Annotated in this window: 48 protein-coding genes and 3 pseudogenes (1 of these 51 cut by a window edge); 29 read left to right on the top strand and 22 right to left on the bottom strand. The window is 59.3% G+C overall.

Annotation, left to right across the window (positions count from 1 at the left end; all coding sequences use genetic code 11):
* Nucleotides 1-31: 31 nt before the first annotated feature.
* Entirely contained in the window at nt 32-1,426 is a 1,395-nt protein-coding gene (locus ACMXYH_RS05930) for a PhoH family protein (RefSeq protein ID WP_129438280.1), read from the bottom strand.
* A gap of 337 nt (nt 1,427-1,763) precedes the next feature.
* Entirely contained in the window at nt 1,764-2,888 is a 1,125-nt protein-coding gene (locus ACMXYH_RS05925; RefSeq protein ID WP_129438282.1) for a polysaccharide deacetylase family protein, read from the bottom strand.
* 232 nt (nt 2,889-3,120) lie between these two features.
* Between ACMXYH_RS05925 and yaaA the strand changes: the two genes are divergently transcribed.
* From yaaA to ACMXYH_RS05840, 17 genes and pseudogenes are all read left to right on the top strand, one after another.
* A complete protein-coding gene (gene yaaA / locus ACMXYH_RS05920; RefSeq protein ID WP_415766580.1) occupies nt 3,121-3,900 on the top strand; it encodes a peroxide stress protein YaaA in 780 nt (259 codons plus the stop codon).
* An 805-nt stretch (nt 3,901-4,705) separates the two neighbouring features.
* A complete protein-coding gene (locus ACMXYH_RS05915; protein WP_129438286.1) occupies nt 4,706-6,022 on the top strand; it encodes a nucleotide sugar dehydrogenase in 1,317 nt (438 codons plus the stop codon).
* Between the two features lie 210 nt (nt 6,023-6,232).
* Entirely contained in the window at nt 6,233-7,714 is a 1,482-nt protein-coding gene (gene alg8, locus ACMXYH_RS05910; RefSeq protein WP_415766579.1) for a mannuronan synthase, read from the top strand.
* A gap of 35 nt (nt 7,715-7,749) precedes the next feature.
* On the top strand, nt 7,750-8,919 hold the full coding sequence (locus ACMXYH_RS05905; protein ID WP_129438290.1) for an alginate biosynthesis protein Alg44: 1,170 nt from the start codon (nt 7,750-7,752) through the stop codon (nt 8,917-8,919).
* A 12-nt stretch (nt 8,920-8,931) separates the two neighbouring features.
* Nucleotides 8,932-10,338, top strand: coding sequence for an alginate biosynthesis TPR repeat lipoprotein AlgK (gene algK / locus ACMXYH_RS05900; protein WP_415766578.1), 1,407 nt, complete (start codon nt 8,932-8,934; stop codon nt 10,336-10,338).
* Nucleotides 10,335-11,819 carry an alginate export family protein gene (locus ACMXYH_RS05895; RefSeq protein ID WP_129438293.1) on the top strand — a complete coding sequence of 495 codons (1,485 nt, stop codon included), beginning with the start codon at nt 10,335-10,337 and terminating at the stop codon, nt 11,817-11,819. The genes algK and ACMXYH_RS05895 overlap by 4 nt, the downstream gene beginning before the upstream one ends.
* 26 nt (nt 11,820-11,845) lie before the next feature.
* A complete protein-coding gene (algG, locus tag ACMXYH_RS05890) occupies nt 11,846-13,435 on the top strand; it encodes a mannuronan 5-epimerase AlgG (RefSeq protein WP_415766577.1) in 1,590 nt (529 codons plus the stop codon).
* Between the two features lie 10 nt (nt 13,436-13,445).
* Nucleotides 13,446-14,894: an alginate O-acetyltransferase gene (locus ACMXYH_RS05885; protein WP_129438298.1), complete on the top strand. Its 1,449-nt coding sequence runs from the start codon at nt 13,446-13,448 to the stop codon at nt 14,892-14,894.
* Nucleotides 14,895-14,904: 10 nt separating this feature from the next.
* The gene (locus ACMXYH_RS05880; protein ID WP_415766576.1) at nt 14,905-16,038 is read left to right on the top strand and encodes a mannuronate-specific alginate lyase; all 1,134 of its coding nucleotides are present in this window, start codon (nt 14,905-14,907) and stop codon (nt 16,036-16,038) included.
* A 213-nt stretch (nt 16,039-16,251) separates the two neighbouring features.
* Nucleotides 16,252-17,817: an MBOAT family O-acyltransferase gene (locus ACMXYH_RS05875; protein ID WP_149628763.1), complete on the top strand. Its 1,566-nt coding sequence runs from the start codon at nt 16,252-16,254 to the stop codon at nt 17,815-17,817.
* Between the two features lie 11 nt (nt 17,818-17,828).
* Entirely contained in the window at nt 17,829-19,004 is a 1,176-nt protein-coding gene (locus ACMXYH_RS05870; RefSeq protein ID WP_129438305.1) for an alginate O-acetyltransferase, read from the top strand.
* Between the two features lie 14 nt (nt 19,005-19,018).
* Nucleotides 19,019-19,672 (top strand): alginate O-acetyltransferase AlgF, encoded by a 654-nt coding sequence (locus tag ACMXYH_RS05865; protein WP_129438307.1) that lies wholly within the window; start codon nt 19,019-19,021, stop codon nt 19,670-19,672.
* 106 nt (nt 19,673-19,778) lie between these two features.
* Nucleotides 19,779-21,230, top strand: a complete 1,452-nt coding sequence (locus ACMXYH_RS05860) for a mannose-1-phosphate guanylyltransferase/mannose-6-phosphate isomerase (protein ID WP_129438309.1) — start codon at nt 19,779-19,781, stop codon at nt 21,228-21,230.
* Between the two features lie 328 nt (nt 21,231-21,558).
* Nucleotides 21,559-22,520, top strand: a pseudogene (locus ACMXYH_RS05855) (IS110 family transposase).
* 162 nt (nt 22,521-22,682) lie between these two features.
* Entirely contained in the window at nt 22,683-23,147 is a 465-nt protein-coding gene (locus ACMXYH_RS05850) for a multidrug transporter (protein ID WP_129438311.1), read from the top strand.
* A 34-nt stretch (nt 23,148-23,181) separates the two neighbouring features.
* The gene (locus ACMXYH_RS05845; RefSeq protein WP_415766575.1) at nt 23,182-24,009 is read left to right on the top strand and encodes an SDR family oxidoreductase; all 828 of its coding nucleotides are present in this window, start codon (nt 23,182-23,184) and stop codon (nt 24,007-24,009) included.
* Nucleotides 24,006-24,404, top strand: a complete 399-nt coding sequence (locus ACMXYH_RS05840; protein ID WP_134417203.1) for a DUF4440 domain-containing protein — start codon at nt 24,006-24,008, stop codon at nt 24,402-24,404. The genes ACMXYH_RS05845 and ACMXYH_RS05840 overlap by 4 nt, the downstream gene beginning before the upstream one ends.
* A 151-nt stretch (nt 24,405-24,555) precedes the next feature.
* Here ACMXYH_RS05840 and ACMXYH_RS05835 read toward each other — a convergent pair whose 3' ends face one another.
* The 4 genes from ACMXYH_RS05835 to ACMXYH_RS05820 form a co-directional block, all read right to left on the bottom strand.
* Nucleotides 24,556-25,404, bottom strand: coding sequence for an efflux RND transporter periplasmic adaptor subunit (locus ACMXYH_RS05835; RefSeq protein ID WP_415766574.1), 849 nt, complete (start codon nt 25,402-25,404; stop codon nt 24,556-24,558).
* Between the two features lie 39 nt (nt 25,405-25,443).
* Nucleotides 25,444-25,644, bottom strand: a complete 201-nt coding sequence (locus ACMXYH_RS05830; protein ID WP_007896379.1) for a DUF1656 domain-containing protein — start codon at nt 25,642-25,644, stop codon at nt 25,444-25,446.
* Nucleotides 25,634-27,838: an FUSC family protein gene (locus tag ACMXYH_RS05825; RefSeq protein WP_415766573.1), complete on the bottom strand. Its 2,205-nt coding sequence runs from the start codon at nt 27,836-27,838 to the stop codon at nt 25,634-25,636. The genes ACMXYH_RS05830 and ACMXYH_RS05825 overlap by 11 nt, the downstream gene beginning before the upstream one ends.
* Nucleotides 27,839-27,976: 138 nt before the next feature.
* The gene (locus ACMXYH_RS05820; protein ID WP_415766572.1) at nt 27,977-29,488 is read right to left on the bottom strand and encodes an efflux transporter outer membrane subunit; all 1,512 of its coding nucleotides are present in this window, start codon (nt 29,486-29,488) and stop codon (nt 27,977-27,979) included.
* Nucleotides 29,489-29,782: 294 nt separating this feature from the next.
* Here ACMXYH_RS05820 and ACMXYH_RS05815 point away from each other — a divergent pair, with 294 nt between their 5' ends.
* From ACMXYH_RS05815 to ACMXYH_RS05800, 4 genes and pseudogenes are all read left to right on the top strand, one after another.
* On the top strand, nt 29,783-30,751 hold the full coding sequence (locus tag ACMXYH_RS05815) for a LysR family transcriptional regulator (protein WP_008150590.1): 969 nt from the start codon (nt 29,783-29,785) through the stop codon (nt 30,749-30,751).
* Between the two features lie 26 nt (nt 30,752-30,777).
* Nucleotides 30,778-31,048 (top strand): annotated as a pseudogene (locus ACMXYH_RS05810) (DUF6124 family protein); the annotation flags it as partial.
* Nucleotides 31,049-31,686: 638 nt separating this feature from the next.
* Complete coding sequence (locus ACMXYH_RS05805) at nt 31,687-32,661, top strand: 2-hydroxyacid dehydrogenase (RefSeq protein ID WP_415766571.1); 975 nt, start codon at nt 31,687-31,689, stop codon at nt 32,659-32,661.
* A gap of 143 nt (nt 32,662-32,804) precedes the next feature.
* Complete coding sequence (locus ACMXYH_RS05800) at nt 32,805-33,314, top strand: DUF2165 family protein (RefSeq protein ID WP_415766570.1); 510 nt, start codon at nt 32,805-32,807, stop codon at nt 33,312-33,314.
* A 26-nt stretch (nt 33,315-33,340) separates the two neighbouring features.
* Here the strand turns inward: ACMXYH_RS05800 and ACMXYH_RS05795 are convergent, their stop codons facing one another.
* Nucleotides 33,341-34,243: a DMT family transporter gene (locus tag ACMXYH_RS05795; RefSeq protein ID WP_415766569.1), complete on the bottom strand. Its 903-nt coding sequence runs from the start codon at nt 34,241-34,243 to the stop codon at nt 33,341-33,343.
* Between the two features lie 138 nt (nt 34,244-34,381).
* Here ACMXYH_RS05795 and ACMXYH_RS05790 point away from each other — a divergent pair, with 138 nt between their 5' ends.
* Complete coding sequence (locus tag ACMXYH_RS05790) at nt 34,382-35,257, top strand: AraC family transcriptional regulator (protein ID WP_134421957.1); 876 nt, start codon at nt 34,382-34,384, stop codon at nt 35,255-35,257.
* Nucleotides 35,258-35,391: 134 nt separating this feature from the next.
* Here ACMXYH_RS05790 and ACMXYH_RS05785 read toward each other — a convergent pair whose 3' ends face one another.
* From ACMXYH_RS05785 to ACMXYH_RS05760, 6 genes are all read right to left on the bottom strand, one after another.
* Complete coding sequence (locus tag ACMXYH_RS05785; RefSeq protein WP_415766568.1) at nt 35,392-37,821, bottom strand: TonB-dependent siderophore receptor; 2,430 nt, start codon at nt 37,819-37,821, stop codon at nt 35,392-35,394.
* Nucleotides 37,822-38,055: 234 nt separating this feature from the next.
* Nucleotides 38,056-39,045 carry a FecR family protein gene (locus ACMXYH_RS05780; protein ID WP_415766567.1) on the bottom strand — a complete coding sequence of 330 codons (990 nt, stop codon included), beginning with the start codon at nt 39,043-39,045 and terminating at the stop codon, nt 38,056-38,058.
* Nucleotides 39,042-39,605 (bottom strand): RNA polymerase sigma factor, encoded by a 564-nt coding sequence (locus tag ACMXYH_RS05775; RefSeq protein ID WP_415766566.1) that lies wholly within the window; start codon nt 39,603-39,605, stop codon nt 39,042-39,044. Before ACMXYH_RS05775 ends, ACMXYH_RS05780 begins: the two co-directional genes overlap by 4 nt.
* 4 nt (nt 39,606-39,609) lie before the next feature.
* The gene (locus tag ACMXYH_RS05770) at nt 39,610-39,936 is read right to left on the bottom strand and encodes a DUF3325 domain-containing protein (RefSeq protein ID WP_129438341.1); all 327 of its coding nucleotides are present in this window, start codon (nt 39,934-39,936) and stop codon (nt 39,610-39,612) included.
* The gene (locus ACMXYH_RS05765) at nt 39,937-41,517 is read right to left on the bottom strand and encodes a PepSY-associated TM helix domain-containing protein (protein ID WP_415766565.1); all 1,581 of its coding nucleotides are present in this window, start codon (nt 41,515-41,517) and stop codon (nt 39,937-39,939) included.
* The gene (locus ACMXYH_RS05760; protein ID WP_415766564.1) at nt 41,514-41,819 is read right to left on the bottom strand and encodes a DUF3649 domain-containing protein; all 306 of its coding nucleotides are present in this window, start codon (nt 41,817-41,819) and stop codon (nt 41,514-41,516) included. The genes ACMXYH_RS05765 and ACMXYH_RS05760 overlap by 4 nt, the downstream gene beginning before the upstream one ends.
* A gap of 198 nt (nt 41,820-42,017) precedes the next feature.
* Here ACMXYH_RS05760 and ACMXYH_RS05755 point away from each other — a divergent pair, with 198 nt between their 5' ends.
* A complete protein-coding gene (locus ACMXYH_RS05755) occupies nt 42,018-42,506 on the top strand; it encodes a sigma-70 family RNA polymerase sigma factor (RefSeq protein ID WP_415766563.1) in 489 nt (162 codons plus the stop codon).
* 8 nt (nt 42,507-42,514) lie between these two features.
* Nucleotides 42,515-43,453 (top strand): FecR domain-containing protein, encoded by a 939-nt coding sequence (locus ACMXYH_RS05750; protein WP_415767657.1) that lies wholly within the window; start codon nt 42,515-42,517, stop codon nt 43,451-43,453.
* Nucleotides 43,454-43,529: 76 nt separating this feature from the next.
* Here the strand turns inward: ACMXYH_RS05750 and ACMXYH_RS05745 are convergent, their stop codons facing one another.
* Nucleotides 43,530-44,525: an IS110 family transposase gene (locus tag ACMXYH_RS05745; RefSeq protein ID WP_415765780.1), complete on the bottom strand. Its 996-nt coding sequence runs from the start codon at nt 44,523-44,525 to the stop codon at nt 43,530-43,532.
* Nucleotides 44,526-44,906: 381 nt separating this feature from the next.
* On the opposite strand from ACMXYH_RS05745, the gene fecA reads away from it, so the two are divergent.
* Nucleotides 44,907-47,240: a TonB-dependent Fe(3+) dicitrate receptor FecA gene (gene fecA / locus ACMXYH_RS05740; protein WP_415766562.1), complete on the top strand. Its 2,334-nt coding sequence runs from the start codon at nt 44,907-44,909 to the stop codon at nt 47,238-47,240.
* Between the two features lie 111 nt (nt 47,241-47,351).
* Here fecA and ACMXYH_RS05735 read toward each other — a convergent pair whose 3' ends face one another.
* A complete protein-coding gene (locus ACMXYH_RS05735; RefSeq protein WP_008150614.1) occupies nt 47,352-47,759 on the bottom strand; it encodes an HPF/RaiA family ribosome-associated protein in 408 nt (135 codons plus the stop codon).
* A gap of 213 nt (nt 47,760-47,972) precedes the next feature.
* Nucleotides 47,973-48,920, bottom strand: a complete 948-nt coding sequence (locus ACMXYH_RS05730) for a LysR substrate-binding domain-containing protein (protein WP_129438347.1) — start codon at nt 48,918-48,920, stop codon at nt 47,973-47,975.
* Between the two features lie 135 nt (nt 48,921-49,055).
* Between ACMXYH_RS05730 and ACMXYH_RS05725 the strand changes: the two genes are divergently transcribed.
* Nucleotides 49,056-50,432: an L-serine ammonia-lyase gene (locus tag ACMXYH_RS05725; RefSeq protein ID WP_415766561.1), complete on the top strand. Its 1,377-nt coding sequence runs from the start codon at nt 49,056-49,058 to the stop codon at nt 50,430-50,432.
* Between the two features lie 229 nt (nt 50,433-50,661).
* Nucleotides 50,662-51,963 carry a serine/threonine transporter gene (locus ACMXYH_RS05720; RefSeq protein WP_415766560.1) on the top strand — a complete coding sequence of 434 codons (1,302 nt, stop codon included), beginning with the start codon at nt 50,662-50,664 and terminating at the stop codon, nt 51,961-51,963.
* Between the two features lie 229 nt (nt 51,964-52,192).
* Here ACMXYH_RS05720 and ACMXYH_RS05715 read toward each other — a convergent pair whose 3' ends face one another.
* The gene (locus ACMXYH_RS05715; protein WP_415766559.1) at nt 52,193-52,414 is read right to left on the bottom strand and encodes a hypothetical protein; all 222 of its coding nucleotides are present in this window, start codon (nt 52,412-52,414) and stop codon (nt 52,193-52,195) included.
* 23 nt (nt 52,415-52,437) lie between these two features.
* Between ACMXYH_RS05715 and ACMXYH_RS05710 the strand changes: the two genes are divergently transcribed.
* Nucleotides 52,438-52,755: a DUF3509 domain-containing protein gene (locus ACMXYH_RS05710; RefSeq protein WP_415766558.1), complete on the top strand. Its 318-nt coding sequence runs from the start codon at nt 52,438-52,440 to the stop codon at nt 52,753-52,755.
* On the opposite strand, the gene ACMXYH_RS05705 is transcribed toward ACMXYH_RS05710, so the two are convergent.
* Nucleotides 52,752-53,252 (bottom strand): phosphate-starvation-inducible protein PsiE, encoded by a 501-nt coding sequence (locus ACMXYH_RS05705; RefSeq protein WP_008150634.1) that lies wholly within the window; start codon nt 53,250-53,252, stop codon nt 52,752-52,754. The two genes, ACMXYH_RS05710 and ACMXYH_RS05705, sit on opposite strands and share 4 nt — an antisense overlap.
* A gap of 308 nt (nt 53,253-53,560) precedes the next feature.
* On the opposite strand from ACMXYH_RS05705, the pseudogene ACMXYH_RS05700 reads away from it, so the two are divergent.
* Nucleotides 53,561-53,815: pseudogene (locus tag ACMXYH_RS05700) on the top strand (YebG family protein); the annotation flags it as partial.
* 162 nt (nt 53,816-53,977) lie between these two features.
* Here ACMXYH_RS05700 and ACMXYH_RS05695 read toward each other — a convergent pair.
* From ACMXYH_RS05695 to ACMXYH_RS05680, 4 genes are all read right to left on the bottom strand, one after another.
* Nucleotides 53,978-55,087 (bottom strand): dihydrolipoamide acetyltransferase family protein, encoded by a 1,110-nt coding sequence (locus ACMXYH_RS05695; RefSeq protein WP_415766557.1) that lies wholly within the window; start codon nt 55,085-55,087, stop codon nt 53,978-53,980.
* A 16-nt stretch (nt 55,088-55,103) separates the two neighbouring features.
* Nucleotides 55,104-56,090: an alpha-ketoacid dehydrogenase subunit beta gene (locus tag ACMXYH_RS05690; RefSeq protein ID WP_415766556.1), complete on the bottom strand. Its 987-nt coding sequence runs from the start codon at nt 56,088-56,090 to the stop codon at nt 55,104-55,106.
* Complete coding sequence (gene pdhA / locus ACMXYH_RS05685; RefSeq protein ID WP_415766555.1) at nt 56,083-57,177, bottom strand: pyruvate dehydrogenase (acetyl-transferring) E1 component subunit alpha; 1,095 nt, start codon at nt 57,175-57,177, stop codon at nt 56,083-56,085. The genes ACMXYH_RS05690 and pdhA overlap by 8 nt, the downstream gene beginning before the upstream one ends.
* Before the next feature lie 115 nt (nt 57,178-57,292).
* Nucleotides 57,293-57,671 carry the 3' portion of a Glu/Leu/Phe/Val dehydrogenase family protein gene (locus tag ACMXYH_RS05680; protein ID WP_415766554.1) on the bottom strand. It continues 641 nt past the right edge of the window, so the window shows 379 of its 1,020 coding nt (coding positions 642-1,020); its start codon lies beyond the right edge, outside the window; the stop codon is at nt 57,293-57,295.

Below are 57,671 nucleotides of genomic sequence, written 5' to 3'. Positions count from 1 at the left end.
ACCTTGGAGGCCGCCCGGTTTTGGTGAGGGTTTACAAATGCGATTCGGCGTATTCGGCCAGAATCGAACGTGGCACCCCTTGCAGGGTGATGTGCACACCGTTAGGGAAATCCTTGAAGCGCTCTGTCAGGTACGTCAGCCCGGAACTGGTCGCGGACAGGTAAGGGGTGTCGATCTGCGCCAGGTTGCCCAGGCACACTACTTTGGAGCCGGCGCCGGCACGGGTGATGATGGTTTTCATCTGGTGCGGCGTGAGGTTCTGGCATTCATCGATCAGGATCAGACTCTGCTGGAAGCTGCGGCCTCGAATGTAGTTGAGGGATTTGAACTGCAACGGCACTTTGCTGAGGATGTAATCGACACTGCCATGGGTGTTTTCGTCATCCATGTGCAAGGCTTCGAGGTTGTCGGTGATGGCGCCCAGCCAAGGCTCCATTTTTTCCGCTTCGGTGCCGGGCAGGAAACCGATCTCCTGGTCCAGACCCTGCACGCTACGGGTCGCGATGATCCGGCGATAGCGTTTGCTGACCATGGTCTGCTCGATCGCCGCCGCCAGTGCGAGGATGGTTTTACCGGAACCTGCTGCCCCGGTCAGGTTGACCAGGTGGATATCCGGGTCGAGCAAGGCGTACAGCGCCAGGCTTTGATAGATGTCACGCGGTTTCAGGCCCCAGGCTTCCTGGTGCAACAGGGGTTCCTGATGCAGGTCGAGAATCAGCAGCTTGTCTTCCTCGATCTCCTTGATCCAGCCGACAAAACCCTGTTCGTCGATGATGAACTCGTTGATGTGCACCGCCGGCAGGTTGTCGATCAACTGCACTTGGTGCCAGGTGCGGCCGTGATCCTGACGAGTGTCGACATTCCTCACACGGTCCCAGAAGGAGCCGGTCATGTTGTGATAACCGTTGGGCAGCAGTGACACGTCGTCGACCAGTTGGTCGGTGCTGTAGTCCTCGGCCGCGATCCCGCAAGCCCGGGCCTTGAGGCGCATGTTGATGTCTTTGGTGACCAGCACCACAGGCAGCTTTGGTTCGCGCGCGTGCAGGTCGATCAACTGGTTGATGATGATGTTGTCGTTCAGGTGCTCGGGCAGAATGATGTTCGGTTCGGCACGTTTGCTCATCAAAATCGACAGCAAACCCTTGGGCCCACTCTTGCCGCGCTGGATCGGCACACCGAGTTCGACATCTTCGGGGCTGGCATCGCCTAAGGTCTTGTCGATCAGGCGAATCGCCTGACGGCATTCTGCAGCCACGCTGTGATGCCCGCTCTTGAGCTTGTCGAGCTCCTCAAGCACGGTCATCGGGATGGCGACGTGGTGTTCTTCGAAGTTAAGCAGGGCGTTTGGATCGTGAATCAATACGTTGGTATCGAGTACATAAAGGATTGGCTGGTTGGAGGAAGAACTACGTCCGTGATCATCCATACTCGGTCACCTTTGTGGGAGCCAGTCGACGCAATACCGTGACAGTGCTGCGCCTCGAAGTGGCCACCGAATTCACCTGCGAGGATTCAAGTGAACTGCATCCATAGCTGGGTCTTGGAAGACGCCACCTGTGTTGCAGGTTTCGGCGGTCTGTCTTCGTAATACTCCAAAACCTGTGACAGAAAAAAGTACTTTGACGTTTTTTTGAAGTTTATTTTTCAGAGTGACCAATAGCACTAGGCGGATTGCCATCACCCCGTTAAAGTCGGAAGTCCGCCTGCATCGAATTCTCGCCCAAAATCATCCCTCCCCCAATGTTTACGGCCTTTCGCCGTTTTCAGCGAAACGCGTCCTGACAGTCTTCCCAGCCGATTCCGCTTTGCGCCGTTTGCGTGATGAGCCAAGGCATCGCCGTTTTCAGCGCATCCTGCTTCACGTTGAAGTTGATCACCCCGTGGCGCCACAACAGCATCAGACTCAACACCCGTTGCGCGCTCTGATTGGCTTTTAGCTTGCCGGCACCGTCCTGGGCATCGATATCCCACAGCGCCACCTGCAAGCCCTGGGATTTGAAGAATCCTTCAGCGTCAGACCGACGTTGACCATCGGGCGGCCGAAACAATGGCACGTAGTTTTCGGGCAGTTTGCTTTTGACCAGTTCGACGCTGCGTCGCACCGAGTCCTGCCAGTCCTGCCAGTGGCTGTGGGAGCGAAATTCCCAGCCTTGTGCGCCAATGCACTGCTTCGAGTACGTCGCTTGCAGGCTGGCTACCGAACGATCGGCCAGACGGGCCTGGATGTCCTTGCCGAGGACGAAGAACGTGCCGTTCATGTTCGACTTGCGCAGGTATTCCGTGGCCCAGGCGGTGTTATCCGGCGCGGTATTGGCGGCGCTGTCGAAGGTCAGCAAAAACAGCCGGTCATGCATCTGATCGCCGTTGCGCTCATAGTCGCCAAAACGATCGACTTCGCTGCTGGTTTGCGGAAACAGCGCTGCCTTGCGCAATTGCTCGTCCAGGTACTGGGCGTGGAACAGCCGGCTCGGCTCGGCCCACTTTATGTAGTAGCTCTCATCGCTGACCTGAAACTTGGCGGCTTGCTGGCGCAGGGTGTCCATGTCCTCGACCAGGAAACAGAAGGAGGCATCCTGATCGCAGCTCTGCTGGGCGTAGTTGTAGTTGGTCAGCAGCCGCTGCCACATGCGCTGGCGCAGGTTGTTGATCGACTCCAGATTGACCGTGCGCAACCCCAGGCGCTGGGCCAGGCTCACTTCATCCAGGGATTCGCTGGCCAACAGGACGCGAGAAAACATGAGGATCTCGGCCCGTGACGCCACATCAAACAGGGTCGGGCTGTTGAGCTGTTCAGGCCAGGTGCTGCGATCAAGCGTCGCCACATCGCCCGACGCCGCCATGGCACCGAAGCTCAACAGCCAGGCCGAGAATAGAAAAACGATACGCAATGGGATGTCTCCATAACAAAACCCGCGCGGCACTATATCGCGGGAAGATCAAAAGATCGCAGCCTCGCTTCGCTCGACAGCTCCTACAGATGTACGCGCACCGTAGGAGCTGTCGAGCGAAGCGAGGCTGCGATCTTGTTCCATGACACCACCGATCACCTATGACGCTCATCGCTGGAGTGAACACGGACAACCCCCTAGAATCGCCCCCACGATTAAAGGAGACGACTTCATGCTGATGGTGATTTCCCCCGCCAAGACCCTCGATTACGAAACACCGCCGGCGACCCAGCGCTTCACCCAGCCACAATATCTCGACCATTCCCAGGAGCTGATCCTGCAATTGCGCGAGCTGGCCCCTGCGCAGATCAGCGAGTTGATGCACGTCTCCGACAAGATCGGCGGGCTCAACGCCGCGCGTTTCGGCAGCTGGACGCCCGCGTTCACTCCGAAAAACGCCAAACAGGCACTGCTCGCCTTCAAGGGCGACGTCTACACCGGGTTGAATGCTCAAACCTTCAGCGAGGCCGATTTCGATTACGCCCAGCAGCACTTGCGCATGTTGTCCGGCCTGTACGGCCTGCTGCGCCCACTGGACCTGATGCAGCCGTATCGACTGGAGATGGGCACCAAACTGGCGAATGCCCGTGGCAAGGACTTGTATGCCTTCTGGGGCACACGGATCAGCGAATGGCTGAACGAAGCCCTGGCCGATCAAGGCGATGACGTGCTGCTGAACCTGGCCTCCAACGAGTACTTCTCGGCGGTCAAACGCAACGCCCTGAACGCGCGCATCATCAATACCGAATTCAAGGATCTGAAGAACGGCCAGTACAAGATCATCAGCTTCTACGCGAAAAAGGCCCGCGGCATGATGAGTCGCTTCGTCATTGAAGAGCGTATCAACGACCCGCAAGCCCTCAAGCAGTTCGACGTACAAGGTTATCGCTACAGCGCCGAGCAGTCTAAACCGGACAATCTGGTGTTCCTGCGCGATCACGCACCCGAGTAAACACCTGGTTGGCGCACGCCTCATTAAGGGTCGTGCGCCACGTCCAATCGTCCAACAATTCCCCGCCTCATTCGTCATATTACTGACGCCAGAAATCAATCACTCGATTTCCTAACTTTAGTTTCACTCGACTTTGTTGAATTTTTTCAGTAGTGGCACTGAAATTTTTTATCGGTAGTGGCACATAACTATCTAATCCGACAATAACCCTATATATCAAGGGCGAAACAGGTGTTGCTATCAATATGAGAGCAGTGCCATCTTTTTCAATATTTCAAGAAATTTCAGAATTCGCGATGGGTGGACAGGAACTATGTCCAAATGCGTCGCTCATACCACCGGTAACCATTCTCTCTGAGCTTGTACGAGATAACTTACGCAGAGAAGAGATTCACGTAGCAAAGTTGTCACATTAACTTCCGCGAACGGGTCCCTGATTTGGGCAACACATGAAGGATAGGAGATAAACATCTTGAGTATCCCCTACGAGGCCAAGGCTGCGCCCCTATAAACGTGCTCACCTGAGCACCCAACCGCTTGATTTACGGGCTTCCGCCTGGCATTGAGCGCGCAAGACCTTTGCACGAATGTCTTCTGATTAGAAGATCTGCTGCATAACAGGGCACGCCATAACAATAAAAGCCTAGTTGCGCACCTTTTGAGTGAACTTATTTAGACACTCGGAACTTATATGCCTGCACGCGGCATTGTGGCGCCTTTAAGGCGCACTTCCGAGTGCACTACCACCGCTGAACACCATTAACTCCGGCCATGTAATGGCTTGATAAACACAGAGGTAATTGCGATGCGCATCAGCATATTTGGTTTGGGTTACGTCGGCGCAGTATGTGCCGGTTGCCTGTCTGCACGGGGCCATGACGTCGTTGGCGTCGATGTTGCCAAAGACAAAATCGATATGATCAACGCCGGTAAATCGCCGATCGTTGAACCGGGTCTGGGCGAGCTTCTGCAGAAGGGTATCGAGACGGGCAAATTGCGCGGCACGACCAACTTCGCCGAGGCGATTCGTGACACCGACCTGTCGATGATCTGCGTCGGCACGCCGAGCAAGAAGAACGGCGACCTGGAACTGAACTACATCGAAGCCGTGTGCCGCGAGATCGGTTTTGTCCTGCGTGACAAGACCACCCGTCACACCATCGTGGTTCGCAGCACCGTACTGCCAGGCACTGTGGCAAACGTAGTGATCCCGATCCTCGAAGACTGCTCCGGCAAGAAAGCCGGCGTCGACTTCGGCGTTGCAGTGAACCCTGAGTTCCTGCGTGAAAGCACCGCGATCGCCGATTACGACCTGCCGCCAATGACCGTCATCGGCGAGTTCGACAAGGCGAGCGGCGACGTTCTGCAATCGCTGTACGAAGAACTCGACGCTCCGATCATCCGCAAGGACATCGCCGTGGCCGAGATGATCAAGTACACCTGCAACGTGTGGCACGCCACCAAGGTGACCTTCGCCAACGAGATCGGCAACATCGCCAAGGCTGTCGGCGTCGATGGTCGCGAAGTGATGGAAGTGGTCTGCCAGGACAAGACGCTGAACCTGTCCCAGTACTACATGCGCCCTGGTTTCGCGTTCGGCGGTTCCTGCCTGCCGAAGGACGTTCGCGCCCTGACCTACCGCGCCGGTTCCCTGGATGTGGAAGCACCGCTGCTCAACTCGCTGATGCGCAGTAACGAGTCCCAGGTGCAGAACGCCTTCGACATCGTCACCAGCCACGGCAAACGCAAAGTCGCCCTGCTGGGTCTGAGTTTCAAGGCCGGTACTGACGACCTGCGCGAAAGCCCACTGGTTGATCTGGCGGAAATGCTGATCGGCAAGGGCTACGACCTGAGCATCTACGACACCAACGTCGAATACGCCCGTGTCCACGGTGCGAACAAGGATTACATCGAGTCGAAGATCCCTCACGTCTCGTCCTTGCTCAACTCCAATTTCGACGACGTGATCAACAGCTCCGACGTGATCATCCTCGGCAACCGTGACGAGAAGTTCCGCGCTCTGGCGCAGAACGCTCCACACGGCAAGCAAGTGATCGACCTGGTCGGTTTCATGTCCCAAGCCACCAGCGTGAGTGGCCGGACTGAAGGCATCTGCTGGTAATGCGGTCGTAGGAGCTGTCGAGTGAAACGAGGCTGCGATCTTTCCAGGTCCACTTGAGTTTCAAGCGAAAGATCAAAAGATCGCAGGCTTCGCCAGCTCCTACAGGATTTCTGGCGTCATCCAGACCGGATGTCGCCAGTTTTCGTAAGCCTGCCTTAACCCCATCGGGCCACCCCACAGGCTCGCCCGAGATAGAGACGGATGCAGATTATGCACAGGCTAAAGCACGGCCTACTTCAGGCCGCCGGTTGGCTGTTTTACTTAAGTATTTTGATGGGCATCGCCATGGCGTTGCCTGCGTCCACGTTCGACTCCGAGTCGAAGGACTTCATCTTCCTGATCGGTATCGTCGGTATCTGGCGCTACTCGATGGGTGCCACGCACTTTTTGCGCGGCATGCTGTTTCTGTACGTGGTCTACCCGCACCTGCGGCGCAAAGTGCGCAAGCTGGGTAAAGCGGCAGACCCGTCCCATGTGTTTCTGATGGTCACCAGTTTTCGTATCGACGCGCTGACCACCGCCCAGGTCTACGCCTCGGTGATTCGCGAAGCGATCGACTGCGGCCTGCCGACCACCATGGTCTGCTCCATCGTGGAAATGTCCGATGAGAAGCTGGTGAAAAGCCTTTGGGCCAAAATGAATCCACCGGCTCGCGTCAAGCTCGACTTCGTGCGCATTCCCGGCACCGGCAAGCGCGATGGCCTGGCTTACGGTTTCCGCGCCATCTCCCGCCACCTGCCGGACGACCGCGCAGTGGTTGCAGTGATCGATGGCGACACGGTGCTCGCCGAAGGCGTCGTGCTCAAGACCGTGCCGTGGTTCCAGCTGTTCGGCAATGTCGGCGGCCTGACCACCAACGAGTTCTGCGAAGTGCGCGGCGGCTACATCATGAGCGAGTGGCACAAACTGCGATTCGCCCAGCGCCACATCAATATGTGCTCGATGGCCCTGTCCAAGCGCGTGCTGACCATGACCGGGCGGATGTCGGTATTCCGCGCCACCGTGGTGACCAACCCGGACTTCATCGCCGACGTGGAAAGCGACTCGCTGCAACACTGGCGCCTGGGTCGCTTCAAGTTCCTCACCGGTGATGACAAGTCGAGCTGGTTCAGCTTGATGCGCCTGGGCTACGACACGTTCTACGTACCGGACGCCGCCATTCACACCGTGGAACACCCGCCGGAAAAAAGCTTCATCAAGGCCAGTCGCAAACTGATGTTCCGCTGGTACGGCAACAACCTGCGGCAGAACTCCCGCGCCTTGGGCCTGGGTATGAAACGTCTCGGCCTGTTCACTTCGGTGGTGCTGTTCGACCAGCGTGTATCGATGTGGACATCGCTGTTGGGCCTGACCGTCGCGATCATCGCCAGCTTCAAGTACGGCATCGCGTTCATCCTGGTTTACCTGCTGTGGATCGGCATTACCCGTCTGATCCTGACCGTGCTGCTGTCTTTGTCCGGTCACACGATCGGCCCGGCCTACCCGGCGATTCTCTATTACAACCAGATCGTCGGCGCGCTGGTGAAGATCTACGTGTTCTTCCGCCTCGACCGACAGTCCTGGACTCGCCAGCCCACTTCCCTGACCCGTGATCTCGCCAGCTTTCAAGGTTGGTTCAACACTTGGTCGTCTCGGACCATGACCTTCTCCGCCGGCAGCATTTTTGTTGCTGTGCTGCTGATGATGGTCTGACCGAACTCGCCTGAATTAACTAGGAAATCGTCCATATGAATACCGCCGTCAACGCCAACGTAGTGCATGAATCAGAAGCCCAGCGCCAGCACGCCCGGGTAAAAATCCCGGCCAAGCTGCGCTTCTACGGTCCTGACCGGACCCCGGTAGAAGCTCGGGTCATCGACCTCTCCGCTGGCGGCCTGGCTTTCAACGCCGGTCAGCTGCCATTGAAGATCGGCGATGTGTACAAGGCTCGCCTGCAGTTCGTCATCGATAACCTCGGCCTGGCCATGGACGTCGAGTTACTGGTGCGCTCCCACGACCGCGAAACCGGTCGTACCGGTTGCCAGTTCCAGAACCTCGAATCCCAGGATATTTCCACCCTGCGCCACCTGATCACTTCGCACCTGGCCGGCGACATCGTCACCATGGGTGAAGTGCTGGCCACCCTGCAACGCGACAACTTCACCAAGGCGCGCAAGAACAAGGATGGCGGCCACGGCATGACCCCGTTCGGTCGTCTGCGTGCAGTGACCTTCAGCTTCGCGATCTTCCTCGTCGGTCTGACGGCATTCGGCTTCATCTTCAAGTCGGTGTACGGCATGTACTTCGTCAGCCACGCCCAGGCCGGTCTGGTCAGCGTGGCAGGTATGAACATCACCATGCCGCGCGACGGCACGGTGCAGAGCCTGATCAAAACCGACGGCGTTGCGGCCAAAGGCGCGCCACTGGCGACGTTCAGCACCAGCATGCTCGACGTACTCAAGGGCCATCTTGACGACAATCAATTACAACCGGCCAAGGTTGAAGAACTATTCGGCAAGCAAATGACCGGCACCCTGACGTCGCCGTGTGATTGCACCGTAGCGCAGCAAATGGTCGCCAACGGTCAGTACGCCAGCAAGGGCGATGTGATCTTCCAACTGGTGCCGCGTAACAGCGAAGCCAACGTTGAAGCGCGCTTCTCCTATCGCCAGTTCGGCGACGTGCTGCCAGGCAGCTCGGTCAGCTTCCAGATCGCCGGCGAAGACAAAACCCGCTCCGGCACGATCATCAGCAGCACCAGCCTGAAAAGCGCCGACCTGTCGTCCGACATCCGCGTGCTGATCAAGCCTGACGAGCCGCTGGACAGCAAATTCGCCGGTCGCCCGGTTGAAGTCAACGCCACCCGTGGTCCGAACCTGAACTGGCTGATCGACAAAGCCATGGCCGCCGGTCGATAAAAACAAGAGGACATGCCCGTGACTAGCCCACTCAGAATCCTGCCAGTCCCGCTGACTCTGGCCATGGCAATCGCCCTGGCCGGATGCGCCGGCCTGCCCGACCAGCGTCTGGCCAACGAAGCCCTCAAGCGCGGTGATACCACGCTGGCGGCGCAGAATTACCAGCAATTGGCAGACCTGGGCTACAGCGAAGCACAGGTTGGCCTCGCCGATATCCAGGTCGACAGCCGTGACCCGACGCAGATCAAGAAAGCCGAGGCGACTTATCGCGCTGCGGCCAGCGTTTCGCCGCGGGCTCAGGCTCGCCTGGGTCGTCTGCTGGTGGCCAAACCCGGCTCCACCGAAGCCGAACAGCACGAAGCCGAAGGCCTGTTGAAGAAAGCCACTGCCGCAGGCGAAGGCAACACCCTGATCCCGTTGGCCATGTTGTACCTGCAATACCCGCACAGTTTCCCGAACGTCAACGCACAACAGCAGATCAGCCAATGGCGCGCCGAAGGCAAGCCGGAAGCGGGCCTGGCCCAAGTGCTGCTCTATCGCACCCAGGGCACTTACGACCAGCATCTGGACGAAGTGGAAACGATCTGCAAAGCCGCGTTGAACACCACCGACATCTGCTACGTCGAACTGGCCACGGTCTATCAGAAAAAAGCCCAGCCAGAGAAACAGGCCGAGCTGATCAAGCAAATGCAAGCCGCTCAGGCTCGCGGCGCGGTTTCCGCCCAGCGGGTGGACAGCGTGGCCCGCGTACTGGGCGATGCATCCCTGGGCACGACCGACGAGAAAACCGCCCAGTCGCTGCTCGAAGGCATCGCACCCGGCTACCCCGCTTCCTGGGTCAGCCTGGCGCAACTGCTCTACGACTTCCCGGAACTGGGTGACGTCGACAAGATGATGAAGTACCTGGACAACGGCCGCGCCGCCGACCAGCCGCGTGCCGAACTGTTGCTGGGCAAGCTCTACTACGAAGGCAAAATGGTGCCGGCCGACGCGAAGGTCGCCGAAGAACACTTCAAGAAAGCCGTCGACAGAGAAGTGGCCGCCGATTACTACCTCGGCCAGATCTACCGTCGCGGTTACCTGGGCAAGGTCTATTCGCAGAAAGCGCTGAATCACCTGCTCAAGGCTGCGCGTAACGGTCAGAACAGCGCCGACTTCGCCATTGCCCAACTGTTCTCCCAAGGCAAGGGCACCCGGCCCGACCCGCTTAACGCTTATGTCTTCAGCCAATTGGCCAAGGCTCAGAACACCCCGCAAGCCACCGAGCTTGCACAAACACTCGAAGCCCAACTGCCGCCTGCCCAGCTCGCCGAGGCCCAACGCCTGTTGAAACAAGAACAGGCCGTTCGTGGTGCCTTGAGCCAGAACCCGCTGGAACTGCATGCCCTGGAAGAAGAAGACGGCGAGGAATCCCTATGAAGTTGAATCCATTCGTTAAGGCCGGTATAGGCCTGTCATTCGCCCTCTTGTGGTCGTGCCCGACCCTGGCGGCCCTGACTGAAAGCAAGAACTACGGCCTTGACGTGAAAGTCACCGCCCAGTCCGAAGACGACGCCGACCTCGGCACTGCCAAGGGCGGTGACGTCAATGGCGTCGGCCTCGACTTGCGTCCGTGGATCTATGGCGAGAGCGGCGCGTGGAGCGCCTACGCCATGGGCCAGGCGGTGACGTCCACCGACATCATCGAAACCGACACCCTGCAACAGGCCGACGACGCCAACCAGACCACCAACAGCGGTGATCGCACGTCCAAGAAAAATTACCTGGCGATGCGTGAATTCTGGGTCGGCTACAGCGGCCTCACGCCCTACCCCGGCGAGATGCTCAAACTCGGTCGCCAGCGCCTGCGCAATGACGACGGCCAATGGCGCGACACCAACATCGAAGCCCTGAACTGGACCTTCGACACTACCCTGTTGCGCGCCAACGCCGGTGTTGCCGAACGCTTCAGCGAGTACCGCACCGACCTCACAGAACTCGCGCCCAAGGACAAGGATCGCCTGCACGCTTACGCCGATGCGGCGTACCAGTGGACCCCAGGCAACTGGGTCGGCATTCGTGGTCATCACACCCACGATGACGGCAAGCTCGACTACCCGCAACCGGGTGTGGCCGGCGACTCGCTGGACAAGAAACAGAACGGCGACATCAGCTGGATCGGCCTCACCGCCGACAGCGATGCCTACAACTGGCGCAACACAAACACCGTCAACTACTGGGGCAGCGTCACCGGCATGAGCGGCGACCGCGACAAGGTCAACCCGTTGAACGCCGATGGCACCGCTCCGGCACAAGCCAAAACCAATGGCAATGTTGATGGTTGGGCCACCGATTTGGGTGTGCGTCTGCGCCTCGATCCGCAATGGCAAGTGGGTGCAGCTTATGCCCGTGCCAGCGCTGATTACGAACAGAACGGCCTGCAAAGCAACCGTTCGAACTACACCGGTACTCGCTCGCGGGTTCACCGTTTCGGCGAAGCGTTCCGTGGTGAAACGAACAATATGCAGTCCGCTACCTTGTTCGGTTCGTGGATGCTCAACGACGAATACGACGCCAGTGTGATCTACCACAAATTCTGGCGCGTCGACGGCAGCAAGCCGGTCGGCAGCAACGGCATCAACGCCGTCGAGAACAACACCGACGACGCGACCGGCGCGATTCTTTCCAGCACTTCCCTGCCGCTGCAAGATGGCAACAACGACCTCGGTCAGGAAATGGACGTGGTCGTCACCAAGTACTTCAAGCAAGGCCTGCTGCCCGCAGCCTTGAGCCAATCGATCGATGAGCCTTCGGCCCTGGTGCGTTTGCGTGGCGGCGTGTTCAAGCCCGGTGATGCGTACGGCAAAGGCGTCGACTCGTACATGCACCGCGCGTTTGTCGACGTGATCTGGCGCTTCTGATGCGAACCGCTAAGGGAGTTCCTGACATGAACAGTCCGAAGAGAGGCTCGATAACCTTGCTGGCCAGCGCGATGTTGCTGGCCAGCACGGCAGTCTTCGCCACTGTGGAGCCGGCCTCGCCCGTTCACAAAGGCCAGCCGGCGACCATTGCCAAGGGGTTGCAACAGGCCAGGACCTACACCGTCAGCAGCGCACCGACTGCGCCGCTGGAGCTGGCCAAACCGAAACTGCCGGACACGTCCGGCTACACCGCCGAAGCCATCGCCGCGAAAATCGTGCGCGCCACGGCCGGCAAAATCAGCGTGCGCCGGATGATGCAGGAAGACGCGCTGAAGGACTTCATCGGCGGCGACAACAAGATGTCTGAATGGGTGGTGCGTCAGCACGGCATCCCGCAGGCCATCTTCGTCGACGACGGCTACATGAACCTCAAGGATCTGGCCAAGAAGGTGCCCAAGCAGTACTTCAGTGAAACCTCGCCGGGTGTGTTCCTGGCGAAGTTGCCGATCGTGGTCGGTAGACACGGCATTCTGGAAATCGACAAGCAGACCCAGGAATTGCGCCTGTCCCAAGAGGCCGGTTCGTTCCTGGTCAACGACGGTCAGCTGTTTGTGCGTGATACCAAAATCACTGGCTGGAGCGAGAAGGCAAACGGCCCGGCGGCCTTCAAGTCGCCGAAGGAATTCCGTCCGTTCCTGCTGTCCTGGGGCGGCACCGAGACCTACATCGCCAACAGCAAAATCGCCAGTTTCGGCTACGCCAACAGTAAGTCCTATGGCGTGAGTATTTCCCAATACACGCCGAACATGGCCAAGGTGCTCAAGCGCCCTGAACCGACCGGCTGGATCGTCGGCTCCGAGTTCTCGGACATGTGGTACGGCTTCTACTGCTACGAAGCCCGCGACTTTGTGGTCAAGGGCAACACCTACAAAGACAACATCGTCTATGGCATTGACCCGCATGACCGTTCCCACGGTCTGATCATTGCCGACAACACGGTATTCGGTACCAAGAAGAAGCACGGGATCATTATTTCCCGAGAAGTGAACGACAGTTTCATCTTCAACAACCGCAGCTACGACAACAAGTTGTCGGGCCTGGTGATCGACCGTAACAGCGTGAACAACCTGATCGCCTACAACGAGATCTACAAGAACCACACCGACGGCATCACCCTCTACGAGAGTGGCGACAACCTGCTGTGGGGCAACAAGGTGATCAGCAACAAGCGTCACGGCATCCGGATTCGTAACAGCGTGAACATCCGCCTCTACGAAAACCTGTCCATGGCCAACGGCCTGACCGGTGTCTACGGACACATCAAGGACCTGAGCGACACGGACCGTGACATTAAGCTCGACCCGTTCGACGCCCAGGTGTCCCTGATCGTGGTCGGCGGCGAACTGGCCGGCAACGGCAGCGGACCACTGTCCATCGACTCGCCGCTGAGCGTCGAGTTGTATCGCGTGTCCATGCTCGCACCGACCAAATCCAGCGGCATCAGCTTCTCGGGAATTCTCGGTGAGCGCCAGGATGAAATTCTCGACCTGCTGGTACGCCAGCAGAAAGCCGTGCTGATCGACCCTGTCGAACGCCAGACCGAAATGCGGGACTGAGGATAATTTTATGCACCCACACTTGATCAAATTACTCAGCCTGTCGGCTCTGACCGTCGGCATTTTCGCGGCCAGCGCCGGCGCTCGTGCCGATGAAGCCAAAGCACCTGCCTTCAGCGCCGAGCCGTGCTGCAGCCTGTGTCCGGCAGCCAACGACCCGAAGAACTACACCACGCGTTACCAGCAGAACTTCACCACGCTGGTGCAGGCTCAGGGCGACTGGTTGTTCCGTACGCAAGAAGACTTGCGCACCGAGTTCGACACCACACCCGGCGGCTACAAACGCATGAAAGAACTGCACGATGCGTTCAAGAGCAAAGGCATTGAACTGGTCATCGTTTACCAGCCGACCCGTGGCCTGGTGAACCGCAACAAGCTCAACCCGGAAGACAAGGCCAAGTACGATTTCGACAAGGCCCTGAAGAACTACAAGACCATGCTCGGGCGTTTCGCCGCCATGGGCTACACCGTGCCGGACCTGTCGCCGCTGACCAACGAGTCGTTGCCTGACACTCTGCCGGCCCACGATTTCTACTTCCAGGGCGACCAACACTGGACGCCGTATGGCGCCCAGCGCACGGCGAAAATCGTCGGTGAGCAAATCAAGAAAATGCCGGCCTTTGCCGACGTGCCCAAGCGCGAATTCGAGAGCCATAAGTCGGGTCGTATGGGCAAGACCGGAACGTTACACAACATGGCTGGTCAACTCTGTGGCACCAGCTACGCGATCCAGTACATGGATCAGTTCACCACCGAGCCGAAAGGCGAAGCAGCTGATGGCGATCTGTTCAGTGATTCCGGCAATCCGGAAGTCACCCTGGTCGGTACCAGCCACAGTGGCAAGAACTACAACTTCGCCGGTTTCCTCGAAGAGGCCATCGGCGCCGACATCCTCAACGTGGCGTTCCCCGGCGGTGGCCTGGAAGGTTCGATGCTGCAGTACCTGGGCAGCGAAGAGTTCCAGACCAAGCCGCCGAAGATTCTGATCTGGGAATTCTCGCCGCTCTATCGCCTCGACCAGGAAACCATCTACCGCCAGATGATGGCGCTGCTGGACAACGGTTGCGAAGGAAAGGATGCACAGATGACCGGCAGCACCACGTTGAAACCGGGCAAGAACGAATTGATGGTCAACAGCAAGAACCTGAACCTGCAAAACAGCAGCCACCAGGTTGATATCCGCTTCGCCGATCCGTCGGTGAAAACCCTGCAAGCCACCCTCTGGTACATGAACGGTCGCCACGAGGACATCAAGATCGAGAAACCGGAAACCTCCGATACCGACGGGCGTTTCGCCTTTGAGTTGCGCACGGACGATGACTGGGCCTCGCAGAATCTGCTGGCCGTCGAAGTCCAGGGCCCTGAAGCAGGTGCCGCGCCACAGAAAGTCGAAGCGAAAATCTGCAAACGCAACGTGTTCCCTGGCGTTGGGCAGCGTACCGCTCAAGCCGGGCAATGAGGCAACTCTTATGACATGCATGCAAACCCGAACTTTGAAAAAGTTACTCGCGCCCTCCCTGCTGACTCTGGCGATGTTCGCTGGCGCCACCCAGGCAGCCGCGCCCCTGCGTCCGCCACAGGGATACTTCGCGCCGATTGAAAAAGTCAAAACCGGCGACAAGAGCGAAGGCTGTGATGCGATGCCGACGCCGTACACCGGCTCGCTGCAATTTCGCAGCAAGTACGAAGGCTCCGACAAGGCCCGTTCGACACTGAACGAGGCATCGGAGAAAGCCTTCCGTGACACCACGGCCGACATCACCAAGATTGAGCGCGGCACCAGCAAGCGCGTGATGCAGTACATGCGTGACGGTCGTCCGGAACAGCTCGAATGCACCCTCAATTGGTTGACCGCCTGGGCCAAGGCTGATGCGTTGATGTCCAAAGACTTCAACCACACCGGCAAGTCCATGCGCAAATGGGCGTTGGGCAGCATGGCGTCCTCCTACATTCGCCTGAAGTTCTCCGACTCGCATCCGTTGGCGAACCATCAGCAAGAGTCGCAGTTGATTGAAGCCTGGTTCAGCAAAATGGCAGATCAGGTGGTCAGCGATTGGGACAACCTGCCGCTGGAAAAAACCAACAACCACTCCTACTGGGCTGCCTGGTCGGTGATGGCAACGTCCATCGCCACCAACCGCCGCGACCTGTTCGACTGGTCGGTGAAGGAATTCAAGGTCGGCGCCAATCAAATCGACGCCCAGGGTTTCCTGCCCAACGAACTCAAGCGCCAGCAACGCGCCCTCGCCTATCACAACTACGCCCTGCCGCCGCTCGCGATGATCGCCAGTTTCGCTCAGGTCAACGGTGTGGACTTGCGTCAGGAAAACAACGGCGCATTGAAACGCCTGGGTGATCGAGTGCTCGCGGGTGTCGAAGACCCGGAAGAATTCGAGAACAAGAACGGTAAGGATCAGGACATGACCGACCTGAAAGTCGACTCGAAATTCGCCTGGCTCGAACCGTTCTGCACGCTCTACACCTGCTCGCCGGATGTGCTTGAGAAAAAGCACGAGATGCAGCCGTTCAAAACCTTCCGCCTCGGTGGTGACCTGACCAAGGTCTACGACCCGGCGAACGAGAAGGGCAAAAAAGGCTCCTGAAGGCACATATAAAACCTGTGGGAGCGAGCTTGCTCGCGATGACTGAGTGTCAGTCGACATCGATGTGAATGTCAGACCGCTATCGCGAGCAAGCTCGCTCCCACAGGGGTCAGTGTCGAGTTTGAGTTTTGTGTGTTACGCCCTCCGGTTTTCGGTGGGGGGTTAGGGGGGGCCATTGGCCCTTGACTGTTGGTTAAACATGGAGAGACCGGGATGGTATTTTCATCCAACGTGTTCCTGTTTTTGTTCTTGCCGATCTTTCTCGGCATGTACTACTTAAGCGGAATACGCTATCGCAACCTGCTGCTGCTGATCGCCAGCTACGTGTTCTATGCCTGGTGGCGCGTGGACTTCCTTGCGCTGTTCGCAGCCGTCACGCTGTGGAACTACTGGATCGGCCTCAAAGTCGGTGCCGCAGGCGTTCGGACCAAACCGGCACAACGCTGGTTGCTCCTGGGCGTGGCCGTCGACCTGTGCATTCTCGGCTACTTCAAGTACGCCAACTTCGGCGTCGACAGCATCAACGCGATGATGACCTCCGTCGGTCTGTCGCCGTTCATCCTGACCCACGTGCTGTTGCCGATCGGGATCTCGTTCTACATCTTCGAGTCCATCAGCTACATCATCGACGTCTACCGTGGTGACACGCCGGCGACCCGCAACCTGATCGACTTTGCCGCTTTCGTGGCGATCTTCCCGCACCTGATCGCCGGTCCGGTGTTGCGCTTCCGCGATCTCGCCGACCAGTTCAACAACCGTACCCACACCCTCGACAAGTTCTCCGAAGGTGCGACGCGATTCATGCAGGGCTTCATCAAGAAGGTCTTCATCGCCGACACCCTCGCGGTCGTGGCCGACCATTGCTTCGCCTTGCAGAACCCGACCACGGGCGACGCCTGGCTCGGCGCGCTGGCCTACACCGCGCAGCTGTATTTCGACTTCTCCGGTTACAGCGACATGGCAATCGGTCTGGGCTTGATGATGGGTTTCCGCTTCATGGAAAACTTCAAACAGCCGTACATCAGCCAGTCGATCACCGAGTTCTGGCGTCGCTGGCACATCAGCCTGTCCACCTGGTTGCGTGACTACCTGTACATCACGCTGGGCGGTAACCGTAAAGGTACGCTGATGACCTATCGCAACCTGTTCCTGACCATGCTGCTCGGTGGTCTGTGGCACGGCGCGAACATCACGTACATCGTCTGGGGCGCCTGGCACGGCATGTGGCTGGCGATCGAAAAAGCCCTCGGCCTGAACACGTCGCCGCGCAGCATCAACCCGATCCGCTGGGCGCTGACCTTCCTGCTCGTGGTCATGGGCTGGGTAATCTTCCGCTCGGAAAACCTGCACGTCGCCGGTCGTATGTACGGCGCGATGTTCAGCTTCGGCGAATGGTCACTGTCGGAACTCAACGCGGCCAGCCTCACCGGCCTGCAAGTGGCGACCCTGGTGGTGGCTTACATGACCCTGGCGTTCTTCGGCATTCGTGACTTCTACACCAACCTGCCGCCTGAGAAGACCAAGCCTGTTGTGAACGTCGAGGCCGATGGCCCGGCTGCCGCGACCCCTGGAATGATCAAAGCCGTACCGGGCGACAACCCGGGCAGCATCCACGAACCTGGCTACACCGTTGGCGTTGAAGCGACCGTGCAACCGGCCTACTGGACCGCTGACTGGTCCCGTTACGTGATGCGCACGCTGGTACTGGTGTTGTTCATCGCCTCGATTTTCAAACTCTCGGCGCAAAGCTTCTCGCCGTTCCTTTACTTCCAGTTCTGAGGGATCTGACTATGACCCGCTCATTACGCATCCTCTACATCGCCTTGTTCCTGCTGACCCTGCTGGTGCTGGGCGTGTGGTCCACGCGCAGTTTCTTCGGCTTTAGCACCAGCGCCGAAACGACGGTGCTCAACGGCCGCTGGAGCAAAGCTGTGGAGACGCATTACGACGACGAGTTCCCAATCAAGCGTCTGGGCACCAACCTTTGGGCTGCGCTGGATTTCAAACTGTTCAACGAAGGTCGTCCGGGCGTCGTGCTCGGCCGCGATCAGTGGTTGTACAGCGATGAGGAATTCAACCCGATCGTCAACGAAGAACTGAACCTGCAAGGCAACTATGCGCTGGTTGAAGGCGTGCGCCAGGAACTGAAAGCGAAAGGCGTGAAACTGGTCATGGCGATCGTGCCGGCCAAGACTCGCCTGTACCCGGAACACCTGGGTGAAGTGAAGCCTTCGAGCATCCACGCCAACCTCTATGAGGACTTCCACGCTCATGTGGCGGCCAACAAGGTCCTCGCGCCCGACCTGTACGGCCCGATGCTGAAAGCCAAGCTGGACGGTCAGCAAGTGTTCCTGCGCACCGACACCCACTGGACCCCGGAAGGCGCACAAATCGCCGCCGAGACCCTGGCGAAATCCATTACCGACAAATACCCGCTGAGCGGCGAGCCGCATCACTTCATCACTGAACCTGCGGAGAAGGTGACTCACAAGGGCGACCTGCGGTTGTTCCTGCCGCTGGACCCGCTGTTCGAAAACCTGATGCCCAAGCCTGAGCCGTTGCAGAAACGCAACACCGTTGCGGCCCAGGACCAGCCTGCCGGTGATGACGCCCTGTTCGCCAACACTGAAGTGCCGGTGGCCCTGATCGGCACCAGCTACAGCGCCAATCCCAACTGGAACTTCGTCGGTGCGCTGAAACAAGCGCTGAACAGCGACGTGGTCAATTACGCCGAAGACGGCCACGGCCCGATTCTGCCGATGCTCAGCTATCTGAAAAGTGATGCTTTCAAGAACAGCCCGCCACAGGTGCTGATCTGGGAGTTTCCTGAACGTTATCTGCCTGTGAACAACGAAATCGGTGACGCCGACCCGCAGTGGGTCGCAGAGCTCAAAGAAGCCGGCGCTCGCCAACAAAACGTAGCCGCAAACACTAAATCCGAGACGCCCGACCGGGCGCAAAACTGAAAGAGAGGTACACCATGACTTTCACTACTACTCCTCGCCGTCTCGCCAAGACCTTCGCACTCGTTGCAGGCATGAGCGTTCTGTCGATGTCCGCCTTCGCAGGCGATGCCGCGCTCTACGGCCCGACCGCCCCGAAAGGCTCAAGCTTCGTGCGTGTCTACAACGCCGGCAACGCTGAAGTCAGCGCCACCGTCGGCACCACCAACCTGGCCGAAGTCGCGCCGCTGTCCAGCACTGACTTCAGCTTCATGCCGGGCGGCGACTACAGCGCCAAGGTCGGTAGCCAGTCCCTGCCGGTGAAACTGGCCGGTGATCACTATTACACCCTGGTCAACAACGCCAGCGGCGCACCGCAACTGATCGAAGAGCCGCCGTTCAAGAACAAGCAAAAATCCCTGGTTCGCGTGCAGAACCTCAGCGACAAGGCCCTGACCCTGAAAACCGCTGACGGCAAGACCGAAGTGGTCCCGACCGTGGCCGCCAAGGGCCGTGGCGAGCGTGAAATCAACCCGGTTAAAGTCAGCCTGGCTCTATACGATGGCGACAAGAAAGTCGGCGACGTGAAACCGGTTGCCCTGGAACGCGGTGAAGCCGCCGTGTTGTACGTGACCGGCACCGGCAGCAGCCTGGCGCCAGTCTGGGTAAAACGCCCGGTTTCGACGCGCTAATCATATTTTCGGGTAGCCCACGGGCTACCCGGACACGGAATAAGAACAAGAGTGAAACGACAGAACGCAGTAGCTCTGACCCATACGATTTTCAAGGAGTAACAACATGATTCCGGTGATCTTGTCAGGTGGTAGTGGCTCACGTCTTTGGCCGCTTTCGCGCAAACAGTTCCCTAAGCAATTCCTCGCCCTGACCGGCGAACAAACATTGTTCCAGCAAACCCTGGAACGCCTGGTGTTCGAAGGCATGGACACCCCGATCGTAGTCTGCAACAAGGAACACCGTTTCATCGTCAACGAGCAGCTGGCCGCCCGTAAACTGGACGTGCAGCGCATCCTGATGGAACCGTTCGGCCGCAACACCGCGCCAGCCGTGGCCTTGACCGCACTGATGCTGGTCAACGAAGGTCGCGACGAATTGATGTTGGTGCTGCCAGCCGACCACGTGCTGGAAGATCAGAAAGCCCTGCAACGCGCGCTGGCCCTGGCCACCGTCGCTGCAGAAAACGGCGAAATGGTGCTGTTCGGCGTACCGGCCACCAAACCGGAAACCGGCTATGGCTACATCAAGTCGACCAATGATTCGCTGCTGCCGGAAGGCGTCAGCCGCGTCTCGCACTTCGTCGAAAAACCGGACGTGAAACGCGCCACCGAGTTCGTCGAGTCCGGCGGTTATTTCTGGAACAGCGGCATGTTCCTGTTCCGCGCCAGCCGTTTCCTCGAAGAGCTGAAAAAACACGATCCGGACATCTACGACACCTGCGTGCTGACCCTGGAACGCAGCGAGCAGGATGCCGACACGGTCGACATCGACGCCGCCACCTTCGCTTGCTGCCCGGACAATTCCATCGACTACTCGGTGATGGAAAAAACCCAACGCGCCTGCGTCGTACCGCTGACCGCTGGCTGGAGCGATGTCGGTTGCTGGGCGTCGCTGTGGGAAGTGAACGAAAAAGACGCCAACGGTAACGTCACCAAAGGCGATGTGGTCATTCAGGACAGCAAAAACTGCATGATCCACGGCAACGGCAAACTGGTGTCGGTGATCGGCCTGGAAAACATCGTGGTCGTCGAAACCAAGGACGCCATGATGATCGCCCACAAGGACAAGGTCCAAGGCGTGAAACAGATGGTCAACACCCTCAACGAACTAGGCCGCAGCGAAACCCAGAACCACTGCGAAGTCTATCGTCCGTGGGGCTCCTACGACTCGGTGGACATGGGCGGCCGCTTCCAGGTCAAGCGCATCTCGGTCAAACCGGGCGCGTGCCTGTCGCTGCAGATGCACCACCACCGCGCCGAACACTGGATCGTGGTCAGCGGCACTGCTGAAGTCACCTGCGACGAAAACGTGTTCCTGCTCACTGAAAACCAGTCGACCTACATCCCGATCGCCTCGGTCCACCGCTTGCGCAATCCGGGCAAGATCTCGTTGGAAATCATCGAAGTGCAATCGGGCAGCTACCTGGGCGAAGACGATATCGAGCGGTTTGAAGATATCTACGGTCGCTCTACCCCGATCGAACGCGGCGTGTCGGTGAAAACCATCGCGCGGTGATTGATCTGTAACACAAGAAGCCCCCGCCCGACCCGCTGCGTTTCCCTATCCGCAGCGGGTTGGGTGGGGGCTTTTTTTGTCTGGCGTTTTTGTTGCCTCCACGGGCCTCATCGCGAGCAAGCTCGCTTGTATGTTTAGACTTGAAGGGGTGGGCGGGACTAAAAGCTCGATTCTGACTCTGACCAGTACAGACCGTGGGAGACTTCTCGTCCCGCCCTTTCTACCCAAAGCGCCGATAAGGAATTCATCGGTAAAACCGACGATAGAGGCAAGCCAGCGCAACGGTAGACCCCGACAAGCTCTTAAACCCTAGCTCCGAGGATTCGTCATGACAATCCTTACTTCGCAGACGGTTGTTGGCATCGATATCGCCAAGGCTGAAATAGTTATCTATCGCTCCGACCTGCAAACCACTGACGCCATCAAGAACGATCGAACAGCCCTTAAACGCTGGCTTAAAACATTGCCCGCCCAAAGCGCTATCGCCGTTGAAGCCACCAACATCTACCACCTGGACACTGTCGAGTTGGCCCATGCGATGGGTCACCAGGTCTATGTCGTGGATGCTTATCGGGTGAGCAACTATCGCCGCGGCATCGGCCAGCGAGCCAAGAACGATCCCTGCGATGCCCGTCTGCTGGCGCGTTATTTGACGAACGAACAAGACGGACTGCGGATCTGGAGCCCGCCACCCAAGGCCTACACCTCGCTGAAAAGCCTGCTCCACAGGCGTGCAACGCTAATCCAGAACCATGCCGGTCTGATGCTGAGCTGGGCCAATGAACCCTTGTTGAAGAAAGTGCAGACCGCCCAGCAAAAGGCCTTCAAGCAAGCGGATCAGGCCATTCAGAAACTGCTGCGCAAGGTCTGCAAAGAGGCGGGTATTGAAGAGAATATCGACCGCTGCAAAGCCATCGAAGGGGTTGGCGAACTGACTGCAACCGGGTTGGCGACGACCTTTATGCGCGGTGATTTTGCCAATAGTGATGCGTTCATCGCGTTTCTAGGGATGGACCTTACGGTCGATGACTCCGGGAAGAAGAACGGCCCCCGGCACTTGACCAAAAAAGGGGATCCGGAAGTACGCCGGTTGGCTTACAACGCCGCAATGGCAGCCTGTCGCTCAGCTAAATGGAAACCGTTTTACGAGTCATATTTGGCAAGAGGCTTCTCGAAAACCCAGGCATTGGTGGCCCTTGCCCGGAAACTCTGCCGGGTGGCATTTGCCCTGATGAAAAATCAGAGCAAATACCAGCCGGCCTGAAGTTGCGGGGTTGCCCTGCAACATAGAATCTCCCACATTCGACCGAGTTGTCTTATGGGAATGCGATTAAATGTGGGAGCGAGCTTGCTCGCGATGAGGCCATCACTTCCACCAACAACAATCAAGCCCATCGCCAACCGCACCCACGCTTAGGTAGGATGACCTTCTCCCTTCCCGAGGTTTGCGTCATGTTCATCGGCGTCTTGCTGGTCATCACCTGGCTGATTTTGTTGCTGCGCTACCCGGCCAAAGCACTGCCCGTCTCCGTGGCGGCGGCCATCGGCCTGGGGCTGGTGGCGACGTGGGTGATCTGGATGGACAACCGCGAGGTCAAGCAACTGGCGCGCCTGGAGTTGCGCATCACTTACGCGCCAGAACAGTGCCCGGCCGACCGCCCACTGCAACTGAAGATGAAAAACGGCAACGACGTGCCGCTGACCGAACTGCGCTGGCGCATCGCAGCCTATGCGCCGGGCGACACGGTCAATCTGGCCGACAATCAATACGCCGCACCGCGCTATCGCGGCCCCGGCGAACTGCAGGCCGGCGCGAACTGGGAAGACTGTTTGCCCCTGCCGCCGCTGCGCCCTGGCTATCGCCCGCAAACGCTGGAGTTTCGCGCAGAGCGTTTGCAAGGTAGTTTCTCCGATTGATCTTCCCTTCCTCTTTTTGCACAAGGACCGCGCCATGCCTGTTGCGTTGATTACCGGTTGCTCCAGCGGCATTGGCCGCGCCCTCGCCGAGGTGTTCAAAAGTGCCGGATACGAAGTCTGGGCCAGCGCCCGCAAGACAGAAGACGTGGCGGCGCTGGCCGCTGCCGGTTTCACCGCCGTGCAACTGGACGTCAACGATGGCGCCGCGCTCGAACACTTGAGCGAGCGCATCAACCAGCAACATGGCGGCCTCGATGTGCTGATCAACAATGCCGGTTATGGCGCCATGGGGCCGTTGCTCGACGGCGGTGTACCGGCCATGCAGCGGCAATTCGAAACCAACGTGTTCGCCATCGTCGGCGTCACCCGCGCCCTGTTCCCGGTGCTGCGTCGCGCCAAGGGTCTGGTGGTGAACATCGGCAGCGTGTCCGGGGTTTTGGTCACGCCGTTTGCCGGCGCCTATTGCGCCTCGAAAGCGGCGGTACATGCCTTGACCGATGCGCTGCGTATGGAACTGGCGCCGTTCGGTGTGCGCGTCATGGAAGTCCAGCCGGGCGCCATCGCCTCCAGTTTTGCCAAGAATGCCGGCCATGAGGCAGAGCAGTTGATTACCGAACAATCGCCTTGGTGGCCGCTGCGTGAAGGCATTCGCGCACGGGCCAAGGCCTCCCAGGACAACCCGACCCCGGCCAATGAATTTGCCGCCGGTTTGCTCAAGGCCGTGCAGCAGAGCAAACCACCGCGCCTGATTCGTTTGGGCAATGGCAGTCGGGCGTTACCGTTGCTGGCGGGGTTGTTGCCTAAAGGGCTGCTGGAGGCGGGGTTGATGAAGCGGTTCGGGCTGAAGGGGCAACTTCCATGACCGACTACACCGAATACTTTGATGAAGTGATCCAGGCCCACGTCGCCATCGAGCAATGGTTGGCCGAGGATCAAGACGAGCCGGCGCTTGAACGGTTGCTGACGCGTTTTTCACCGCAGTTTTCCATGGTCTCGCCGTTGGGCCGGGCGCTGGATTTCGATGCGTTGAGTGAGTTGTTTTTGATGGCGGGCGGGAAGAAGCTCGGGTTCAGAATTGAGCTCAGCGAGTTGCGTGGCATTGCTTTGTACGACGGTGGCGCAGTGGTGAGTTATCGCGAGCAACAGACCGATGCGACGGGGCTGCACTCTGATCGGCGGTCGGCGGTGGTGTTTGAGAAGCGGGCGGATGGCAAAGTGGTTTGGCGGCATTTGCATGAGACGTTTTGCAAGGAGTGAACTGCCGCTATTTGTCAGTGGGACCGAGTCGCCTTCATCGCGAGCAAGCTCGCTCCCACACTTGATCTGCGTCGTACACATACTTTGTGTTCATTGCAGATCTAATGTGGGAGCGAGCTTGCTCGCGATGAAGGCGACTCGGTCTAACGGTTTACTTAACAACCACCGTGCACGTAATCCCCGCCGCCAACAGCACACCCTCCGGCACTTCATCAATGTGAATCCGCACCGGCACCCGCTGCGCCAAACGCACCCAGTTAAAGGTCGGGTTCACATCCGCAATCAGCTCGCGACTCTGCGGGTTATCACGGTCGTAGATGCCGCGAGAAATGCTTTCCACATGCCCCTTCAACACTTCCCCGCTCATCAACTGCATGTCGGCTTTATCGCCGACCCGCACGTGGGGCAATTTGGTTTCTTCGAAGAAGCCGTAGACCCAGAACGAGTTCATGTCGACCACGGCCATTTTCGCTTCGCCGATGCGCGCGTAGTCGCCGCGGTGCACATTGAGGTTGGTCACATAACCGTCCACCGCTGCGCGGACCTCGGTGCGTTTGAGGTTCAGTTCGGCGGTTTCGAGCTGTGCCTGAGCATGCTGGTAATCGGCCAGGGCCGAGTCGGCGATGTTGCTGGCGTCGTCGCGGTTTTCCCTGGAGATCACCAGGTTGTCCATGTCAGCGCGGCGGTGGGCGTTGACCTTGCGCATCTCCCACGTCGACTTGCGTGAGGCCACCAGCGCCTGCGCCTGTTTGACCGCGATGCGGTAGTGCTCGGGGTCAATCTGCATCAACAGATCACCCTTCTTTACCAGTTGGTTGTCGCGCACCGGCACGTCCACCACTTCCCCGGTGACGTCGGCGGCGACGTTGATGATGTCGGCGCGCACCCGGCCGTCGCGGGTCCACGGGGTGTCCATGTAATGCACCCACAGGGTCCGGCCGATCCACATCGCAAGAGCCAGCACCAGCAGAGTGGCGAGCAGGCTGAAAAGCTTTTTCATCAGGGCCTTCTTCAGTGATAGAGAGTCAGTGGTAGAGAGTCAACGGTAAACAGTCAGCGCCAGGGCGCCGAACAGACAGGTAAACAGACTCAGGCGCAGCAGCGCCGGGTGCCAGAAGAAGCGGTACAGATCGAACCCGGACAGGAACCGATCGAGTGCCCAGGCCAGCGCCGCCGCGATGAAAAACATCAGGGTCATGGTCGGCATGTACACGCCGTGGAAGGCGATTTCACGAGGCATGTTCAAGTCCTTGGGGCTTGGCGGTGGCGTTGGCCTTTATGTAGCCGGCGAGCGGCGATTGCGGGTCCAGTAACGAAGTGCGGATAAAGTGCAGGTAGCTCTTCACCCGGCGCAGGGCCGAGGTGTCGAAGTGCGGCGCGAAAGGTTCGTCGGTGGCTTGCACGCGGCTGATCGCGTGATCGACGGCGATCAGGCCGCGCTCCAGATTGCTCTGGCTCGGTTGCAGAAACAGCCTCACCAGCGAGCGCCCCATCACCCGGATCGCCTGACGCCACGGCTGCGATTCGGCATACGCCGGATGCACCGGCAGGATCGCCTGCTCCTTGCGCAACTCGATGATCGCGTGGCCGACTTCCAGCACCACGAACATCCAGCGCAGCAAGTCCCGTTGTACCTGCGGCTGCCCTGCCGCGAGACCGTAGGCCTGGTGCAGCAAGTCCCGCGTGCTGCTTTCGAAACTCGACGCCAAACCCTTGAGTTTGCCGCTGATGGCGTACACCACTTGCCCGCGCAAATCCTGTTCCAGCCGACGCCACAACCAGCGGCTGTTGGGCGGCAGAATGATCGCCCCGGCCGCCGCGCATACCAGCATGCCGAGCACCATGGCGATGTAGTCGTTGATAAAGGCGTAAGGGTTGTAAACGGTGAGGTTGTCCGGCACCGAACCGGTGCTGAAGAAGATCAGCAAGCCGAGGCCTATGCCCGCATATTGCGGTCGTGAAGTCAGGAACGAACCGAGTACGATCACCGGTGCGAGCATCACGCAGAGCAACGGAAAACCGTCGATCCAGGGGAAAATGAAAAACATCTCGACGAAGCCGATCAGAGCCCCGAGGAGCGTCCCGCAGGCCATCTGAAAGGCCATGCGTTTTGGATTCGGTGTCGCCGCCGAGAGGCCCACGGTAGCGGCGGCAATCAGGGTCATCGTCGCACCGCTCGGCCATGCCGTTGCGACCCAATAGCTGCCCAGAACCACCAGAATGAACGCCGCGCGAATCCCCGAGGCGGCCGACGCCATCCAGTTGGTTTGCGGGGTGAACGGCTCATCCCATTGCTCGCGCGCATGGCTGTGATCAGCCAGCGACGCGTGGGTCTGTGCATAACTGTGCAAGTCGTCGACGAAGCGATAGAGCAGTTCGTACGCGGTATGAAAATCCAGCTGCTCGGCGTCGCTCGGATCGCCCTCCTGGAAGATCGCCCGCAGGCTGCGAACCCGCGCCGGCAGACCTTCTTTATAGGCGGTCAGTGCGATGACCAGACGCCCCGCATCGGCATTGGTCAGGGCGCGGCCGCTGAAGCCGTCGAGCAGTTCGGCCAGGTCCTGCAAACCCGGCTTGATAGCCGCGACCACGTGATCGGTGCCGCTGCTGCGCAAGCGTTCAAGCAATTGGTGCAGGGCGTTGAAGCGCGTAGTGACACCCATGAATTCGCTGTTCAGTCGACTGAGCCGACCATTGCGCCGACGCATGTGTGGGTCTTCAAACACAGTGACGCTGCGCAACCCTTCCAGCCCCACGGCCTCAGCGATGAAGCGCACGTTGCTCGCCTCGAAAGCCTCCCGTTTGCTGCGACCGCGCAAGCCATCGGTGACGAATAGCGCGAACACGCCGAAGCGCTGATACAAGGCGTTGCGCATGGCGGCGCTGGCGGATTGCGGCAGGATTGCGGCGCTGACCAGCGTGGAGCAAATAATCCCCAGGGAGATTTCCAGCACCCGCCACACGGCGGCCATGAACGCGCCGTCCGGGTGCGCCAGTGCGGGCAAACCGACCATCGCGGCGGTGTACCCGGCGAGCACGAAACCATAGGCGCGGAAGTTGCGATAGCGCGCCGCGCCCGCCGAACAGATGCCCACCCAGATCGCCAGCGAACCGAGGAACAACTCGGTGTTTTGCGCAAACAAAGCGATCAACGCGACCATCACCGCCGAGCCGGCCAATGTCCCAAGGAAGCGATAGAAACTCTTGGCCAGCACGTGGCCGCTTTGCGGTTGCATGACGATGAACACGGTGATCATCGCCGTGCGCGGCTGCGGCAACTCCAGGCGCATGGCCAGCCACAGGGTCAGGAACGCGGCGAACAGCACCTTGAAAATGTAGACCCAGGTCACGCCATCGCTGCGCGCCCAATCGAAGAAACCCCGGCGCCATTCAAGGGAATACAGCCAGCGCAAAGGTGCGGGCAAGGGAGTCATGAAATCCTGCTCATTGATATTCAGTCAGGCTGGGAACCTGTGGGAGCGAGCTTGCTCGCGATTGCGGTCTGACATTCAACATTGATGTCGACTGGCACTCAGTCATCGCGAGCAAGCTCGCTCCCACAGGGTCCGTGCTCACTTGGAGATGCTCTTAAGAAGAGTCGGGGTTTTCGGTACGGCGATCTGGCTGTCTTTCGGCACGTCGCTACCCGCGCCCAATCCGCCGCCGAGCGCCGTCACCAGTTCGGCATGAGCACTCAGTCGCGCGGCCTGCACTTGCTGCTGAACTTGTTGCTGTTTGAACAGCAAAGTCTGGGCGTTAAGCACGTTGAGGTAGTCGGTGAGCCCGCGCTGGTAGGCGATCATCGCAATGTCGTAGGTCTTCTGCGCAGCGGCCACCGACTCGGCGGCGAAGGTTTGCTGCTTGTCCATGGATTCGCGGCGGATCAACTGGTCGGAGATGTTTTTCAACGCGTTGACCAGCGTCTGGTTGTACTTGGCCACGGCGATGTCGTAACCGGCCGAGGCTTCGCCCAGCTCCGAGCGCAAACGGCCGCCGTCGAAGATCGGCAACGAGATGGCCGGGCCGACACTGTAGTTGAGCTTCTTGCCGGTCAGGAACTCCAACGCTCCACCGCCCGTGGCCATGTAACCGAGGCTGCCGACCAGATCGACGTTGGGGTAGAACCCGGCATGGGCGACGTCAATGCCCCGCGCCTGGGCCGCTACTTGCCAGCGACTGGCGACCACGTCCGGGCGTTGGCCAAGCAGTTGCGCGGGCAAGGTCGATGGCAACTTCAGCGCCGCGCCCAACGACAACGTCGGCCGTTGCAACTGCGCGCCCTCCCCCGGACCTTTGCCCGCAAGTGCCGCGAGCTGGTTGCGGCTAAGGGCGATTTCTTCGTCCAGTGCATCGATCTGGCGGTGGGTTTCCGGCAGCGGCGTTTCAGCCTGACTGACTTCAAAATGGGTGCCGATGCCACCGTTCAGGCGCTTCTGCGCGAGATCGAGAATTTGCTGCTGCTGTTTCAGGGTCGCGGCGACGATGTCCCGTTGCGCGTAATGCAACGACAGCTCGATGTAGGCGCGCACGATGTTGTTCTGCAATTCGAGCTGGGCCAGACGCGCTTCGGCGGCCGTCATGTGGGCCATGTCCACGGCGCGCTCGGTGGCGTTGCTTTCGCGCCCCCAAAGGTAGAGGGCGTAGCTGAAGCCCAGCGCGGCGTTGTTGTCCCAGGTGGTGGTGTTGGCCAACTCGCCCGGCCCGTAGAACTGATCGGTGGGCCAGTTGTGGCGTTTGAGAGTGGATTCGCCATTGATCTGCAGCGACTCGGCGGACTCGGCGATGCCAGCCATGGACTTGGCCTGACGCACTCGCGCCGCCGCCATGGCCATGGTCGGGCTGCCTTGCAGGGCGAGGTCGATCCAGCGGTTCAATTGCGGGTCGCCATAGGCCTGCCACCATTGGGCGGTGGGCCAGTGAGCGTCCTGTGCAGCGTTCTGGATGGCTTCGTCGGTGGCCAATGAATTGGCCTCGAATGCCTTGCCCTCTGGGGCAATGCCTCCGGTACCGATGCAGCCGCTGATTGCCAGGGTTAAAGCCAAAACACTGAGCGTCTGAAGCGCTCTGTTGATGCGACGCGGCACTGCTGCAAATTCCTGAGTTGAGATAGATCCCCCGTAGGAGCTGTCGAGTGAAACGAGGCTGCGATCTTTTGATCTTCGCTTTTAAAGGCAACATCAAAAGATCGCAGCCTCGTTTCACTCGACAGCTCCTACAGAGGTGGGCGCAATTCTAGGGGTCGGCTTTGTTGGCGATAAGCTGGGAATCCTGTGAATCTTTGTTACCGTTAACGCGATAATCCGTCAGTCCATCTTTAGTCGCCTGTAGAAAGTCAGCAACTTCGTGTCACAATTTGCCATTCGCCTAGAGAGCACCCCATGGACACTTTGCAAAACATGCGCGCCTTCAGTTACGTGGCCGAGGCCGGCAGCTTCACCGCCGCCGCCGTGCAACTCGATACCACGACGGCCAACGTTTCGCGCGCGGTCTCCAACCTGGAAGCCCACCTGCAAACCCGCCTGCTCAACCGCACCACCCGACGCATCGCCCTGACCGAAGCCGGCAAGCGCTATCTATTGCGCTGCGAGCAGATCCTGGCCTACGTCGAAGAAGCCGAAGCCGAAGCCAGCGACGCCCATGCCCGTCCGGCCGGGCAGCTCAAAGTGCACACCATGACCGGCATCGGTCAGCACTTCGTGATCGACGCCATCGCCCGCTACCGCAAGACCCACCCCGACGTCACTTTCGACCTGACCATGGCCAACCGCGTGCCGGACTTGCTCGACGAGGGCTACGACGTGTCCATCGTGCTCGCCAGCGAGCTGCCGGACTCGGGCTTCGTCTCCCAGCGCTTGGGCATCACCTACAGCATCGTTTGCGCCTCGCCGGCCTATGTGAAAGCCAACGGCTGCGCACAGAAGCCCAGCGATTTGCTGAACCACGCGTGCCTGCGTTTGGTGAGCCCGGTGATTCCGCTGGAGAAATGGACCTTCGACGGCCCGGAAGGCCAGGAAATGGTGACGATCAATAGCTCACCGTTTCTGGTGAACTCCGCCGATGCGATGAAGACGGCAATCACCAGCGGCATGGGGGTTGGGGTTTTGCCGGTATATGCAGCGATTGAAGGGTTGCGCAACGGGACGCTGGTGCGTGTGATGCCGAACTACCGGTCGCAAGAATTGAATTTGTATGCGATCTATCCGTCGCGGCAGTATCTGGATGCGAAGATCAAGACGTGGGTCGAGTATTTGCGCGGGTCGTTGCCGGAGATTTTGGCGGCGCATCAGGCGGAATTGGTGGCTTATGAGTTGAGTGGGAGCATGGGTGGGGTTCGGGTGGCGAACTGATTTTGTCCGCGTACAGCTGCCACCTCCACTTCCCGTCGATTGCCGACATCAAAGCCACCCCGCGCACGCCCAACACTGTTCACAGTGGACTCAGAGGCCAAGACCGAAACCCTAGTGGTTTTTCTGGTCGAGACGCTAGCCTCGGTCGATGTGATGGTCCATCACCTGGTGGACCATCTTGACGGTGGGTCGCGCAATACCCTGCTGGGCATTTCAAACATCATCATGCTGGCGGAGATCACGGCGAACCGAGTGCTGGGTAACATCGACACACCAAAACCTTCGCCGCACAGCTAATCCCTTGTGGGAGCGGGCTTGCTCGCGAAAGCGGTGCTTCAGTCGATATTAATGCTGAATGACACACCGCATTCGCGAGCAAGCCCGCTCCCACAATTGAATTTGGTACATCAGCAATATATTGGTCGGCTGTCAGGCCGCCATCGCAGGCAGGCCAGCTCCCACATCTATGGTTCGGATACGCCTTTCGCTCCTCACCACTCAACAGGCCGAGCGTTAGCTCGCCTGCAGCTCTTGATCTTGATCCACCCGCCCTATATCGGGAGGCTGAGTGGAGGTGTTCATCCGGGGAGTGGCGCGCAGCGCCGTTCGACGCAGTCGAACACGCTGCATGTAGGTCGTCGCGCAGCAGACCGGAGGGCAGTGTCCCCGGATGGATACCGGAACGCCGAGCCTAGGCGAGGGGCCGGACGCTCGGGGCGAGCCTTTTTGGGTACTTTTTTGGCGTTGAAAAAAGTGCCTCGCCGTAAGGGCGAAACCGCCAGCCGCCGTTACCGCAGAAATGGATATGTACACCACCAACAGGAACATAGTCGGCCCAAAGGCCGCCAAGGACAAAAGAGCCCAACGGCCTCGCCCAAATCCAAAGAAGAATGTTAGCGTGCTTGGCATTCACCTGCGCCGAGAGCCCTCCTCCCATGAAAAAGACCGTCCTCGCCTTCAGCCGCGTCACTCCCGAAATGGTCGAACGCCTCAAGCAAGACTTCGACGTTATCGTGCCAAACCCGAAAAACGGCGACATCAACGCCCAATTCAACGAAGCCCTGCCCCACGCGCATGGCCTGATTGGCGTCGGTCGCAAACTCGGTCGCGCACAGTTGGAAAACGCCGCCAAACTGGAAGTCGTCTCCAGCGTCTCGGTCGGCTACGACAACTACGACGTCGCCTACTTCAACGAACGCGGGATCATGCTCACCAACACCCCCGACGTCCTCACCGAAAGCACCGCCGACCTGGCCTTCGCCCTGCTCATGAGCAGCGCCCGCCGCGTCGCCGAACTGGACGCCTGGACCAAGGCCGGCCAATGGCAAGCCACCGTCGGGGCGCCATTGTTCGGCTGCGATGTGCACGGCAAAACCCTGGGCATCGTCGGCATGGGCAACATCGGTGCGGCCATCGCCCGTCGCGGGCGTCTGGGCTTCAACATGCCGATCCTCTACAGCGGCAACAGCCGCAAGACCGAGCTGGAGCAAGAACTCGGCGCGCAGTTCCGCAGCCTTGATCAACTGCTGGCCGAAGCCGATTTTGTCTGCCTGGTCGTGCCACTCAGCGAAAAAACCAAGCACCTGATCAGCCACCGCGAACTGGCACTGATGAAACCAAGCGCCATCCTGATCAACATCGCCCGCGGTCCGGTCGTGGATGAACCCGCATTGATCGAGGCGCTGCAAAACAACCAGATTCGTGGCGCGGGGCTGGATGTCTACGAGAAAGAACCGCTGGCCGAGTCGCCGTTGTTCCAGCTGAAAAACGCTGTGACGTTACCGCACATCGGCTCCGCCACCCATGAAACCCGCGAGGCCATGGCCAACCGAGCCCTGGCCAACCTGCGCAGCGCTTTGTTGGGTGAGCGGCCGCAAGACCTGGTGAACCCGCAAGTGTGGAAAGGCTGATTAAAACGGGCAGACGTTTTTAAACGTCTGCCCGTTGGGTTACACAACTTGCAATTCAGTCCATCCACTTAAAATAGTTAAGCACTATAAACTCCCCCACTACTTATCCGACCAACGGAAAGCAGTGACGGAGAACACCAACCTTGAACAACCTTACAACTGACAAACTTATCAGATACATCAAAATCCTGCTAATGACCTATATAGGATTTTTTGGCCTACTGGTGATGTACAGCAACTTTACCGACTACGCCTCAAACTATGTATACGTCGGCCATGTCCTGAGCATGGACACCACCCGGGAAAACCTGAGCCTGAGCTACAGGGCAATCACCTCGCCCATGCTTCACCACCGAATTTACTGGTTAATTATTACTCTGGAAGTCACCTATACGGCCTATTGCCTGGTAGGTGCCTATCATCTTTATCGACACATAAATGCTTCCGCCGATGATTTCCATGAAGCTAAAAAGTATTCACTCATTGGCTTGATTATCGGAATTTTTGTCTATTACGTCTGCCTGCAAGTTATTGGCGTCGAATGGTTCAACATGGATACATCACAAGTATGGAACGCCAAGGACTGGGCCCGGCATATTGTTGACTTTATATTCCCATTGCTGATATTCGTCGCCCTCAGGACCGAGCGTTGAGAGACCTCAGCGCTCGACCCAAATCTTCAAGCGAGTTTGCCGTTCCCCTGCACCATCGGCGCTTTGGGTTTACGAAACACCAGCACATTTCCCAGCATCACCAACACCAGTCCCACCAATGCCGGCTCGGTCCATTGATAGCCTTCGGCAAATACCGAGACATTCAGTGCCACCACCGGGAACAGTACAGTGCAATAAGCCGCCCGCTCCGGTCCCATCCGCCCGACCAGCGTCAGGTAAGCAGTGAAGCCGATCACCGAGCCGGGAATCACCAGATACAGCAGCGAACCGATGTAGCGCGCGTTCCATTCCATGTCGAACGGGATGCCTTTGATCAGGCACCACACCGACAACATCGCCGCGCCATAGGCCATGCCCCAGGCGTTGGTGGTCAGTGGTTTCAGGCCGGCCTTCTGCTGCAAACTCGACAGCATGTTGCCGGCCGAGAAACACAGGGTGCCAAGCAATGCCAGGCCCAGCCCGAGCAAGGTTTGCGGGCTCGCGGTGTGGCCCGCCACCTCAGGCCAGAACAACAGGCCAAGCCCGAACAAGCCCAGCGCACCGCCCATCAGCACATTGCGAGCGACTTTCTGACCGAAGAACACGCGTGCATTGAGTGCGTTCCACAACGTGGCGGTAGAAAACACCACCGCGACCAGACCACTGGGTATCCACTGGCTGGCAGTCAGAAAACACATGAAATTGATGCAGAACAGGCACAACCCCTGCGCCAGACAGATCAGGTGCCCGCGACGGTTCATCACTTGCAGGCGGCGACTCAGCAGCAGCATCACGAACAGCACCAACGCTGCGAGGCCGAAGCGATAGACGATCGACACCGGAATCGCCACCACGCCCAATTGCCATTTCAAGGCAATCCAGGTGGTGCCCCAGATCAGCACGGTCAGCAGATACAACGAAAGGTTCATGGCAAAGACTCCTGAATAGGCCTTCAGTGTCCTGCGCCAAGGCCTTTCGCACTTGCATAAACCTGCGCTTTTGTCGGGCCACAGGCTGGCAGCCGAACGGCTACGGAGTAGAATGCAAGGCGTTGGAGAGAACCGATCATGCCCGCACTGGAAACCCTGCAAGTCTTTCAAGCCCTTAACCGCTCGCCCAATGCTCGCCTGGAGCACAGCGCCGAGCTCGGTGACGGCATGGCTGCAGCCTTGTGGAGCAACCATCACGACGCCCAGGATTACGAAGCGCCGAGCCATCACACCTTGTCCTGCTACATCGCCGGCGGCACCGGGACCTTTCGCCGCGACCAGCCCGGCACCAAGGGCGGCCCCGACAAGCTGTGCATCCTGCCGGCCGAGCATCAATCGGGCTGGGTGATCAACGGCGATATTCGCCTGGCCCATGTGTATTTCAGCCCCGAACAATTTGCCCTCGGCTGCGTTACGTTGCTGGACCGCGAACCTCGCGAGCTGCAGTTGCGCGAAGCCACTTTTCTGGACGACCCGGCGCAAGCCCGGCGCTTTCGGCAAATGCTCACACTCAACTGGGACGAGCCCGGCGAACGCGTGCTCACCAGCAGCCTGGCCCATGAAATGCTCAGCCACGTATTGCTCGGCCAGGTCGGGATGCGTGAGGGCTTGCGGCTGAAAGGCGGATTGGCTGCGCATCAGCGACGGCAGTTGGTGGAGTTCATCGACAACCAATTGGCCGAGGCCATCAGCCTGGGACAATTGGCGGCGTTGTGCGCGCTGTCGGAGTATCACTTTGCGCGGATGTTTCGAGAGAGCTTTGGGTTGCCGCCGCATCAGTACGTGCTGTCGCGACGACTGAGCCGGGCACGGGAGTTGTTGCGTTCGACGTCGCAGCCGTTGGGGGATATTGCACTGGCGTGTGGGTTTGCCAGTGCGAGTCATTTCACCAATCGGTTTCGGCAGGCATTGGGCGGAACGCCTGGAGAGTATCGGCAGGCGTTTTTGCGGTAGGCCTGAGATTTTCGGTGTCTGGGATGCAGCCTTCGCGAGCAAGCCCGCTCCCACATTTGATCGCATTCCCATGATAGAACTCGGTCAAATGTGGGAGCGGGCTTGCTCGCGAAGAACGATGACGCGGTCTGCGATCAGAACTCCAACGTGCTGGACAACGAAATCTGCCGCGAATCCCCCATCGACACAAAGAACCGGCTCGCCGCCGAGGTGTAGTAGGTGCGGTCAAACAGGTTCTTCACGTTGAGCTGGAATTTGACCTTCTGCCCCTCGACTTTGGTGTCGTAAGTGGCGAATGCATCAGCCACGGTGTAGCTCGGCAAGTCGAAATCGTTCACGGCGTTACCCGCTCGCTCGCCGACATAACGCGCACCCGCGCCAACCCGCAACTGATCACCACCGACGATGGTGCCAAAGTCATAAACCGCCGACAGCGAGCCGCTATTCTTCGCTACGTTTTGCAGTTTTTTGCCTTTGTAGATCGGGTCTTCGGTGACTTCGGCATCGGTGTAGGCATAGCTGCCGATCATGCTCCAGCGATCACTCAGCTGACCGCTCAGGTCCACTTCCAGACCACGGGAACGCACTTCACCGGCGGCGCTGTAGATCGTCACGGGTCCTTCGGAGTTGGCCACCAGCACGTTGCGTTTCTTGATGTCGAACAGCGCGACGTTACCGGTGACGCGGCCCGGCATGTCGAGCTTGGCGCCGATTTCCCAGGACTTGGCTTCTTCCGGCGCGACGCTGCCGTCAAGCACGGTGCTGCTGCCGCTCAACGGCGCGATGGTCGAGTTGGGTTTGAATGACTCGGTGTAGCTGCCGTAGAACGACAGTTCATCGGTGTAGCGATACACCAGGCCGGCGCGAGGCACCCATTTCTGGCCGTTGCTGTCGGTGTTGGCCTGGAACGGTACACCTTTGCCGGCGTACTGGTCGTATTCCTGGAAGCGTGCACCAGCGACGAAAATCCATTGATCGGTCAGGTGAATCGAGTCCTGCAAAAACAACGAATCGCTGCGCAGTTCATCGGTCTGCGCACTGTCGGCCGGGCTGACCGTGGTGCCGGCGACTTCGCGGCCGTATACCGGGTTGACGTAGCTGAAGGTGCTCAAGCTTTTCTGACGGATCAGGTCTTCGCGGTAGATCTTGCGGTACTCGTCATCGACGCCGAACACCAGGTCGTGCTTCATTCCCGCGAGCTGGACATTGCCTTCAAGACTGGCGGTGGTGAAGCGGTCGGTGCTGATCGCGTTCTGAGTGCCGTCCATGCTGCGAGTCAGGGTGCCTTTCTTGGTGTCGATGGCGGTGATGCGCACCTGGCTGGCGTCGTAGGTTTCGCGGTTCCAGCTGTAGCCGAAGTGGGCTTTCCAGTTGTCGCTGAGCTCGTGATCGGCCTCGAAGTGATAGAGGTCCGAGCGGCCTTCCATGTTGTTGAACGGCTCGTCGAGACGACGCTCGCGAGAGATGTCCAGCGGATGATTGTCACGCGGGTCGATGATCGTGCCACGGTCGAACGGGGTCAGAAACTCGCGGTGTTCGTAGGCGAACAGCAGCTTGGTGCTTTCGCCGAACCAGGCCAGTGACGGTGCTACCAATGTCTCGCGGTGAGTACCGAAGTTGCGCCAGTAATCTTCGTCTTCGTGGTCCAGGACCATGCGATAGGCCAACCCGGATTCGCCGAGCGCACCCATGCTGTCGAGACCGCCACCGCTGCCGTTTTTGCCGTCGCCGTAAGTCGAGCCGCGCACGGTCAATGCGTTGTACTGCTCAAGCTCGGGCTTTTTGCTGACCATGTTCACCACACCGCCCGGGTCTTGAATGCCATAAAGAAGCGAGGCCGGGCCCTTGAGCACTTCGACCCGGTCCACGGTCGCATTCATGCCTCGGCCCTGCACGAGCGGCATACCGTCGCGCATGATCGAGCCGTTGCGGTTGTCGCCGAAGCCGCGAGTCATCACCGAGTCCTGAGTGCTCGCCAGTGTGTTGCCTTGAGTAATGCCGCTGACGTTGGCCAAGGCGTCATCCAGATTGCGCGGTGCCTGATCGCGCATGACCTGAGCCGGAATCACGTTAACGGTCTGGGGGATTTCCTGAAGCAAGGCCGATGAGCGCATCACCGAACTGGTGGGTGGTGGCTGATAGCTCATGGATTGATCGGCCACCGAGGTGATGGTGGTCGCGCCCAGGTTCAAGGCACCCTCGGTAAGCAACGGCTCCAGCCCCCATGTGTGGGCGTCGGTGCGACGGAAGGTGAACCCCGAACCGCTGAGCAAACGCTGCATTGCCTGTTCGGCGCTCAACTGACCATTGATCGCTGGGGCGGTTAGACCGTACGGCGCCTCATCGGTGTAGATGACGCTGATGCCGGTGATCCGGCTGAAGTCGCTCAAGGCCTGGGGCAGCGGTTTGGCGGCCATCGCGAAGCTGAACTGCGCATTCTGTCGGGCACTGCCGGCCTCAGCCGCCACCGCCATACTCAACGGCAGCAATGCCAACGCCGAAAAGCTCAAGGCACACGTACCCAACCATTGTTTGACCGAACCCGATTTTGCCCTGGACTTCATTGCTCATGACCTGTGTAGAACCACAACGGAATGCGAATGACTCGCAGTTTCAGTCACTACACGAATGGGGCTTGGGTTTACCTCACCAAAATTTTGAAAATAATTTTATCGGGATTATGTATTGCTTGACTGGACGCCTTCGCGAGCAAGCCCGCTCCCACATTTAATTGCATTCCCTCTGAAGGAACTCGGTCGAATGTGGGAGCGGGCTTGCTCGCGAAAGGGCCGGTAGCCTTACCGCAAAATAATCAGATGCCCCAGAACCTTGTGTTGCTCAAACCCCAACACCCCTTGCAACGAACTCAGCACCGCCTGCGGATCCTTGCTCGGAAAGCTGCCGCTGATCCGCCGCGCCGCGAGTTCATCGTTGAGCAGCACAATCCGTCCCGGGTAATAACGCCCCAGGTCCTCCACCACATCAGCGAGCGTCGCCTTGTAGTAATTGAGCCATCCCTGACGCCACGCCAATTGCGCTTCGCTGTCTACCGCGTGGAGTGTTTCCGCCGAACCCTCGCCATAGGCCACTTGCTGGCCAGCGGTGAGGATTTGTTGCGCGGCGTGCTTGTCCGCCGTCACACCAACCCGCCCGGACAACACCGTGACCTGCGCGCCATGGGGTTGCAGGCGTACTTCGAATTGAGTCCCCAGCACCCGCGCCTGACCCTTTTCAGCGTCCACCACAAACGGCTCGCCGGTGTGGGTCACGCTGAAAAATCCGGCGCCGCGCCGCAGCTGAACGTGCCGCTCACCACGACTGAAATCCACCGCAATCGCGCTGTCAGCATCAAGCGTGACTTGCGACTGATCCGCCAGCGTGACGGTGCGAGTTTCCCCCGGCGCCGACACATAGTCCGCGCCCAGATCATCGACCCAGCGCGACGGTTGCCAGCCAGCACCGAAGCCGATCATCAGCACCAGGCACGCCGCCATCGCCAACGCCCCGGACCAACGCCGAACGCTGGTACGGCGCGAGCAATTCATGGCGTTGAGGTAACCCTGCAAGGCAAACGCGTCTTCATCGGCCAACGTTCGGGCCGGTGTTTCGGTCAACTCCCACACCACTTGCGCCTGGGCGTAAGCCTCGGCATGGGCAGGGTCGGCCTGTAGCCAATGGCTGAAGGTGGCCTGATCGCCGCTGCTGGGCTGATCATGCAACAGACTCAGCCAGGCGAAGGCCGCCTGTTCCTGAGCAGGCGTCGGGGTGACGCGTTCGGTGTTGTTCACAGTGCTTTCCCTGGCGTGCGCAGTTCGGGTTCCCGCAGGCTGGCCTTGCAAGCCTCGAGGGCGCGCATCATATGTTTTTCCACGGCGCTTTGGGACAAACCCATGGCCTTCGCGATCTCGGCGTATTTGCGCCCGTGAATACGGTTGAGCAAAAAAATCTGCCGCGTGCGCTCAGGCAGCGCGCGCAACGCCGCTTCGACGTGACGCAAGTCGTTGCCCGCCTCCAATGCCGCTTGCGGTTCGCTGCCGTGGCTGTCCGGTTGGTCCGGCATCCAACCCTCGTTGACCCGCACCCGCGTGCCTTCGCTGCGCAAATGGTCGATGGCGATGTTGCCGGCGCAGCGCAACAGGTAAGTGCTGAGCTCTTCGACCTGCACCAACGGCCGACGCCAGAAACGCAGGAACAAGTCCTGCACCAGGTCCGCGGCCGTCGCCCGACACCCGACTCGGCGGCTCACCAGCGCTTCCATTTTCAAACGCTGGGAAAGGAACACCTGCAGGAAATGCGCACGCGCACCGTGATGTTCATCGTCATGGGATTCCGGTGGACGGGTGATCATCAGGTCAGCCCTTTGCAAACACGGCGACGGGGCTGGCGAGCAGACTCAAACCGGCCAACACCAAGGCCAGGCGCGGGCGATACGGCATCAACAACACCAGCAGCAAAGCGCTGAGCATCAACACCGCAAACCACTCCACCAATCCAAGTCCCCAGCCCGTCGACGACACTGCGGCCCACAGCGATAACGCTAGCAACAGCCAGCCACTGAGCTTCATCCCTTGGCGGCGACGGGCCGAGGGCTTGCGCCCCAACAGTTCGGCGTGATGCCGATCCATCGATAAACAGAGCGCGGTGAAACCGCCGTAGCACAGCAACCAGGCCAGGAACATTTAGTGCGCCTCTTGCTCAAGCATTATCGATTTCGCCCGCGGTCGGGTGACGATTCCAGGCTGCCCCGCGCGCTGCATTTTCCACGCAGCCCACGCGAAAAACAGACCACTGCCCAGGCACGTCAGATCGAAACCGGCCATGGCCCAATCGCCCTGAATCAGGGTGACGCCCAAGTGATAAGGCGTAGTCAGCGCGTTCAGCAGCGGCAGCGCACAGAACAGCAACGCCGCCAGCGCCAACTGTTCGACCCACGCTGCACGACCACGGCGGACCATGGCGTGCAACACACTCAAGCCCCAGACGATGAAGAAACCGTTCACTTCCCAATCCGCCCGCTCCGCCATTGCGACCGGCAACAATCGATTGGCCCAGAAGAACGCCGCCACCGCGACCATCAACCCCGACATGCTGGCGATGTTCAGGACTTCCACCAGTCGCAACTCAAACGGCATCACACCGCTCTTTGCATGTTTGAGCTGACGTTTGCCGAGCCAGATCACCAGCCCGGTACCGATCATCACAGTGCCCGCCAAACCACACATGAAGTACAGCCAGCGCAACACCGGACCGGCGAAATGGCCCATGTGCAAGCCATAGAAACTGCCGGCAATCGCCATGGGTAGTGCTTGCTTCGGCGTCGTGCTGAGTAGCTGCCCGGTCACGCCGTTGAATGTCAACGCGCTGCCGAAGTCGTGGACCACTCGATCGGCACCGTCACGCGCAAGAACGACCGAGGCATTCGCATCGCCCGGATTGTTCACCGTCAGCCGTCCGGCCCGCCCGCCCGACCATTGCTCGCTGGCCCGTTCCAGCAGCGGTGCCAACGGTGCCAACTGACCCGGTGTACCGGCAAGTTCGGGGATACTAGAAGCAGGAAACACCTCATCGTAAAACGTATCGAAGTCACTGCCATAAGAGGCGACGATGCTCGCCGGCATCACCATCGACATGAAAATCACCAGGCTGCTGTAAGTGATCATCAAATGAAACGGCAACACCAAAACGCCCACCACGTTGTGCCCGTCGAGCCAAGAGCGCTGGCCCTTGCGCGGGCGGAAGGTGAAGAAGTCCTTGAAGATTTTCTTGTGGGTGATGATCCCGCTGATCAGCGCGACGAACATCACCATCGCTGCGAGGGTCGACAGCCAGCGACCCCACGGATAGGGCATTTTCAACTGAAAGTGGAAGCGGTAAAAGAACTCGCCACCGCGTGTGTCCCGGCCCTGCACTTCTGCGCCTGTTTGCGGATCGAGGCGTTTTTCGGTGAATTGACCGCGCGTGCCGGGCCTGGCCGGTGCTTGCTGCCACCTCACCGACAGCCCGGGTTCGCGAGCATCCGGCAAATCGATAAGCCATCGCGAGGCACCCGCGGCGTGCTGCTCAAGGTAGTGCTGGGCCAGGGTCAAACTGGCTTCGGAGGACACTGCACGGGCGGGAGTTTCCGGCTGCATCCAGTGGCTGATCTCATCCTTGAAATACGCGAGCGTGCCGGTCAGGAAAATCGCGAACAGCAGCCAGCCGAAGATCAACCCAGCCCAGGTGTGCAGCCAGGCCATGGCCTGTCGAAAGCCCTCTTTCATGAGAGGCCCATCCAGTACGCCAGCCCCGACACCGCCGCCAAAACCACGCTCGGCACGATCAATCCCAACCAGGCTTGCCACGCACTGCGACAGGCAAAGCACCAGAGTACGGCGACCAGATACACCAGAAACGAGGTCATCATCCCGGTGACCACCGCTTCGCCGCGAGCCATGGGCAGCCACATCGTCAGGCTGACACTGGCCAATGCCGCAACGAGGTATCCCCCCAACACGGCGGCCAGCACTCGGGAAGTGACGGCCAGTCGGTAGGAAACGGGGAGCGCGGTGATTTTGCCTTTCATGTTTCGACCTTGAAACGGGTGAAGCCTCGTGAAGGTCACGGAGCCAACAAGGCCGTAATATTAATGATAAATATTCTCATATGCAAAAGAGTCCGATGAGATCGTCGATACAGTCGATTGCCGGATACGGGCACCCACCACTACAATGCGAACAATTCTTGTTCTCTAACGTATCCGAATGCGCTCGGAGTGGTCCCGTTGCAGCCAGCCAATACCGTCGAAGTCCTCTATCACGCCCATCACAACTGGCTCACCGGTTGGTTGCGGCGCAAGCTTGGCTGCCCGGACAGTGCGGCGGACCTGGCCCAAGACACCTTCATTAAAGTGCTGACTGCACGGGAAACGCAGCAGATCATCGAGCCGCGCGCCTTCCTCACGACGATCGCCAAGCGCGTGCTGTTCAATCATTACCGCCGTCAGGATCTGGAGCGCGCCTACCTCGACGCGTTGGCGCAGATGCCGGAAGTCGTGGCGCCGTCAGAGGAAGAACGGGCAATCATCCTGCAAACCCTGATGGAGTTGGACCGGTTGCTCGATGGCCTGCCGCGCCTGGTCAAGCGCGCGTTTCTGCTGGCGCAGGTCGATGGCCTGACTTATCCACAGATTGCCGCCGAGTTGGGGATTTCCATCGCCACGGTCAAACGTCATCTGAACAAAGCGGCCATGCGCTGCTACTTCGCCCTATGAACAACTCAATAAACTCTCCACCGGACTTTTCATCCCAAGTCGCCGAACAGGCGGTGCATTGGTTGATGGAAATGCAGCAAGGGCCGTTGACCCCGCGCCAGCAACTCGCCTGGCAGCGATGGCACGATGCGCACAGTGAACATCAACGGGCCTGGGAACATATTCAGCGGGTCAATCAACGCTTGCGTGGTTTGACCTCGCCACTGGCTCACGCCGCCCTCAACGCGCCGAAATCCGCCAGCCGTCGTCAGGCGCTGAAGCTGCTGCTGATTCTCGGTGCCGGTTGCGCAGTCACGTGGGGGATGCGCGAGCACAACCCACTGATCCCGTTACTGGCCGATTACCGCAGCCCGATCGGCCAGCGACGCAAGGTGCCGCTCGGTGATGGCAATCAGTTACAGCTCAATACCGCCAGCTCCGTGGATGTGCGCGTTGAAGGTCAACAACGCCTGATCCAGTTGCTCGAAGGCGAGATGCTGCTCACTGCTGCCCAAGCGTTTGAGGTTCGTACCGCCCAAGGCCTGTTGAAGACTCAAGGCGCGCATATGAACGTGCGGCAGTTTGCCGATCACACCCAGGTTGCGGTGTTCGAAGGCAGCGTTGAACTGACGCCCGACGGTCATTCACCGCTGATACTACAAAGCGCTCGACAGTTGAGCTTTGGCGCAAAAGGCATGGGAAATGCTCTGCCCTTGGACGTCAACAGCGGCGCCTGGGTCGACGGCATGCTGGTGGCCGCGCACATGCGCCTCGGCGATTTCCTCGACGAACTCGGTCGCTATCGCCGCGGGCAACTCAATTGCGATGCGAAGGTCGCGGATTTGCTGATCTCCGGGACGTATCCACTGGATGACAGCGAACGGATTCTTGACCTGCTGGAAATCAGCTTGCCGGTGAAAGTGAAGCGCTTTACCCGGTATTGGGTGACGGTTGAGGCAAAGGTTTAAAAGCCGGATCAAAAGATCGCAGCCTTCGGCAACTCCTACATGGATCGGCGTTCACCTGTAGATACTCTGTTCACGGTCAAGCTTTCGCGAGATGTTTTTCGCTAAAAAGCTTGGCCGTATTAAATTCTTCTCCGGAGCGCATGCATGCCCATAACCCGGTTAGGTATTTGCGCATGACCGCACCGATGGCCTGCATTTTCTTCTTGCCGCGCGCTACCAGAGCCTCGTAGAAGGCCTTCACATTCTCATCACAACGAATTGCCGTCATCGCCGGCATGAACATCGCTGCGCGCAAGTAAGCATTACCGCATTTGGACATTCGCCCTGGTCGGTTCACGCTGGTGCCTGACTGGGTCAACCTGACATCCAGGCCTGCATAGCGGCTTACCTGCGCCGATTTAAGCGTTACCGGAAGGGTCGTCAGCTCAGCCAGTGCGGCGATGGCTGAGGCTTCTCCAACGCCGGGGGCCGCCATCATGCAGCGAAACTGCAAACTCAGATCCGGGCATTTGGCGATGGCATCACGTGCGGCTTTCTTCAAGCGATCAATCCGTGTGTCCAGCCCTGCAATCGCCTCTTTCTCATCCTCGATCAGCAGCTCCACACTCGTTTCTGTCGCTTGTAGCGCGTGTAATTCGTTTTTGGCTCGTGTTCGATGACCAATCAGCCGATTGATATGGCGGCCAATCGCACGCAGCGTCATTTGATCGGCAGTAGGCGCAACCCAAAGCCTGGGAGTCATGCGCTCGCCATATTCAGCCAGCAATTGAGCGTCTATCTGGTCAGTTTTGCTGTTTTGCAGCATCAATTTTGCAAAATTGTGGAAGCTTTTGGGGTTGATCACCGAGACCGGCAGGCCGGCGGCGTGCAACTCCAATGCAAGATCCAGGTAGTAAATGCCGGTGGCCTCCATGACCACGCTCAGCGGTTTGAGACCCAACATTTTTGTCACGGCAGCCTTACGTCCTTTGGGCGTGTGCTGAATATCCCACTGGCCTGATGTTCTACCGCTCTGCCGCCATCCCATGACAGACGTGCGCGCACCAATGTCTATGCCGACATGAGTATTCATGCTTTTCACTTCCCTGACTTTCGGTAAGATTGCTCCTGGTTCCCCCGACCTCGAACTTCATGCCACTGCAACCTTGTAATGCGAAGTCCGACTTGTCGGCTTCTCGATACTCTTCGTGGTGGGCAATGAGGCGGGGGGGCCTCTCTACAGACAAGGTCAGGAGCAAATCCTGCCTTCAGGAGCGATCGGCCTCCCCCAGAAACGCACTTGCTGTTGTATGAATCCTTGAGCGTAACCTCTCTCGTTGGAATCAAGGTCAACATACAAGGAGCTGCCGAAGGCTGCGATCTTTTGATCTTAAAAATAAATGAGCCGTTTTTCAGATCTGGCGTGACAGAGAAGGAAAGCCACCTTGATTCCACCTTCTCAGGATCGTCGTCCATGCAACCCACCCGCCTCACCCCGCTGGCCCGCACCTTGCGCCAACTCTTGCTGGGCGCCAGCCTGAGTTTCGGCGCTGTAGCGTTGGCACACACCGCTGACGCCAAGCCGTATCACATCGCACCGTCCTCGCTGGAAAACGCCCTCAACCAGTTCGGCCGTGAAGCCGGTGTGCTGATTTCCTTTGGCTCGCAAGTTACCAGCGGCGTACAGAGTCGCGGTCTGGAAGGCAACTACACCCCTGAGCAAGGTTTGAACGCGTTGCTCGAAGGCACCGGCCTGCAAGCCCGCGCCGAAGGTGACAATGCCTTCAGCCTGCAACCGGAGGGCGATACCGCGTTGGAACTGGACACCTCCAAAGTCGTCGGCGACTGGCTCGGCGATGCGGCGCCAATCAACGTCTTCGAGCATCCCGGCGCGCGTGACGTGATCCGCCGCGAAGAGTTCGAACGCCAGGGCGCGACCCAAGCCAAGGACGTGCTCAACCGCATCCCCGGCGTGAATGCGCCGGACAACAACGGCACCGGCAGCCATGACATGGCGCTGAACTTCGGCATTCGTGGGCTCAATCCGCGGCTGGCCTCACGCTCGACGGTTTTGATGGATGGCATTCCGGTGCCGTTCGCACCTTATGGTCAGCCGCAGTTGTCGTTTGCACCGATCAGCATGGGCAACATGGACGCGGTGGACGTGGTCCGTGGCGGCGGTGCCGTACGTTACGGGCCGCAGAACGTCGGCGGCGTGGTCAACTTCGTGACCCGGGCGATTCCCGATGAGCCGACGGTCAAGGGTGGTTTTCAGACCGAAACCAGCCCTTCCTCCAGCCACGACGGGTTCAAGACCACTGGCAACCTGCTGGCCGGCGGCGCTGCCGAGAACGGTCTGGGCGGTGCGCTGTTGTATTCCGGCACGCGCGGTGGCGACTGGCGAGAACACAGCGATACCGAAATCGACGACCTGATCCTCAAGGGTAAATACCAGCTCGACGACGCCAACAGCTTCAACGCGATGGCCCAGTATTACGAAGGCAAGGCCGACATGCCCGGCGGCCTGAACGTCGCCGACTACGACGCTGATCCTTACCAGTCGACGCGTCCGAAAGATCAGTTCTGGGGCCGTCGGACGATGTTCAACGTCGGCTATCGCTATCAGGAATATCGCCGGGAATTCACCGCCAACACCTTCTTCACCAAGACATTGCGCAGCGGCTATCTGGATCAGGGCACGTTCCTCTCGCTGTCGCCTCGCGAGTATTGGGTGCGCGGTCTGGAAACCCGTTTTGCCCAAGGCTTCGATGTCGGCCCGACCAGCCATGAAGTCGGCGTCGGCTATCGCTACATCAACGAAGCCGGCCACGAATTGCGCTATCGCACGCCGATCGCCAGCAACGAGTACCCGACCACCGACAGCCGGAACGACCGCGACACCCGTGGCGGCACCGAGGCCAATGCATTCTTCGTCGACGACCGGATCGACATCGGCAAGTGGACCTTCACCCCGGGCATCCGCTACGAGATGATCGAATCGCAACAAACCAACAACCTGACAAACGTGAAGTACAAGGGCGACTACAACACGGCGCTGCCGGCGTTGAACGTGCTCTATCACGTGACCGACACCTGGAACCTCTACGCCAATACCGAAGGCTCGTTCGGCAGCGTGCAATACAGCCAGATGCCTAATCGGGTGACCAGTGGTGAAGTGAAACCGGAGAAGGCGCGTACCTGGGAACTGGGCACCCGTTATGACAACGGTGCACTGCGGGCAGAGATCGGCGCGTTCCTGATCAACTTCGACAACCAGTACGAAAGCAACCAGACCAACGATTCGGTGATCGCCCGTGGCGAGACTCGCCATCAAGGTATCGAAACCAGCGTCAACTATGCCCTCGATGATTTGAGCCCTTCGCTGGCTGGTTTCGATGTCTACGCCACTTACGCCTATGTGGACGCGACCATCCGTGAAGACGGGCCGAACAAGGGCAATCGTGTGCCCTTCTCCTCGAAACAAAAAGGCACGATTGGCGTGGGTTATACCGAAGGCGCATGGAAGCTGAACCTGGACAGCAGCTATCAGAGCGATCAGTTTGCCGACAACGCCAATACCTCGGCTGAAAGTGCTGATGGCAGCACCGGCAAGATTCCTGGGTACATGCTGTTCAGCAGCCGCGCGGCGTATGACTTCGGGCCGAAGTTATCGGACTTGAATGTGGCGGTGGGGGTGAAGAACATCTTCAACCATCAGTACTTTACCCGGTCATTTGATGACAACAACAAGGGTAAGTATGTGGGAGAACCGCGGACGGTTTATGTGCAGACGTCGGTAGCGTTCTGATCGCTGCCAATGGACTCTTTTGTGGCGAGGGGATTCCTGAGCGCTGAAACGAGAACGGGCCTGCATAAGCAGACCCGTTTGTCAGTGGAAAGGTAAAAAACTAATCAGGCTTCAACCGTTTTGCGCAGCCTGTTCGTTCTCGAGAAATTCGTCTTCCAGCAGCGCATCGGCTGCGACTCTCTCGAACGGCACCACAGCGGCACGTGGTTTGCCCCGCAGTTTGCCGAACAGGTGTTCCAGCGCATGTTCAAGTTTTTCGGCCGCACCGTCGATCGCCAGTTCCAGGTTTGCGGCTTTATGGGTGACAGAAATCGGTTGGTGGCCTTTTGGCCGCGCTTCCAGCTGACAGCGCATGTCATGGGGACCGGGCTTGTCGCCGTTCTCGTCCCGCAGATGAACCTCGACGCGTGTCAGGTCCTCTTCATAACGTTCGAGCGTGCTCTCAATGGTAGTACGTACCCACTCCTCCAGTCGGATGCTGCTTTGAATATGGTTATCGCTGTTGACTTGGATTTGCATAGTTCATCCCTTATTTCAGCTAGCTCGCGAGAGGCACATCGGCTGGCCCTTGGGCGTCATCACCGTGACCTCTTACTTACACAATCGGTCTGCTCGCAGAACAATTCAACCCCTAAAAAAAGATAAATTTTCATACGCAAAAAAAGCCAGACAAGGAGCAAAAGCGCTGTTAAGGTCGGGAGTTGGGTCGCCTGACTCTTTTGTCACAATTGCTCACATCTGCCGCTCCGCCAGCGGGTGCAGGCTTCGAAATATCCCCGCCTCTTCCACCAGCCAATCATGCACCGCACGCACGCCCGGATGGCTCAGCGCCCCCGGCGCATAGAGCAGCACATAACGCTTGTGATTGGGCACCGCCAGGCCAAACGGCACGATCAACGTCCCCCGATCCAGCTCGTCATTGAGCAACGTTCGTCGCGCAATCGCCACGCCCATACCGGCAATCGCCGCTTCGATGGTCAGGTGATTGCGATTGAAGGTGTGCCCGCGCCGCACGTCCGCACCTTCGAAGCCGATAGCGTTGAGGTAGAACTCCCACTCTGCATACTCGTAACTGCCGCGCCAGGCGGTGATGTCGTGCAGCAGCGGAAAGTGCATCAGGTCCGCCGGGCCATGCAGCGGCGGCCGGCCGCGCAGCAGGCTTGGAGCACAGACGGGAAAAATCTGCTCGTCGAGCAAGGTTGTGGATAACAAACCGGGATAGCTGCCGTCATTCAGGTCGATGGCCAAATCGAAGTCGCCTTCGTGCAATGGCACGCTGCTGTCCTCGGCCACCAGCCGTAATTGAATGTCCGGGAATCGCTGCTGCAAACGCGGCAACCTTGGGGTCAACCACTTGCTCAGGAACGATGGGATCGAGCGCACTCGCAAAATTCCGCTGATCATTCCGGCGTCCAGTCGTCGCAATTCCGCATCGATGCTGCCGTAAGCCTCATTGACCGTGATGGCCAGTCGCTGGCCTTCGGCGCTCAGTTCCACCCCTCTAGCGCGACGGTGGAAAAGTCGAAACCCCAGCCGCTCTTCCAGCTGTCGGATTTGCTGACTGACCGCACCCGGCGTGATGTGCAGTTCTTCGGCGCATCGAGTGAACGACAAGTGCCGCGCGGCACAGGAAAACACGTGCAGCCAGACGTAAGTCTGGGCGTGCAATTGGCGACTCATTGTTTAGTCCTGCTAAAGGCTGTCTTAGGAAGTTTCGTTGGTCACGTAGGACCGAGGTAGGCAGTATCGCCGACATTGCGCTTGTCCTACAAAAATGGCAGCGATTTCTCTTCCATTGCTTGTATAGGCTTTAGCATGGCTATCAGTGTTTTCGATCTCTTCAAAGTCGGCATCGGTCCGTCCAGTTCCCATACCGTCGGCCCGATGCGCGCCGCCGCGACCTTCGCCCAAGCCCTGATTGACCAACAATTGCTGGCCGACGTACGGCGAGTAGAAATCCGACTTTATGGCTCGCTGTCGGCGACCGGCGTCGGTCACGCCACCGACCGCGCCTGCATCATGGGCCTGATGGGCGAACGGCCGGACAGCATTGATCCCACGTCCATCGACAGTCGAATCCAGTCTCTGCGCGAAACTGGCGAACTGTCTCTGGCAGGCAAAACCACCATCGCCTTCAACTGGCAACGCGATCTCCTGCTGCTCGAGGAGAGCCTGCCCTACCACCCCAACGCCATGTCCCTGACAGCCTTTGGCGAAACCGGTGAGTTGTGGGAGCAAACGTACTACTCGATCGGTGGCGGATTCATCATCGAAGCGGCCGAAGCCGAGTCCGGCATCGCGCCAACCAGCGATGTGGTGCTGCCGTACGATTTTTCCAGCGCCGCCGAACTACTCAAGCTCTGCAACCTGCACGGTCTGCGCGTTTCAGAATTGATGATGGCCAATGAATTGGCCTGGCGCAGCGAAGCCGAAATCCGCAAGGGCCTGCTGCACATCTGGTCGGTGATGCGCGAGTGCGTCGAGCAAGGGTTGCGCCATGAAGGCATCCTGCCCGGCGGTCTGAATGTTCCCCGTCGCGCAGCGAAATTGCACCGCAGCCTGCTGGAAATCGGCAAGCCGAATGTCATCACCTCCACGCTGTCGGCCATGGAGTGGGTGAACCTGTTCGCCCTCGCCGTGAACGAAGAAAACGCAGCGGGCGGGCGCATGGTCACGGCGCCGACCAACGGCGCGGCGGGGATCATTCCGGCGGTGCTGCATTACTACATGAAATTCAACCCGGACGCGTCGGACGATGACGTCGTCGCGTTCTTTTTGGGCGCTGCGGCCGTAGGCATTCTCTGCAAGAAAAACGCCTCTATCTCCGGTGCTGAAGTCGGTTGCCAGGGCGAAGTCGGCTCGGCCTGCGCCATGGCAGCCGCCGGTCTGGCCGATGTCCTCGGCGCCACGCCCGAGCAACTGGAAAACGCCGCCGAAATCGGCCTGGAACACAACCTCGGCCTGACCTGCGACCCGGTCGGCGGCCTGGTGCAAGTGCCGTGTATCGAGCGCAATGCGATTGCTGCCGTGAAGGCAATCAACGCCACGCAAATGGCCCTTCGCGGCGACGGCAAACACTTCATTTCCCTCGACCGGGTCATCCGCACCATGCGCGACACCGGCGCCGACATGCATGACAAATACAAAGAGACTTCACGGGGCGGCCTGGCTGTTAGCTGGGTGGAGTGCTGAGGAGCATTCCGAAGCAGGTAGTTTGAAAACGTAGCGAGCGAAGGCAAGACAAGGCAAAAACAGGCAAGGACGCGGAGTTTACGGGTTGTAAATGAGCAGTCCGCGCCTGTTTTTAACGCAGTATTGCCTGCGTAGCGACGAAGTCGCCCAGCGCGCAGTAGTTTTCAAACTGCCTGCCTGACCGTCCGGAACACGTGAGCCCTAGCAAGAACAATAACGAGGCCAAACGATGACCGATGTACGTACACCTGCTGCCGATAACCCAGCTGTAGAACTCAAACGCGACACAGCAACAGCCACCAAAGGCTGGAGTAAACACGACACCACCTGGATGCTCGGTCTTTACGGCACCGCCATCGGTGCCGGCACGCTGTTCCTGCCGATCAACGCCGGCGTGGGCGGTTTCTGGCCGCTTCTGATCCTGGCAGTGCTGGCGTTTCCGATGACCTTTTTCGCCCACCGCGGCCTGACCCGCTTCGTGCTGTCCGGGCGTTCCGGGGACATCACCGAAGTCGTGGAAGAGCATTTCGGCATCGGTGCCGGTAAGCTGATCACGCTGCTGTATTTCTTTGCGATCTTCCCGATTCTGCTGGTGTACAGCGTGGCGCTGACCAATACCTTGAGCAGCTTCATGGAGCATCAGTTGCACATCGCCCCGCCACCGCGGGCGATTCTGTCGCTGGTACTGATCCTCGGTCTGATGGCCATCGTTCGTTGCGGTCAGGGTGTCATCGTCAAATGCATGAGCGTGCTGGTGTACCCGTTTGTCACGGCATTGCTGCTGCTCGGTTTGAGCCTGATCCCGAACTGGAACGGAGCGTTCTTCGCCACCGCCAGTGAAGGCATGCCGATGCCGCTGTTCTTCAAGACGTTGTGGCTGGCGATCCCGGTGATGGTGTTTTCGTTCAACCATTCGCCGATCATCTCCGCCTTCTCCGTCGATCAGAAACAACGTTACGGCGAACAGGCCGAACGCAAAAGCAGCGGCATCCTCGCCATCGCCCACGCGATGATGGTGGTGACGGTGATGTTCTTCTGCTTCAGCTGCGTGCTGGCCCTGTCCCCGGCTGATTTGGCGGCGGCGAAGGCGCAGAACATCTCGATCCTGTCGTACCTGGCCAACCACTTCCAGACGCCGGTCATCGCTTACGCCGCACCGTTGATTGCACTGGTGGCGATCACCAAGTCCTTCCTCGGCCATTACATCGGCGCCAGCGAAGGCTTTCAGGGCCTGATCGTGAAAAGCCTGCGCGGCCGTGGCCGGGTGATGTCTGCCAGTTGGCTGAACCGCGTGACCGCGCTGTTCATGATCCTCAGCTGCTGGGCCGTGGCGACGTTCAACCCGAGCATCCTCGGCATGATCGAAACCCTCGGTGGGCCGATCATCGCGTGCCTGTTGTTCCTGATGCCGATGTACGCCATCCGCCGCGTGCCGGCCTTGCGCCAGTATTCGGGTCAGGCCTCGAACGTGTTCGTGGTGTTGATCGGTTTGATTGCACTGTCTGCGATCATCTACTCATTCATGCCCTGAAACGGGCAGGCAAAAAGAAGGCGGGCTGTAGCAGCTGGCGAAGCCTGCGTTCGGCTGCGCAGCAGTCGTGAAATCAGGCGATGCGGTGTTTCAGAAAAACCGCAAACTCAGGTTTTACGACTGCTTCGCAGACGCCTCGGCTTGGGCGAGTCCATCCAATTACATGGATTGCGTTGCAGCGTGAATGCTCAGCAATCGCCACGACGCCCGCCTCTTTTTTTTGCCGTGATCATTGTTCGACAATTTTTCCGGCATGCCCCTTGCTAAGTTCTATGTAGGAACTGCCGAAGGCTGCGATCTTTTGATCTTTAGCGCCTTCATTTACGTCAAAAATCAAAAAATCGCAGCCTTCGGCAGCTCCTACCAAAACAGATGATGGCGATATGGCTATGGAATGGCCGATGGTCCGGTATCGCGAACCAACCCGATCATGGCTGGTCAACAACTGCACGTTCAATCAGGCGGTAACGCACCATGGACAACCCTTTTCAGCTCATTACCGATGCTTTTGCACCGGATTATCAGATCAACCTGAGCATTCAGGCTCTGGATGGCAGCATCATGCTGACCCTGTCCAACAGCGGTCACGTGGTCGCCAAACGGATGATCAGCGCCGAACAACGCAATGACCCCCAGCGCCTCAAACGCCTGGTGCAAAGCATTCAATTCGGCATTGCCATCGAACAGGGCCACAGCGCCGTGGCCATCCTCGAAGCCATGACCGACGGCGACAATCACAACCTGCCGCCGCCACGCGTCAAGGGCCACAGCCGGCCAGCCATGAGGCTTTAAAGCTCGCCCTTCTCGACTTCGGGATGCTCACCGGAACCCGCACCGATCTTGCGCTGCGGGTGTTCGATCTTCACCGAAGGGAATTGCGACGAGGCGTAACGCACCACCAGAATCGAGAACGCCAGCAGCAGAATCCCGCCGCACAGGTAGATGATGCCGATATCCGGCGGGTTGTGGTGCGAGACGTTGGAGATCAGCAGCCGCGTCAGCGCAGTGATCGCCACGTAGATCAGGAAGCGCACCGGCATGTGGTTGGTCTTGAAATAAATCCCGACCATCGCCCCCAGTTCCAGGTAGATGAACAGCAGCAAGATGTCATCGATCTTGATGTGCCCCGCCTCGATCATCTGCAAGAATTCCATCACCGCCGCCCACGCGGTCACAGCACCGATGGCGAATAGCGCCAGGTAGTGGAAGGTCTCGACGAACAGGTTGCCCAGCGACTCGGCCAGTTGATGCACGTTCTGCCGCAGGTTCTCGGCCCAGTTGATTTTCACGATGATTCTTCCTTAGCTCGGTTCGAGCGGATGATGCGGGTTTGACGTGACGGTTGTTCTGCATGCAGAAAAAAGGCCAGAGGCTGTTGGGTGAGATGGTGATAGGCTGCCATTGGACACTTTTGTGGAGAGTTCGAGGGCCTCATCGCGAGCAAGCTCGGCTCCCACAGGTCTTGCGCAGACCACCTGATTTCGGTCTACATTAAAAAGCCACTACCCAAAGCGCAGGGATTCGCTTATCCTTTTCGCTGTATATAAATACAGTGGTCGAATAAGACAACTTAATGTGAAGGCATGTGAGGTGGTGAATGGCCGTCGAAGTGGTATACCGCAGCAGCCGAGATCTGGAGCGCTTGTTCATGGATAAAGCCGAAGCTGACCGTCATGACAAAATGCTCGAACTGGCCGAGTTGCTGGCTGAAGTGTTGCACAAAGCCGTTCCGTCCCTGACCGAACAGCAAGTGGAAGAAGCCGGGATCTACATGGCGAAGAACCGCGATGTGTTCGCCAAGGCGTTCAAGAGCCAGCCGGACGCGTTGTCCGAATTGCTCAATGCGCCTGCTGAAGTCGTTGAAAAGGCTGCCCCCGTTGAGGCGCCTGCACCTGTTGAAGTCGCTGAGCCGACCAAGCCGGCTAAAGCCCCCAAGGCCGCCAAGTAAGCAACGCCCGAATTGAATAGGCCCTGAGTCAAATGACTCAGGGCCTTTTTCATGCCTGCGAAAAACCTAAGCGTCGGGTTGCTCCAGCGCCTCGACCAGCGCCTTGAAGAAACGCGCCGCCTCGCCGCCCGTCACCACGCGATGATCGAACGTCAGGGACAGCGGCAGGACCGGATGCACCACCACCGCGCCGTCAACCGCCACCGGTTCGTCGCGGATCGCACCAGCGGCGAGGATTGCCACTTGCGGCGGTACCACCACCGGGTTGGCGTAGCGGCCGAACAAGGTACCGAAATTCGACAACGTCAGGGTCGCCCCCATCATTTCCTTGGGCGGAATCGATCGCGCCTGCACGTCGGCCCTTAATCGCATGACGCCTTCCTTCAACTCAGCCGGGGTGCGGTGACCGACATCGCGCAGCACTGGCACGAACAAGCCGTCCGGGGTGTCCACGGCGATGCCCAGATCGAGCCGTTCGTGTTGTTTGAGCGACAGGCTTTTGCCGTCGAAGGCGCTGTTGAGCACCGGTTCCACGGCGCACGCGGCCGCCATCGCCTTGGCCAGGCGAATCAGCGGTTCGCGGGCCTGACCCCAGCGATGCAGGTCGGCGTCACCGAAAATCGTCACCGGCACGACTTCGGCGTGGGACCGGGCCATGTTCAGCGCCATGCTGCGCCGCACACCGCGCAACCGTTCGCCGCCGAAGCGATCCAGTTCAGTTTGAGCCGCGTTTTCCACATCCGTGCGGGTGATCAGCCCCCCGTGGCCGGAGCCGGTCAACCCGCTCAACTCCACGCCGAGTTGCCGAGCCAGTTGCCGCACGGCCGGCGTGGCGCGAGTCGCCAGGTGCTCTCGGGTCGAAGGGGCCGCCCCGATGAAAAACGAGTCCTCCTGACTGCTGCCGCCACCTTCGAGTCGCCCCACTACGGTGCCCGCATCGGCTTCGCCTTCGTAACCGAGCAAGGGTTCACCGACGTGAATAATGTCGCCCTCGCCGCCGTAGAGTTTTGCCACCACGCCGTCGTACGGCGCGGGAATTTCCACCAAGGCTTTGGCGGTTTCCACCGACACCAGCAGTTGATCGGCCTTGACGGTATCGCCGACTGCGACGTGCCAACGGACGATTTCCGCCTCCTGCAAACCCTCGCCCAGATCCGGCAGTTTGAAATATTTCATCGCGGCCTCCTTGGGTTCAGGAAAAGTGAAGTACGTTGTCGCAGGCCTGAAGAATGTCTTCGACGTTGGGCATGTACAGCGACTCCAGTCGATACAGCGGCGGCGGGATATCCGGCGCGGTAACCCGCTGAATCGGTGCCTGCAATTCCAGCAACACCCTTTCGTAGAGGCTCGCGGCGATTTCCGCACCGGCACCACAGGAGCGCGGCGCTTCATGAACGATCACGCAACGACCGGTCTTGCGTACAGAGGCTTCCAGGGTGTCGAGGTCCAGCGGCTTGATACTCGCGACATCGATCACTTCCGCCGAGACGCCCCGTTCGGCCAATGCGGTGGCGGCTTGCAGGGTTTCCATCACACTGGCACCCCAACTGATCAGCGTGATGTCGCTGCCTTCGCGCAGGGTGAAACAGCTGTCCAGCGGCAGGCGTTTTCCATCGTCCAGCAAAGGTTGGGGGTTCATGCGATAGAGCCGGGTCGGTTCGAGAAACACCACCGGATCAGGGTCATCGATGGCCGCCAGCAACAAGCCATAGGCCCGGGCCGGCGATGACGGAATTACCACCCGCAGCCCTGGAATGTGCGCGAACAATGCTTCAGTGCTTTCACTGTGATGTTCCGGCGCGCGAATCCCTGCGCCCATCGGCGTGCGCATGACCATCGGGCACGTGATCCGCCCGCGCGTGCGATTGCGCATGCGGCTGGCGTGGGACACCAGGTGTTCCATGGCCGCGTAGATGAAACCCATGAACTGGATTTCCACCACCGGTTTCAGGCCCTGCGCGGCCATGCCGACCACCAGTCCGCCGAGCATGGTTTCGGCCAGCGGCGAGTCGATGACTCGCTTGAAGCCAAAGCTGTCGCGCAGCCCTTGGGTGGCGCGGAACACGCCGCCATTCACCCCGACGTCTTCACCGAGGACGATGACGTTCTCGTCTTCGCTCATGGCCCGATGCAACGCGAGATTCACCGCGTCCAGCAACGTGAATTTGCCGTTACTCATGGCTCGAATCTCCCGCGCGGCGCGCCGCCCGTTCGAGTAACTCTTCACGCTGCCCGGCGAGGGACGTCGGCCATTGGGCGTAGACGTAATCCATGACCGATTCGGGCGCCTGAATACCCGCCGCCTCGAAGTTATCCACAGCGCGCTGCACCAGCCCCTGGCATTCGCTGATCAGCGCCTGTTCGCGGCCTTCGTCCCACACGCCCTGGCCGACCATGAAGCGTTGCAGGCGTTTGACCGGTTCTTCGAGCCAGGCCTGCTTGACCTCGTCCGCCGGCCGGTAGCGTGTGGCATCGTCGGCGGTGGTGTGGTCGCCGAGGCGATAGCTCAGGCATTCCAGCAACACCGGGCCTTTACCGTGACGCGCCCTTTCGAGGGCCACTTGCACTCGGTCGTAAACCGCGAGCATGTCATTGCCGTCGACCTGCTCACCGTGGAACCCGGCACCGATGGCTTTCTGTGCCAGCGTCGGGGCGCCGCACTGAATTCGCCGTGGCACCGAGATCGCCCATTGGTTGTTATTGACCACGAACACCACCGGCAACTGCCAGGCACCGGCGACGTTGAGGGCTTCGAGGAAATCGCCCTTGCTGGTGGCGCCGTCGCCGCAGGTGGTGACGGCGACTCGATGTTCACCGCGGATTTTGAATGCACTGGCAACGCCGCAGGCATGCAGGGCCTGGGTGGCAATCGGCACACAGATCGGAAAGTCCTGGGCCGCCGCCGGTTCGGCAAAGTCGCTGCCGCGCTCGTCACCGCCCCAGTACAGGAGGATTTCTTCCATTCGCACCCCACGCATCAACTGCACGGCGGTGTCACGGTAATACGGAATCAGCACGTCTTCGGCGTGCATCACGCTGCCGACGGCGACGCCAATAGCTTCCTGGCCCAACGTCGGCGCATAAGTGCCGATGCGCCCGGTGCGTTGCAGGGCGACGGCTTTCTGATCGAAAAGGCGGGTCAGGACCATCTGCCGATAAAGGCGCGTCAGCAAATTGAAATCGTCGGCCCAGGCAGGAAGTTCGCCGAGCAATTGGCCGTCAGGGGATAAAAATCGGGTGTAAGGCAGCTCAACCTTGTGAGGCATCACAGGGGCTCCTGGCACGCCGCGTCAGCGTGCGTCAGTCAAGCCTGACGCTTGTGGCGCCAGGCCTTGGGGGCAAGTCTGCCGGATAGGCCCTCACTCCTTCATCGGTCCAAGCTCATCGATACAGCACTTTCTCCGCCAATTCGTCAGCCACTCGGGCCGGCGAGCGTTTTTCCGCCTGGGCATGGGCGAAGACTTCGGTCAGCCGGGAGCTGATTTTCGACAGGTGTGCGGTGATGGTCGATAGCTCTTCGCCGCGGTGTTTGAGCGAAACGTAGATCAGCCCGCCGGAATTGATCACGTAATCCGGCGCATACAGAATGCCCCGCCGCTCCAGTTGATCAGCGACTTCCAGATGGGTCAGTTGGTTGTTCGCCGAACCGGCCACCGCCGCGCAGCGCAATTGCGTCACGCTGTGGCTGTTGAGCACGCCACCGAGGCCGCAGGGCGCGAGAATGTCGCAAGGGGTGCTGAGCAGCGCCTCGTTGGCGATC

It is taken from the genome of Pseudomonas frigoris (assembly GCF_047758635.1).
Taxonomy (GTDB): Bacteria; Pseudomonadota; Gammaproteobacteria; order Pseudomonadales; family Pseudomonadaceae; genus Aquipseudomonas; species Aquipseudomonas frigoris.
Note: the sequence above shows the minus strand (reverse complement) of the source record. Positions and strands in the feature narration are given on the sequence as shown.

Excerpts from the sequence above, each read along its gene's own strand:
- ACMXYH_RS05930 (WP_129438280.1), bottom strand. The coding sequence starts at position 1,426 with ATGGATGATCACGGACGTAGTTCTTCCTCCAACCAGCCAATCCTTTAT.
- yaaA (WP_415766580.1), top strand. The coding sequence starts at position 3,121 with ATGCTGATGGTGATTTCCCCCGCCAAGACCCTCGATTACGAAACACCG.
- ACMXYH_RS05915 (WP_129438286.1), top strand. The coding sequence starts at position 4,706 with ATGCGCATCAGCATATTTGGTTTGGGTTACGTCGGCGCAGTATGTGCC.
- alg8 (WP_415766579.1), top strand. The coding sequence starts at position 6,233 with ATGCACAGGCTAAAGCACGGCCTACTTCAGGCCGCCGGTTGGCTGTTT.
- ACMXYH_RS05905 (WP_129438290.1), top strand. The coding sequence starts at position 7,750 with ATGAATACCGCCGTCAACGCCAACGTAGTGCATGAATCAGAAGCCCAG.
- algK (WP_415766578.1), top strand. The coding sequence starts at position 8,932 with ATGCCCGTGACTAGCCCACTCAGAATCCTGCCAGTCCCGCTGACTCTG.
- ACMXYH_RS05895 (WP_129438293.1), top strand. The coding sequence starts at position 10,335 with ATGAAGTTGAATCCATTCGTTAAGGCCGGTATAGGCCTGTCATTCGCC.
- algG (WP_415766577.1), top strand. The coding sequence starts at position 11,846 with ATGAACAGTCCGAAGAGAGGCTCGATAACCTTGCTGGCCAGCGCGATG.
- ACMXYH_RS05885 (WP_129438298.1), top strand. The coding sequence starts at position 13,446 with ATGCACCCACACTTGATCAAATTACTCAGCCTGTCGGCTCTGACCGTC.
- ACMXYH_RS05880 (WP_415766576.1), top strand. The coding sequence starts at position 14,905 with ATGACATGCATGCAAACCCGAACTTTGAAAAAGTTACTCGCGCCCTCC.
- ACMXYH_RS05875 (WP_149628763.1), top strand. The coding sequence starts at position 16,252 with ATGGTATTTTCATCCAACGTGTTCCTGTTTTTGTTCTTGCCGATCTTT.
- ACMXYH_RS05870 (WP_129438305.1), top strand. The coding sequence starts at position 17,829 with ATGACCCGCTCATTACGCATCCTCTACATCGCCTTGTTCCTGCTGACC.
- ACMXYH_RS05865 (WP_129438307.1), top strand. The coding sequence starts at position 19,019 with ATGACTTTCACTACTACTCCTCGCCGTCTCGCCAAGACCTTCGCACTC.
- ACMXYH_RS05860 (WP_129438309.1), top strand. The coding sequence starts at position 19,779 with ATGATTCCGGTGATCTTGTCAGGTGGTAGTGGCTCACGTCTTTGGCCG.
- ACMXYH_RS05850 (WP_129438311.1), top strand. The coding sequence starts at position 22,683 with ATGTTCATCGGCGTCTTGCTGGTCATCACCTGGCTGATTTTGTTGCTG.
- ACMXYH_RS05845 (WP_415766575.1), top strand. The coding sequence starts at position 23,182 with ATGCCTGTTGCGTTGATTACCGGTTGCTCCAGCGGCATTGGCCGCGCC.
- ACMXYH_RS05840 (WP_134417203.1), top strand. The coding sequence starts at position 24,006 with ATGACCGACTACACCGAATACTTTGATGAAGTGATCCAGGCCCACGTC.
- ACMXYH_RS05835 (WP_415766574.1), bottom strand. The coding sequence starts at position 25,404 with ATGAAAAAGCTTTTCAGCCTGCTCGCCACTCTGCTGGTGCTGGCTCTT.
- ACMXYH_RS05830 (WP_007896379.1), bottom strand. The coding sequence starts at position 25,644 with ATGCCTCGTGAAATCGCCTTCCACGGCGTGTACATGCCGACCATGACC.
- ACMXYH_RS05825 (WP_415766573.1), bottom strand. The coding sequence starts at position 27,838 with ATGACTCCCTTGCCCGCACCTTTGCGCTGGCTGTATTCCCTTGAATGG.
- ACMXYH_RS05815 (WP_008150590.1), top strand. The coding sequence starts at position 29,783 with ATGGACACTTTGCAAAACATGCGCGCCTTCAGTTACGTGGCCGAGGCC.
- ACMXYH_RS05805 (WP_415766571.1), top strand. The coding sequence starts at position 31,687 with ATGAAAAAGACCGTCCTCGCCTTCAGCCGCGTCACTCCCGAAATGGTC.
- ACMXYH_RS05795 (WP_415766569.1), bottom strand. The coding sequence starts at position 34,243 with ATGAACCTTTCGTTGTATCTGCTGACCGTGCTGATCTGGGGCACCACC.
- ACMXYH_RS05790 (WP_134421957.1), top strand. The coding sequence starts at position 34,382 with ATGCCCGCACTGGAAACCCTGCAAGTCTTTCAAGCCCTTAACCGCTCG.
- ACMXYH_RS05785 (WP_415766568.1), bottom strand. The coding sequence starts at position 37,821 with ATGAAGTCCAGGGCAAAATCGGGTTCGGTCAAACAATGGTTGGGTACG.
- ACMXYH_RS05775 (WP_415766566.1), bottom strand. The coding sequence starts at position 39,605 with ATGATCACCCGTCCACCGGAATCCCATGACGATGAACATCACGGTGCG.
- ACMXYH_RS05770 (WP_129438341.1), bottom strand. The coding sequence starts at position 39,936 with ATGTTCCTGGCCTGGTTGCTGTGCTACGGCGGTTTCACCGCGCTCTGT.
- ACMXYH_RS05765 (WP_415766565.1), bottom strand. The coding sequence starts at position 41,517 with ATGAAAGAGGGCTTTCGACAGGCCATGGCCTGGCTGCACACCTGGGCT.
- ACMXYH_RS05760 (WP_415766564.1), bottom strand. The coding sequence starts at position 41,819 with ATGAAAGGCAAAATCACCGCGCTCCCCGTTTCCTACCGACTGGCCGTC.
- ACMXYH_RS05745 (WP_415765780.1), bottom strand. The coding sequence starts at position 44,525 with ATGAATACTCATGTCGGCATAGACATTGGTGCGCGCACGTCTGTCATG.
- fecA (WP_415766562.1), top strand. The coding sequence starts at position 44,907 with ATGCAACCCACCCGCCTCACCCCGCTGGCCCGCACCTTGCGCCAACTC.
- ACMXYH_RS05735 (WP_008150614.1), bottom strand. The coding sequence starts at position 47,759 with ATGCAAATCCAAGTCAACAGCGATAACCATATTCAAAGCAGCATCCGA.
- ACMXYH_RS05730 (WP_129438347.1), bottom strand. The coding sequence starts at position 48,920 with ATGAGTCGCCAATTGCACGCCCAGACTTACGTCTGGCTGCACGTGTTT.
- ACMXYH_RS05725 (WP_415766561.1), top strand. The coding sequence starts at position 49,056 with ATGGCTATCAGTGTTTTCGATCTCTTCAAAGTCGGCATCGGTCCGTCC.
- ACMXYH_RS05720 (WP_415766560.1), top strand. The coding sequence starts at position 50,662 with ATGACCGATGTACGTACACCTGCTGCCGATAACCCAGCTGTAGAACTC.
- ACMXYH_RS05710 (WP_415766558.1), top strand. The coding sequence starts at position 52,438 with ATGGACAACCCTTTTCAGCTCATTACCGATGCTTTTGCACCGGATTAT.
- ACMXYH_RS05695 (WP_415766557.1), bottom strand. The coding sequence starts at position 55,087 with ATGAAATATTTCAAACTGCCGGATCTGGGCGAGGGTTTGCAGGAGGCG.
- ACMXYH_RS05690 (WP_415766556.1), bottom strand. The coding sequence starts at position 56,090 with ATGAGTAACGGCAAATTCACGTTGCTGGACGCGGTGAATCTCGCGTTG.
- pdhA (WP_415766555.1), bottom strand. The coding sequence starts at position 57,177 with ATGCCTCACAAGGTTGAGCTGCCTTACACCCGATTTTTATCCCCTGAC.